The sequence below is a fragment of the Rhodoferax sp. genome, from assembly GCF_011391645.1.
GTDB lineage: Bacteria > Pseudomonadota > Gammaproteobacteria > Burkholderiales > Burkholderiaceae_C > Rhodoferax.
In genome coordinates, this window is the sequence record NZ_JAABQC010000004.1 from 1 (window position 1) to 53,838 (window position 53,838).

The 53,838-nt window shown below is 58.5% G+C and carries 55 protein-coding genes and 1 tRNA gene; 27 read left to right on the forward strand and 29 right to left on the reverse strand.

Going from position 1 to position 53,838, the window contains the following annotated elements; all coding sequences use genetic code 11:
- Nucleotides 1–71: 71 nt before the first annotated feature.
- From GPS82_RS01080 to uvrC, 7 genes are all read right to left on the reverse strand, one after another.
- Nucleotides 72–1,982 carry a SurA N-terminal domain-containing protein gene (locus GPS82_RS01080; protein WP_296490306.1) on the reverse strand — a complete coding sequence of 637 codons (1,911 nt, stop codon included), beginning with the start codon at nucleotides 1,980–1,982 and terminating at the stop codon, nucleotides 72–74.
- Nucleotides 1,983–2,041: 59 nt separating this feature from the next.
- Nucleotides 2,042–2,117 (reverse strand) — tRNA-Val (locus GPS82_RS01085).
- A gap of 14 nt (nucleotides 2,118–2,131) precedes the next feature.
- Nucleotides 2,132–2,404: an HU family DNA-binding protein gene (locus GPS82_RS01090; RefSeq protein WP_296490232.1), complete on the reverse strand. Its 273-nt coding sequence runs from the start codon at nucleotides 2,402–2,404 to the stop codon at nucleotides 2,132–2,134.
- A gap of 151 nt (nucleotides 2,405–2,555) precedes the next feature.
- Nucleotides 2,556–3,647, reverse strand: a complete 1,092-nt coding sequence (locus GPS82_RS01095) for a tartrate dehydrogenase (RefSeq protein WP_296490233.1) — start codon at nucleotides 3,645–3,647, stop codon at nucleotides 2,556–2,558.
- Nucleotides 3,648–3,701: 54 nt separating this feature from the next.
- Entirely contained in the window at nucleotides 3,702–4,550 is an 849-nt protein-coding gene (locus GPS82_RS01100) for a DMT family transporter (protein WP_296490308.1), read from the reverse strand.
- Nucleotides 4,551–4,582: 32 nt separating this feature from the next.
- Entirely contained in the window at nucleotides 4,583–5,149 is a 567-nt protein-coding gene (pgsA, locus tag GPS82_RS01105; RefSeq protein WP_296490235.1) for a CDP-diacylglycerol--glycerol-3-phosphate 3-phosphatidyltransferase, read from the reverse strand.
- A 42-nt stretch (nucleotides 5,150–5,191) separates the two neighbouring features.
- Complete coding sequence (gene uvrC, locus GPS82_RS01110) at nucleotides 5,192–7,174, reverse strand: excinuclease ABC subunit UvrC (protein WP_296490237.1); 1,983 nt, start codon at nucleotides 7,172–7,174, stop codon at nucleotides 5,192–5,194.
- Nucleotides 7,175–7,200: 26 nt separating this feature from the next.
- Here uvrC and earP point away from each other — a divergent pair, with 26 nt between their 5' ends.
- The 4 genes from earP to GPS82_RS01130 all read left to right on the forward strand — a co-directional run bounded on the left by earP (nucleotide 7,201) and on the right by GPS82_RS01130 (nucleotide 11,610).
- Entirely contained in the window at nucleotides 7,201–8,322 is a 1,122-nt protein-coding gene (gene earP, locus GPS82_RS01115) for an elongation factor P maturation arginine rhamnosyltransferase EarP (protein WP_296490239.1), read from the forward strand.
- Between the two features lie 99 nt (nucleotides 8,323–8,421).
- A complete protein-coding gene (efp, locus tag GPS82_RS01120; RefSeq protein WP_296275243.1) occupies nucleotides 8,422–8,976 on the forward strand; it encodes an elongation factor P in 555 nt (184 codons plus the stop codon).
- 124 nt (nucleotides 8,977–9,100) lie between these two features.
- Entirely contained in the window at nucleotides 9,101–10,699 is a 1,599-nt protein-coding gene (locus GPS82_RS01125) for a thymidine phosphorylase family protein (RefSeq protein WP_296490241.1), read from the forward strand.
- A 17-nt stretch (nucleotides 10,700–10,716) separates the two neighbouring features.
- The gene (locus tag GPS82_RS01130) at nucleotides 10,717–11,610 is read left to right on the forward strand and encodes a ribose-phosphate diphosphokinase (protein WP_296490243.1); all 894 of its coding nucleotides are present in this window, start codon (nucleotides 10,717–10,719) and stop codon (nucleotides 11,608–11,610) included.
- 5 nt (nucleotides 11,611–11,615) lie between these two features.
- On the opposite strand, the gene GPS82_RS01135 is transcribed toward GPS82_RS01130, so the two are convergent.
- Nucleotides 11,616–13,016, reverse strand: coding sequence for an AMP-binding protein (locus tag GPS82_RS01135; RefSeq protein ID WP_296490245.1), 1,401 nt, complete (start codon nucleotides 13,014–13,016; stop codon nucleotides 11,616–11,618).
- 109 nt (nucleotides 13,017–13,125) lie between these two features.
- Here GPS82_RS01135 and GPS82_RS01140 point away from each other — a divergent pair, with 109 nt between their 5' ends.
- Entirely contained in the window at nucleotides 13,126–14,001 is an 876-nt protein-coding gene (locus tag GPS82_RS01140; protein WP_296490246.1) for a TIGR00730 family Rossman fold protein, read from the forward strand.
- Here GPS82_RS01140 and GPS82_RS01145 read toward each other — a convergent pair.
- From GPS82_RS01145 to GPS82_RS01155, 3 genes are all read right to left on the reverse strand, one after another.
- Nucleotides 13,989–15,086, reverse strand: a complete 1,098-nt coding sequence (locus GPS82_RS01145; RefSeq protein ID WP_363716793.1) for an MFS transporter — start codon at nucleotides 15,084–15,086, stop codon at nucleotides 13,989–13,991. The genes GPS82_RS01140 and GPS82_RS01145 overlap by 13 nt on opposite strands.
- 74 nt (nucleotides 15,087–15,160) lie before the next feature.
- Nucleotides 15,161–16,531: a DNA recombination protein RmuC gene (gene rmuC / locus GPS82_RS01150; protein ID WP_296490250.1), complete on the reverse strand. Its 1,371-nt coding sequence runs from the start codon at nucleotides 16,529–16,531 to the stop codon at nucleotides 15,161–15,163.
- A 43-nt stretch (nucleotides 16,532–16,574) separates the two neighbouring features.
- The gene (locus GPS82_RS01155) at nucleotides 16,575–17,555 is read right to left on the reverse strand and encodes a D-glycerate dehydrogenase (protein WP_296490252.1); all 981 of its coding nucleotides are present in this window, start codon (nucleotides 17,553–17,555) and stop codon (nucleotides 16,575–16,577) included.
- 204 nt (nucleotides 17,556–17,759) lie between these two features.
- On the opposite strand from GPS82_RS01155, the gene GPS82_RS01160 reads away from it, so the two are divergent.
- From GPS82_RS01160 to GPS82_RS01210, 11 genes are read left to right on the forward strand one after another with little or no spacing between them, the layout of a single operon-like run.
- Nucleotides 17,760–18,236, forward strand: a complete 477-nt coding sequence (locus tag GPS82_RS01160) for a Na+/H+ antiporter subunit E (RefSeq protein ID WP_296490253.1) — start codon at nucleotides 17,760–17,762, stop codon at nucleotides 18,234–18,236.
- A complete protein-coding gene (locus GPS82_RS01165; protein ID WP_296490254.1) occupies nucleotides 18,236–18,541 on the forward strand; it encodes a monovalent cation/H+ antiporter complex subunit F in 306 nt (101 codons plus the stop codon). Before GPS82_RS01160 ends, GPS82_RS01165 begins: the two co-directional genes overlap by 1 nt.
- The gene (mnhG, locus tag GPS82_RS01170) at nucleotides 18,538–18,867 is read left to right on the forward strand and encodes a monovalent cation/H(+) antiporter subunit G (RefSeq protein ID WP_296490255.1); all 330 of its coding nucleotides are present in this window, start codon (nucleotides 18,538–18,540) and stop codon (nucleotides 18,865–18,867) included. The genes GPS82_RS01165 and mnhG overlap by 4 nt, the downstream gene beginning before the upstream one ends.
- Nucleotides 18,864–19,391, forward strand: coding sequence for a DUF4040 domain-containing protein (locus GPS82_RS01175; RefSeq protein ID WP_296490257.1), 528 nt, complete (start codon nucleotides 18,864–18,866; stop codon nucleotides 19,389–19,391). Before mnhG ends, GPS82_RS01175 begins: the two co-directional genes overlap by 4 nt.
- Nucleotides 19,388–19,816 (forward strand): Na(+)/H(+) antiporter subunit B, encoded by a 429-nt coding sequence (locus GPS82_RS01180; RefSeq protein ID WP_296490259.1) that lies wholly within the window; start codon nucleotides 19,388–19,390, stop codon nucleotides 19,814–19,816. Before GPS82_RS01175 ends, GPS82_RS01180 begins: the two co-directional genes overlap by 4 nt.
- Nucleotides 19,813–20,208 carry a cation:proton antiporter subunit C gene (locus tag GPS82_RS01185; protein WP_296490260.1) on the forward strand — a complete coding sequence of 132 codons (396 nt, stop codon included), beginning with the start codon at nucleotides 19,813–19,815 and terminating at the stop codon, nucleotides 20,206–20,208. Before GPS82_RS01180 ends, GPS82_RS01185 begins: the two co-directional genes overlap by 4 nt.
- Nucleotides 20,205–21,689 (forward strand): monovalent cation/H+ antiporter subunit D family protein, encoded by a 1,485-nt coding sequence (locus GPS82_RS01190; RefSeq protein WP_296490262.1) that lies wholly within the window; start codon nucleotides 20,205–20,207, stop codon nucleotides 21,687–21,689. The genes GPS82_RS01185 and GPS82_RS01190 overlap by 4 nt, the downstream gene beginning before the upstream one ends.
- Nucleotides 21,689–23,155, forward strand: coding sequence for a proton-conducting transporter membrane subunit (locus GPS82_RS01195; RefSeq protein ID WP_296490263.1), 1,467 nt, complete (start codon nucleotides 21,689–21,691; stop codon nucleotides 23,153–23,155). The genes GPS82_RS01190 and GPS82_RS01195 overlap by 1 nt, the downstream gene beginning before the upstream one ends.
- Nucleotides 23,156–23,166: 11 nt before the next feature.
- Complete coding sequence (locus GPS82_RS01200) at nucleotides 23,167–23,421, forward strand: hypothetical protein (RefSeq protein WP_296490265.1); 255 nt, start codon at nucleotides 23,167–23,169, stop codon at nucleotides 23,419–23,421.
- Nucleotides 23,414–25,099, forward strand: a complete 1,686-nt coding sequence (locus GPS82_RS01205; protein WP_296490266.1) for a Na(+)/H(+) antiporter subunit D — start codon at nucleotides 23,414–23,416, stop codon at nucleotides 25,097–25,099. Before GPS82_RS01200 ends, GPS82_RS01205 begins: the two co-directional genes overlap by 8 nt.
- A 48-nt stretch (nucleotides 25,100–25,147) precedes the next feature.
- On the forward strand, nucleotides 25,148–25,453 hold the full coding sequence (locus tag GPS82_RS01210) for a hypothetical protein (RefSeq protein ID WP_296490267.1): 306 nt from the start codon (nucleotides 25,148–25,150) through the stop codon (nucleotides 25,451–25,453).
- Between the two features lie 169 nt (nucleotides 25,454–25,622).
- Here the strand turns inward: GPS82_RS01210 and GPS82_RS01215 are convergent, their stop codons facing one another.
- Nucleotides 25,623–26,771, reverse strand: a complete 1,149-nt coding sequence (locus GPS82_RS01215; protein WP_296490269.1) for a cupin domain-containing protein — start codon at nucleotides 26,769–26,771, stop codon at nucleotides 25,623–25,625.
- A gap of 40 nt (nucleotides 26,772–26,811) precedes the next feature.
- Between GPS82_RS01215 and GPS82_RS01220 the strand changes: the two genes are divergently transcribed.
- Nucleotides 26,812–27,345 carry an FKBP-type peptidyl-prolyl cis-trans isomerase gene (locus tag GPS82_RS01220; RefSeq protein WP_296490270.1) on the forward strand — a complete coding sequence of 178 codons (534 nt, stop codon included), beginning with the start codon at nucleotides 26,812–26,814 and terminating at the stop codon, nucleotides 27,343–27,345.
- 31 nt (nucleotides 27,346–27,376) lie between these two features.
- On the opposite strand, the gene dut is transcribed toward GPS82_RS01220, so the two are convergent.
- A complete protein-coding gene (gene dut / locus GPS82_RS01225) occupies nucleotides 27,377–27,823 on the reverse strand; it encodes a dUTP diphosphatase (protein WP_296490271.1) in 447 nt (148 codons plus the stop codon).
- Complete coding sequence (gene coaBC / locus GPS82_RS01230) at nucleotides 27,813–29,048, reverse strand: bifunctional phosphopantothenoylcysteine decarboxylase/phosphopantothenate--cysteine ligase CoaBC (RefSeq protein ID WP_296490272.1); 1,236 nt, start codon at nucleotides 29,046–29,048, stop codon at nucleotides 27,813–27,815. Before coaBC ends, dut begins: the two co-directional genes overlap by 11 nt.
- 91 nt (nucleotides 29,049–29,139) lie before the next feature.
- Between coaBC and GPS82_RS01235 the strand changes: the two genes are divergently transcribed.
- The 5 genes from GPS82_RS01235 (at nucleotide 29,140) to GPS82_RS01255 (ending at nucleotide 34,358) form a co-directional block, all read left to right on the forward strand.
- The gene (locus GPS82_RS01235; RefSeq protein WP_296490274.1) at nucleotides 29,140–30,807 is read left to right on the forward strand and encodes a CTP synthase; all 1,668 of its coding nucleotides are present in this window, start codon (nucleotides 29,140–29,142) and stop codon (nucleotides 30,805–30,807) included.
- A complete protein-coding gene (kdsA, locus tag GPS82_RS01240) occupies nucleotides 30,807–31,664 on the forward strand; it encodes a 3-deoxy-8-phosphooctulonate synthase (protein ID WP_296490309.1) in 858 nt (285 codons plus the stop codon). Before GPS82_RS01235 ends, kdsA begins: the two co-directional genes overlap by 1 nt.
- A gap of 50 nt (nucleotides 31,665–31,714) precedes the next feature.
- The gene (gene eno, locus GPS82_RS01245) at nucleotides 31,715–32,998 is read left to right on the forward strand and encodes a phosphopyruvate hydratase (RefSeq protein ID WP_296490275.1); all 1,284 of its coding nucleotides are present in this window, start codon (nucleotides 31,715–31,717) and stop codon (nucleotides 32,996–32,998) included.
- Nucleotides 32,999–33,006: 8 nt separating this feature from the next.
- Complete coding sequence (locus tag GPS82_RS01250) at nucleotides 33,007–33,285, forward strand: septum formation initiator family protein (protein ID WP_296490276.1); 279 nt, start codon at nucleotides 33,007–33,009, stop codon at nucleotides 33,283–33,285.
- Between the two features lie 254 nt (nucleotides 33,286–33,539).
- Nucleotides 33,540–34,358, forward strand: a complete 819-nt coding sequence (locus GPS82_RS01255; protein WP_296490278.1) for a sulfite exporter TauE/SafE family protein — start codon at nucleotides 33,540–33,542, stop codon at nucleotides 34,356–34,358.
- 51 nt (nucleotides 34,359–34,409) lie between these two features.
- Here GPS82_RS01255 and rplI read toward each other — a convergent pair whose 3' ends face one another.
- The 6 genes from rplI to ppsA all read right to left on the reverse strand — a co-directional run bounded on the left by rplI (nucleotide 34,410) and on the right by ppsA (nucleotide 40,735).
- Nucleotides 34,410–34,862: a 50S ribosomal protein L9 gene (gene rplI, locus GPS82_RS01260; protein WP_296490280.1), complete on the reverse strand. Its 453-nt coding sequence runs from the start codon at nucleotides 34,860–34,862 to the stop codon at nucleotides 34,410–34,412.
- A gap of 11 nt (nucleotides 34,863–34,873) precedes the next feature.
- Nucleotides 34,874–35,158 (reverse strand): 30S ribosomal protein S18, encoded by a 285-nt coding sequence (rpsR, locus tag GPS82_RS01265; RefSeq protein ID WP_011464487.1) that lies wholly within the window; start codon nucleotides 35,156–35,158, stop codon nucleotides 34,874–34,876.
- A 28-nt stretch (nucleotides 35,159–35,186) separates the two neighbouring features.
- Entirely contained in the window at nucleotides 35,187–35,501 is a 315-nt protein-coding gene (gene priB / locus GPS82_RS01270; protein WP_296490281.1) for a primosomal replication protein N, read from the reverse strand.
- A gap of 9 nt (nucleotides 35,502–35,510) precedes the next feature.
- On the reverse strand, nucleotides 35,511–35,876 hold the full coding sequence (gene rpsF / locus GPS82_RS01275) for a 30S ribosomal protein S6 (RefSeq protein WP_296159122.1): 366 nt from the start codon (nucleotides 35,874–35,876) through the stop codon (nucleotides 35,511–35,513).
- A gap of 110 nt (nucleotides 35,877–35,986) precedes the next feature.
- Nucleotides 35,987–38,296 (reverse strand): VC_2705 family sodium/solute symporter, encoded by a 2,310-nt coding sequence (locus tag GPS82_RS01280; protein ID WP_296490282.1) that lies wholly within the window; start codon nucleotides 38,294–38,296, stop codon nucleotides 35,987–35,989.
- A gap of 42 nt (nucleotides 38,297–38,338) precedes the next feature.
- Nucleotides 38,339–40,735: a phosphoenolpyruvate synthase gene (ppsA, locus tag GPS82_RS01285; RefSeq protein WP_296490283.1), complete on the reverse strand. Its 2,397-nt coding sequence runs from the start codon at nucleotides 40,733–40,735 to the stop codon at nucleotides 38,339–38,341.
- Between the two features lie 179 nt (nucleotides 40,736–40,914).
- On the opposite strand from ppsA, the gene GPS82_RS01290 reads away from it, so the two are divergent.
- Complete coding sequence (locus GPS82_RS01290; protein WP_296490285.1) at nucleotides 40,915–41,736, forward strand: pyruvate, water dikinase regulatory protein; 822 nt, start codon at nucleotides 40,915–40,917, stop codon at nucleotides 41,734–41,736.
- Between the two features lie 8 nt (nucleotides 41,737–41,744).
- Here GPS82_RS01290 and GPS82_RS01295 read toward each other — a convergent pair whose 3' ends face one another.
- On the reverse strand, nucleotides 41,745–42,155 hold the full coding sequence (locus GPS82_RS01295; protein ID WP_296490287.1) for a heme-binding protein: 411 nt from the start codon (nucleotides 42,153–42,155) through the stop codon (nucleotides 41,745–41,747).
- Between the two features lie 188 nt (nucleotides 42,156–42,343).
- On the opposite strand from GPS82_RS01295, the gene GPS82_RS01300 reads away from it, so the two are divergent.
- Entirely contained in the window at nucleotides 42,344–43,039 is a 696-nt protein-coding gene (locus GPS82_RS01300) for a Bax inhibitor-1/YccA family protein (protein ID WP_296490288.1), read from the forward strand.
- Between the two features lie 69 nt (nucleotides 43,040–43,108).
- On the opposite strand, the gene rlmD is transcribed toward GPS82_RS01300, so the two are convergent.
- Genes rlmD through surE form a run of 4 tightly spaced genes read right to left on the reverse strand, consistent with a single transcriptional unit; the run spans nucleotide 43,109 to nucleotide 47,038 of the window.
- Complete coding sequence (gene rlmD / locus GPS82_RS01305; protein WP_296490289.1) at nucleotides 43,109–44,551, reverse strand: 23S rRNA (uracil(1939)-C(5))-methyltransferase RlmD; 1,443 nt, start codon at nucleotides 44,549–44,551, stop codon at nucleotides 43,109–43,111.
- Nucleotides 44,552–44,601: 50 nt separating this feature from the next.
- Nucleotides 44,602–45,453, reverse strand: coding sequence for a peptidoglycan DD-metalloendopeptidase family protein (locus GPS82_RS01310; RefSeq protein ID WP_296490290.1), 852 nt, complete (start codon nucleotides 45,451–45,453; stop codon nucleotides 44,602–44,604).
- A gap of 11 nt (nucleotides 45,454–45,464) precedes the next feature.
- Nucleotides 45,465–46,271: a protein-L-isoaspartate(D-aspartate) O-methyltransferase gene (locus GPS82_RS01315; protein WP_296490291.1), complete on the reverse strand. Its 807-nt coding sequence runs from the start codon at nucleotides 46,269–46,271 to the stop codon at nucleotides 45,465–45,467.
- Entirely contained in the window at nucleotides 46,271–47,038 is a 768-nt protein-coding gene (gene surE, locus GPS82_RS01320) for a 5'/3'-nucleotidase SurE (protein ID WP_296490293.1), read from the reverse strand. The genes GPS82_RS01315 and surE overlap by 1 nt, the downstream gene beginning before the upstream one ends.
- A gap of 115 nt (nucleotides 47,039–47,153) precedes the next feature.
- Between surE and GPS82_RS01325 the strand changes: the two genes are divergently transcribed.
- Entirely contained in the window at nucleotides 47,154–47,720 is a 567-nt protein-coding gene (locus tag GPS82_RS01325) for a LemA family protein (protein ID WP_296490294.1), read from the forward strand.
- A gap of 4 nt (nucleotides 47,721–47,724) precedes the next feature.
- Nucleotides 47,725–48,633: a hypothetical protein gene (locus tag GPS82_RS01330; RefSeq protein ID WP_296490296.1), complete on the forward strand. Its 909-nt coding sequence runs from the start codon at nucleotides 47,725–47,727 to the stop codon at nucleotides 48,631–48,633.
- Here the strand turns inward: GPS82_RS01330 and GPS82_RS01335 are convergent.
- The 4 genes from GPS82_RS01335 to petA all read right to left on the reverse strand — a co-directional run bounded on the left by GPS82_RS01335 (nucleotide 48,538) and on the right by petA (nucleotide 52,636).
- Nucleotides 48,538–49,518: an alpha/beta fold hydrolase gene (locus tag GPS82_RS01335; protein ID WP_296490298.1), complete on the reverse strand. Its 981-nt coding sequence runs from the start codon at nucleotides 49,516–49,518 to the stop codon at nucleotides 48,538–48,540. The genes GPS82_RS01330 and GPS82_RS01335 overlap by 96 nt on opposite strands.
- 30 nt (nucleotides 49,519–49,548) lie before the next feature.
- Nucleotides 49,549–50,985, reverse strand: coding sequence for a cytochrome c oxidase accessory protein CcoG (gene ccoG / locus GPS82_RS01340; RefSeq protein ID WP_296490301.1), 1,437 nt, complete (start codon nucleotides 50,983–50,985; stop codon nucleotides 49,549–49,551).
- Nucleotides 50,986–51,013: 28 nt separating this feature from the next.
- On the reverse strand, nucleotides 51,014–51,631 hold the full coding sequence (locus GPS82_RS01345; protein ID WP_296490303.1) for a hypothetical protein: 618 nt from the start codon (nucleotides 51,629–51,631) through the stop codon (nucleotides 51,014–51,016).
- A gap of 378 nt (nucleotides 51,632–52,009) precedes the next feature.
- Nucleotides 52,010–52,636 carry a ubiquinol-cytochrome c reductase iron-sulfur subunit gene (petA, locus tag GPS82_RS01350; RefSeq protein ID WP_296490304.1) on the reverse strand — a complete coding sequence of 209 codons (627 nt, stop codon included), beginning with the start codon at nucleotides 52,634–52,636 and terminating at the stop codon, nucleotides 52,010–52,012.
- Between the two features lie 261 nt (nucleotides 52,637–52,897).
- Here petA and GPS82_RS01355 point away from each other — a divergent pair.
- Nucleotides 52,898–53,838: sigma 54-interacting transcriptional regulator (locus GPS82_RS01355; protein ID WP_296490305.1), on the forward strand; the 941-nt coding region annotated here is incomplete at its 3' end.

A 53,838-nucleotide genomic window follows, 5' to 3' on the forward strand; every position in this document is an offset into this window, starting at 1 on the left:
AATTATAACCGATGAAACTTTGACTTGGCTTTGAACCCGCTTGGGTTTGCGGCCAGATCGGGGTTGACCCTTTATGGCTTCTTCTCTGGGCTGGGCACCAGTATTTCGACTTTCAGTTTCTCTTTCAGCAATGCGTAATAGGCCTGCGACTCTGCCCCATTCCACCACTGCGCATACTGCTCCCGGCTTTGGCGCAAAGCTGCTTGCGCGGCCTCATCGCGCGCCACCACACGATTGACGCGCACCAATGCATAACCCTGGGGACCCAGATCGACACCCATCCAGGCCGGCAACTTGGACGAATCAGCACGCAAGGCCGCAGTCAATACTGATGCTGGCAGGTTGAGCGGTTGGTCGCGTGAAACCACCTGTGTCTCAGGCAGACTTGCGGGCGCGCCGCCGGTCTGCCAAAGCGCCAGTTTTTCGGCACCGTCTTTTTTGGCCAGCTCGCTGGCACGCGTCGCGACCACTTGCGCGCGAACCTGCGCTTGAACTTCGGCCAGTGGCAACGTGCGTGCTGGTTGATGCATCACCACACGACCCGCCACCAACTGATTGGAGGCGGTCTCGACCGCCTCGGTATTACGCTTGCTGGCAATCGCGTCTGAAGAAAAAAGAGACGCCAAAAATTTTTCGTTGGCAAGAATACCCGAGGCGCCCGGCAGCGGCTGGCGTGAAAGCTTGTCCTCTGTCTTGATTTCCAGCTTGAGCTTGTCGGCAACAGGCTTCAGGCTGTCGGACTGCTCGTACACCGTGTTGGTAAATACCTCTGCCACTTCTGCAAATTTACGCTGCGCCTGCTGGCTCTTCAGGTCGGCCTCAAGGCTGACACGCAGTTCGTCAAAAGTAAGCTGCTTGGGCAATTTGATGTCGGTGAGCTGGATGATGTGAAAACCAAAGTCGGATTCAACCAACTCGCTGATTGCGCCTTTCTGCATCGCAAAAGCAGCGTCTTCAAACGGTTTGACCATGGCCCCACGGGCAAAGAAATCAAGGTCACCGCCTTTGGCAGCCGAGCCCTGATCCTGTGAGTTTTTGCTGGCGATCTCGGCGAAATTCGCGGGGTTGGCACGCACCGTCTTTAGCAGTTCTTCGGCACGAAGCCTGGCTTTCTGGCGGTCTGCTTCGGCAGCATCTTTGGGCGCATTGATCAAAATATGGCTGGCGCGGCGCTCTTCAACACCACTCAACCGCAGTGCATTCTGTTCGTAATACGACTTCAAGTCAGCTTCTGGAATCTGGATACTCTTCTTGACGGCTTCAAGGTCAAGGACCACGTACTCAATCTGAGCTTGTTCAGGGGCCTGGAAAAGTGCCTGATTGCTTTTGTAAAAAGCTTCCAGTTCGGCCTCGGTCGGAGTGACCTTGGCCGCGTAGTCCCTTGACAACAAGTTGACGACCTGGACTTCGCGCTTTTCAAAGAATGCATTCAATGCCACATCGGCAACGGCGGGCGATGCAAAACTTGAAGCGCGAACACCCATCTCAACTTGCTGTCGGGACAGTTCCAGACGGACATTGTTCTCGAACCCCTCGGGCGTGAAGCCTTGGTTGGCTGCCAGTTGGCGATAGCGCTCCATGTCGATCTTGCCGTCTGCCATGCGCAAGGAGGCAATCGTGGGATCTTCCTGCAAATACCGGGTCAGCCGGCCATCACTGGTGGAAAGCTTGGCTTGCTCGGCGGCAAGCGCCACCACACTGTCACGCACCAACCGCTCCAGCGTGGCATAACGCGCCTCAGGGGAATCCAGTAACTTGGCATCAACGTTGGGCATGGATGCGCGCAGGCGATCAGCTTCTGCCCTGTGGGCTGCGTCCCACTGGCTTTGGGTGATGTCGTTGCCGCCGACGCGCGCTACAGGCTCATCAGGCTCGCTCATGCGGTTGTAGCCGTCGATCCCAAACAAAACAAACGATGGGATGATCAGCAGGAACAACACCGTCATCATGATCTTGGTGTGTTTCCGGAAAATATCGAACATGCGCAAACTCTCCTGTGTGGCAATAAAAAAGGCGAACACGGTGTTCGCCTTGATGTAGGTGGTGGGTGATGACGGGCTCGAACCGCCGACCTACGCCGTGTAAAGGCGCCGCTCTACCAACTGAGCTAATCACCCCACCGATAACAGATTCAATTCAAGGCATCTTTCAATGCCTTACCCGGACGGAACTTGGGAACCTTGGCAGCATCGATTTTAATCGACACGCCAGTGCGTGGATTGCGCCCGGTTCGGGCCGCACGTTTGCCAACCGCAAAGGTGCCAAAGCCAACCAGGGAAACAGAGTCACCCTTGCTCAAAGTAATTTTCACGGCTTCGATGGTGGATTCCAGGGCACGGGCTGCAACCGCTTTGGGAAGATCAGCATCCATGGCAATGAAATCGATTAATTCAGTCTTATTCACAAATTACCTCTCGCAGGGGTTGCATTTAAATCTGGTGTTTCTTTGATCATTTTGAGGAACGAATTACCCTGAAACGAGGGCATGTCTCTCCGACAGGAAAGTGATTCTAGACGGCTTTGGCCAGCCAGCCAGATCATGCCGGGCAAATTTTTCAAGGCTGAATTTGCCGAGCGATCGCAGCACCAAGATCCGATGTGCTGGCTCTACCGCCCAAATCCGGTGTCCGGGGGGCATCGCTTGCGGGCGTCAATACCTGCTCGATGGCGGTCAAAACGGCATCATGAGCGTCCTTGAAACCCAAAAAATCCAGCATCATGGCGCCACTCCAGATTTGACCGATCGGATTGGCGATGGCCCGCCCCGCAATGTCAGGCGCCGAACCGTGCACCGGTTCAAACAGCGATGGAAATTGGCGACTGGGATTGAGGTTGGCGCTTGGCGCAATGGCAATGGTGCCCGTGCAAGCCGGCCCCAAGTCGCTGAGGATGTCGCCAAACAGATTGCTGCCCACCACCACATCAAAAAAGTCGGGCCGCTGGACAAAGTGCGCCGTGAGAATGTCGATGTGAAATTTATCCACACTTACATCAGGGTAGTGTTTGGCCATGGCTTGCACCCGCTCGTCCCAATAAGGCATGGTGATGGCAATGCCATTTGACTTGGTGGCGCTGGTCAGGTGTTTTTTGGGCCGCGACTGCGCCAGATCAAAGGCAAATTTCAGCACCCGGTCAACACCGATGCGCGACATCACGGTTTCCTGCATCACGATCTCGCGCTCGGTGCCGGCATACATGCGCCCGCCAATGCTGGAGTACTCGCCCTCGGTGTTTTCCCGAACGATCACCATGTCGATCTCGCCAGGCAGGCGGGCCGTGCCATCACGCCGCACCACCGGTGCGATGATGCCGGGCATCAAGCGCGCCGGGCGCAGGTTGATGTACTGGTCAAACTCCCGGCGAAACAGCAGCAGCGACCCCCACAACGAGACGTGATCCGGAATTTTCTCGGGCCAGCCGACGGCACCGAAATAAATGGCATCGTGGCCGCCAATCAGGTCTTTCCAGTTGTCGGGCAACATCTTGCCATGCTTGTCAAAATAGTCCCAGCTTGAAAAATCGAAATGGTCAAACTGCAGGTCGATGGCAAATTTGTCAGCCACAGCCTCCAGCACCCGAATGCCTTCCGGCATCACTTCCTTGCCAATGCCATCACCTGCGATCACCGCGATTCTTTTCTTGTTCATGGCGCAATCCTCTTGTTGTTTGAATAAAAATAAGGTCTGATTTTGTCAAAAAGATCAGGTAAATTTGGGCTGACGCACCACCAATGCCACCCCAAATGCCGTTAACAGCGTGCCAAACACCGTGGTGAGGGTGATGGGCTCGGCAAACAGCACCCAGGCCATGAACGCCGTCGTGGGCGGCACCAGGTACATCAGGCTGGTCACCGAGGCGGCAGCGCCTTTTTGAATCAACAGATAAAGCAATGAGCTGCCGCCAAGTGTCAACGCAAGGACCGACCAGGCGATGGCCCCCACCAACTCAGCGTTCCACCTTATGGCTTCCAGCTCAAGCGCAGCCAGCGGTAGCGTGACCAGCAGCGCGGCGCCCAGCTGAACCGTGTTGGCGGTGCGCACGTCACAGGATGTGACGAAGCGCTTTTGGTACAGGGTGCCAATCGTGATGCTGAGCAAGGCGCCCACAATCAGCGACATATTGAGCCAGTTGGCCTCGCCGCCGGTGCCAAATTTGCGCGACACCACCATCAACAACCCGACAAAACCCAGCACCAGGCCCAGCCATTGACGTGTCAGGATTCTGCTGCCAATGGCGGCCAGCCAGAGTGCCGTCAGCACCGGCTGCAGGCCCACAATCAGGGCGGACAGGCCCGAACCCATGCCGAGCTTGACGGCAGCCCAGACGCCACCCAGGTAACCCGCGTGCATGAAGATTCCGGTGACCGCCAGGTGCAGCCACTGCGTGCGATCACTTGGCCACTTCACCCGCGCCAGCACAATCCAGAGCAGGAAGCACGCAATGGACAGGGCATAACGCATCACCAGGAATTTGAAGGGTGGCGCATGCGGCATGCCATAGCGCGCCACGATGAAACCGGTGCTCCAGATCAGCACAAACACCGCCGGCATGACCCTGATCAAGGGCCGCTCGATGGTCACCGTCACTTCACACGCGACCTGATCTCAGGCAAAGCTTTTTGCAGGTAATAAACCATCGACCAGACTGTCATCACTGCCGAAATCCAGATCAGCCAGACACCCCACAAATGGGTGTTGATGACTCCAAACAACATGCCATCAAACAACAGGAACGGAATCGCCACCATTTGCGCAGTGGTCTTGAGCTTGCCGATCATGTGAACGGCGACGCTTTTGGAGGCGCCAATCTGGGCCATCCACTCGCGCAGGGCAGAGATGGCAATTTCCCGGCCAATGATGATCAGCGCCACAAACACGTCGGCACGCCCGAGGTGCACCAGCACCAGCACACAGGCGCAGACCAAGAATTTGTCAGCCACCGGGTCCAGGAACGCGCCGAAGGCAGACACCTGGTTGAGCTTTCGCGCCAGATAGCCGTCAAGCCAGTCGGTGGCGGCAAAGACAACAAACATGACGGTGGCGATCAAATTTTTGGTGTCGGGGCCAATTGGCAGGTAAAACACGCCCACGATCAACGGGATCGCCACAATGCGCGCCCAGGTCATGAGGGTGGGGATGGTCCAGAACATGGCTCAATTGTGGCATGCGCCGCTTGGCAAAAAACGCGCGCGTCAATGCAGGGCGCGGTAAATTTCTGCCGCCAGCTCAGTTGAAATGCCTTCAACCTGCGCAATGTCGGCCTCCGACGCCAGCGCCACGCCGCGCACACCACCAAAGCGCTGCAGCAGGCGGGCGCGCCGTTTCGGGCCAATGCCCGGGATCTCTTCCAGCTTGCCGCCGTCCATGCGCACCTTGGCGCGTGCCGCACGCATGCCGGTGATGGCAAAGCGGTGCGCCTCGTCACGGATCTGCGCCACCAACATCAGTGCGGCGGAGTCCTTGCCCAGATAGACCTTGTCGCGGCCATCGGCAAACACCAGTTCTTCCAGGCCAATGCGCCTGCCCTCGCCCTTTTCCACGCCAACAATCAGCGACAAGTCCAGCCCCAGTTGCTCAAACACCTCGCGCGCCATCGACACCTGGCCCTTGCCGCCATCCACCAGCACCAGGTCGGGCAAACGCCCCGTGCCTGCAGGCAAGGCGCCAGAGCGCTTGGCCTCTGCCAGCGACTCGGCCAGCTTGCTGTACCGACGCAATAACACCTGGCGCATGGCCGCGTAGTCGTCTCCCGGCGTGATGTCGTTGATCTTGAAACGCCGGTACTCGGCGCTTTGCATCTTGTGGTGATGAAACACCACGCAGGACGCCTGAGTCGATTCGCCCGCAGTGTGGGAGATGTCAAAACACTCCACCCGCAGCTCGTCGATGTTGTCGAGCGCCAGGTCCAGCGCTTCCACCAGCGCACGGGTGCGGGCCTGCTGTGAGCCCTCTTCGGCCAACAGCCTGGCCAGTTGCAGGCCGGCATTGGTTTGTGCCATGTCCAGCCAGACCCGGCGCTGTTCGCGCGGGTTGTGCACCGCGCTGACCTTGACGCCGGTTTGCTCGGACAGTGCCTGCAGCAGCCCCTTGTCCACCGGCACACTCACCACCAGCGAGGGCGGCGCGGGCACGTTCAGATAATGCTGGGCAATGAAGGCATCGAGCACCTGCATTTCCAGACTCTGAACGACGCCGGATAATTCGCTTGCCTCTGCCTCCTCCAGCCCCACTGCATCCTCCACATGCACCGGGAAATAGGGCCGGTCCCCCAGATGCCGTCCACCGCGCACCATCGCCAGATTCACACAGGCGCGACCGCCCTGCACTTTCACCGCCAGAATGTCCACATCCCGGTCAGACACGTTGTCCACCGATTGCTGGTGCAGCACATTGGAGAGCGCCGCCACCTGGTTGCGCAGTTCTGCCGCTTGCTCAAATTCAAGCTTGTCGGCATGCAGCATCATGCGTGCCTCAAGCTCCCGCATCACTTCGCGTGCGTCACCATTCAGGAAGCGCTCCGCGTCCAACAGGTCCTGCGCATAGGCGTCAGGTGAGATATGCCCCACACACGGCCCCGAGCAACGTTTGATCTGGTACAGCAGGCAGGGCCGGGTGCGGTTGTTGAACACCGAGTCTTCACAGGTGCGCAACCGGAAGACCTTTTGCATCAGCAAAATGGCTTCCTTGACGGCCCAGGCGCTCGGGTAGGGGCCGAAATAATGGTGCTTCTTTTCCACCGCACCTCGGTAATACGCCACCCTTGGAAACTGCTCCCTGCCGCTGTGTCCAAGTGCCGTAATCTTGAGGTAGGGGTAGCTTTTGTCGTCCCGAAACAGGATGTTGTACTTCGGGTTGAGCGTTTTGATCAGGTTGTTTTCCAGCAGCAGCGCCTCGGCTTCGGAGCGCACCACGGTGGTTTCCAGCCGGGCAATCTTGCTCACCATGTGACCAATACGGGTGCCGCCATGATTTTTCTGAAAATAACTCGAGACCCGCTTTTTCAGGTTGATGGCCTTGCCCACATACAAAACGTTGCCCTGCGCGTCGAAATAGCGGTACACCCCGGGCAAGGCCGGCAGGCTGGCCACATCGCTGAGCAGTTGCTCGGGATGGGCAAACACGGGGGCGTGTTGCTGTGTGGCGTCTTGCGGCAGGTTTGAGGCGTTATCGGACATAGGTGCGTATTGTGGACAATCCGGCCATGCCATGCATAACACCCACCCCCAGGCTGCGTTGGGATATCTTTTGCCGGGTCATCGACAACTTTGGCGACCTCGGCGTGTGCTGGCGTCTGGCCTGCAATCTGGCCGGGCACGGTCAAACCGTTCGCCTGTGGGCAGACGACGTGAGCGCGCTGGCCTGGATGGCGCCGCAGGGCTCGCCAGGCGTCGAGGTGAGAGCCTGGACGACACCCCTCGACATGAGCGGCATCACGCCCGGCGAGGTGTTGGTCGAGGCCTTTGGCTGCGAGATTGATGCCGAGTTCATCGCGGAATACGCAAAATCGCTGAACCGTCACACTCAAAAATGCGCGTGGATCAATCTGGAATACCTGAGCGCAGAAGGTTATGCAGCGGGTTGCCACGGCCTGCCGTCGCCTGTCATGAGCGGTCCTGCTCGCGGCTTGATCAAACACTTTTTCTATCCGGGTTTCACCATGGATACCGGCGGCCTGTTGCGCGAGCCCGACCTCATCGCGCGCCAGACCCGGTTTGACCGCCAGGCCTGGCTGACCGGGCTGGGTGTACCCTGGGGAGGTGAGCGACTGGTGTCGCTGTTCTGTTACGAACCAGCGGGCCTGAGTGACCTGCTGGACAGCTTGGCGCATGGCGTCCAGCCAACCCGGTTGCTGGTCACCGATGGCCGTGCCAGCGCGGCAGTTCGAGCCGAGCTGATCAACAAGAACAGACACCAGCCCCACTGGAACAGAGGCGAAGCGCTCTCAATTTCTTATCTGCCCCCGCTCAGCCAAACTGATTTTGACCATTTGCTGTGGGCCTGCGATGTCAATTTTGTCCGCGGCGAAGACTCGCTGGTGCGCGCCTTGTGGGCCGGAAAGCCTCTTGTGTGGCACATCTACCCCCAACACGATTCAGCCCACGAGGTCAAACTGGATGCGTTTCTGGACTGGCTGCAAGCGCCCACCTCGCTGCGCGCGTTTCATCGCGGCTGGAACGGCCTGGAACGGCCAGCCCCGAGCTTGCAGGACGCACCGTTCGCACCTGAAAACTGGCAGGACTGCGCGACGCAGGCCAGAGCCAGCCTGCTACAACAAGCGGACTTGAGCACAAGGCTGCTCAACTTTATTGCAAAAATCCTCTAAAATAGCGCGTTTTGCGGCGCAGGCTTGAGTTCACTAAAGCCTTGACCGCCCTCGCCGCCTGACGCGCGGCCTACTTTCACCCCTTCGTTACGCTTCCCTATGAAAATCGCTCAAGAAATTCGCGCCGGCAATGTCATCATGCACGGCAAAGACCCCATGGTCGTCCTGAAAACCGAATACAGCCGCGGCGGCCGCAACTCTGCCACCGTGCGCATGAAGCTCAAAAGCCTGATCGCCAACTTCAACACCGAAGTCGTGTTCAAGGCCGACGACAAGCTTGACCAGGTCATCCTGGACAAAAAAGACTGCACCTATTCGTACTTTGCCGATCCCATGTACATCTGCATGGACGAGGAATACAACCAGTACGAAGTCGAAGCAGAAAACATGGGCGACTCGCTCAACTACCTCGACGACGGCATGCCGCTCGAAGTGGTGTTTTATGACGGCAAGGCGATTTCGGTCGAACTGCCCACCAGCGTGGTTCGTGAAATCACCTGGACCGAGCCAGCCGTCAAGGGCGACACCTCGGGCAAGGTACTCAAGCCCGCCAAGCTGGCGACCGGTTTCGAAATTGGCGTGCCGATTTTTGTGGCGCAAGGCGACAAGGTCGAGATCGACACCCGCACCGGCGAATACCGCAAGCGCGTGTAAACACTTGCGCGCAAAGCGCAATCCCTTGAATAGGCTTCTCCGGAAGCCTTTTTTTCGCCTTTTTGCTGCATACATCACGTTTTCATCAAGACATTCCATCCCAAAATCGGAGTAGGCTTCGGTCATGAAACCTGCCGCTGATGCACAAACAACGCCGGGTGCCGAGCCCACCGGCGATTTGACCAGTTCCAGGATCGCGCTGCGCCGGGTAGCCATTGACACCTACCGTGAAAATGTCGCCTACTTGCACCGTGACTGTGCGGTCTATCGGGCCGAAGGTTTCCAGGCCTTGTCCAAGGTGGAAATTCGCGCCAACGGCCAGCACATTCTGGCGACCCTGAACGTGGTTGATGACACTGCCATTGTGGGCTGCGGCGAACTGGGCTTGTCCGAAGACGCGTTCATGCAACTCGCAGTCGAGGAAGGCCATGTGGTTTCAGTGGCGCAGGCCGAACCGCCCGCCTCCATTGGCGCGCTCTACCGAAAAATTGCGGGTGAACGTTTGGGCCTTCAAGATTTTCGGGAAATTGTGAGCGACATTGCCGAGCTTCGCTACTCAAAAATAGAACTGACCGCTTTCGTGGTGGCCACCAACCGGGATGAACTGGACCGCGAGGAAGTGTATTTTTTGACCGAGGCGATGGTCGCCAGCGGCAGAAAGCTCGACTGGCATGAGCCCCTGGTGGTGGACAAACACTGCATTGGCGGCATACCGGGCAACCGCACCTCGATGCTGGTGGTGCCGATCGTTGCCGCGCATGGGCTGCTCTGCCCTAAAACCTCGTCGCGCGCCATCACTTCGCCGGCTGGCACTGCCGACAGCATGGAGGTGCTGGCCAACGTGAAACTGCCGTTTGACAAGCTGGCCGACATTGTGCGCGACCACCGCGCCTGTCTGGCGTGGGGCGGCACCGCCAATTTGTCGCCCGCCGACGATATCCTGATTTCGGTGGAGCGGCCGCTGGCCATTGACTCGCCCGGACAAATGGTGGCCTCCATCCTGTCCAAGAAAATCGCCGCCGGCTCGACCCATCTGGTGCTCGACATTCCGATTGGTCCTAGCGCCAAAGTGCGTTCGATGCCTGAGGCGCAAAGGCTGCGCAGGTTGTTTGAGTATGTCGCCAGCCGCCTGCACCTGTCGCTCGATGTGGTCATCACCGATGGACGTCAGCCGATTGGGCGCGGCATTGGCCCGATGCTGGAGGCCCGTGACGTGATGCGCGTGCTGCAGAACGACCCGCAAGCGCCCAACGACCTGCGGCAAAAAGCCCTGCGCCTGGCGGGACGGCTGATTGAGTGTCACCCCGATGTGCGCGGCGGTGACGGTTTTTCGATTGCGCGCGATATTCTTGATTCGGGTCGGGCGCTCGCCAAGATGAACGCCATCGTTGCCGCGCAGGGCGCCAAGGAATTTGACTTCAACAAGCCAAGTCTCGGAGCCCTGACGTTTGAGGTCCGCGCACCCGCAGACGGCATGGTCATCAATATTGACAATTTGCAGGTGGCGCGTATCGCCCGCCTGGCCGGTGCGCCTAAGGTCGCCTGCGCCGGAATTGACCTGTTTCAAAAACTTGGGGACACTGTCGCGGCAGGCGAGGTTTTGTACCGCGTCCATGCCAGTTTTCAGAGCGACCTTGGCTTTGCCCGCCAAGCCATTGCCAGGTGTAACGGCTTCACCCTGGGCCGGGCCAGTGAGATGTCACATGTCTTTGTGGAGTTTTGATGCACACAGCCCCTCTCATGAAATCCGTACTGTTGCACTTTGACGATGATCTGGACCCCGCAACCCAATTGGCGCGGGCCGCCAACCTGACGCCCCGGCAAGTCGAGCGACACCGTTTTCCGGATGGCGAGATCAAACTGCGCCTGCCAGGCACACTGCCCGCCCACGTGGTCATTCTTCGCTCGCTGAATGACCCGAATGCAAAGCTGATCGAACTGCTGCTGGCGGCGCAAACCGCCCGCACCCTGGGCACCACCTATCTGACGCTGGTGGCACCGTACTTGGCCTACATGCGCCAGGACATCGCCTTTCGCCCTGGTGAGGCCGTCAGCCAGCGCATCGTCGGCCAATTTCTGGCGGGCCTGTTTGATGCCGTGATCACCGTCGACCCTCACTTGCACCGGGTGACCTCGCTGCATGAGGCCGTGCCCATAAAACAGGCCATCGTGCTCAGCGGGGCGCCCTTGTTGTCCGACTGGATTGCGGCGCGGCGTCAACATCCCATGTTCATCGGACCCGATGAAGAGTCGGCCCAATGGATTGCCATGGCAGCCAACCGCCACGGTTTTGATCATGCGGTATGCCGCAAGGTGCGACATGGTGACCGGGCCGTCGAAGTCACGCTGCCCGACGTGACGGTAAGGGGGCGCTGCACCGTGCTGATCGACGATGTGGCCAGCACCGGCCACAGCGTCGCCCGCGCGGCGGAACTGCTGCTGGCAGCGGGTGCCGCGTCGGTCGATGTGGCCGTCACCCATGCCTTGTTTTCTGGCGACGCGCTTCAGGTGATGCAGGACGCTGGCATAGGCGAGGTCTGGAGCACCGACTGCATTGCGCACGCCAGCAATGTTGTCAGCATGACCGGCACCATCGCCGAGGCGCTGGCCCGGCTCGAGCAGAACCTGACCTAGTTGTGTCAGTGCTGTGCGCTGGCGCGGCACGCGACGATGCGTTTTGCCTTGCCGCTGCGCCCCCTGGGAATAGCTTGCCCGAGTTCGCCGAGCACATGAATCGGCTTGAGCCCTTGCTCAAGCGCAAACTCTTTCAGTGCAGCGCGACAGCGCGCCACAACCACAAGCGCATCGGAGGCCTGTGTCGGGAGCCGCAGCACCAGGGTGCGGTCGTCGCGCTGGCGCAAATGAAAGTCGAACACGCCCGCCCGATCCTCCAGCACCGTGGTCAACGCCAACGGCAGCAACGTCACCGGCTGGCCGTCATTGCCTGCCATGACCAGCGCATCGTCCTGGCGACCTTCCACCTCAATGACCGGCAAGCCCGAGCCACAGGCACAGGGGTCGCGATGCAGCTTGACCCTGTCGCCCAGGTCATAGCGGATCAGCGGCTGCACGAAATTTGCCAGGTTGGTCAGCAAGGTGGAGTGGGAAAACTCATCTGCGGGCATGGGCTGGCCGCACGCGTCCACCGGCTCCAGAATCACCCAATCTGCATTGACGTGCAGGCAACGCTGGTCGCACTCCCAGGCGATCGACATGAACTCCGAGGCACCATAGCTGTTGCGCACCGCACACCCCAGCGAGAGCTCCAGGCGCCGGCGCACCGCAGCGCTCAGCGTTTCACCACCGGTCCAGACCTCCCTGGGGGAGAAGTGCAAGGCACCGCCAGCTGCCTCATCCGCCAGCAGGGCAGCCACGGTTGGGTAGGTGGCAATCACCGTTGGCGCGAAAGCATTGAGTTCTTCCACCAGTGAGCGTGTGGACTGAAGCAATGAAAAGCTGCGCAGCGACGGTGCCAGCCAGGGCTGCAACTCGCGCAGTCGTTGCATGCTCACAAAACTGGCAAAGTGACCGCTGGTGACGCCCACGAAGGCGATGCGCTCTGCCAACGCCAGCGGATCAAGCCACCGCTGGATGGGCCGCGGGGCGCTGCGCCGCAGCATCTCCAGCGCGTCGTAGACGGCCATCGTCTGGGCGTTTTGAACAAAAATTCCCGGTTGATGGCTGGTACCCGAACTCTCCCAGACCAAGTATTCCCCCAGAAAGGGTTCCCCGATGCGCTCCGGATCAGCTGCAAACGCTTGAAGTTCGTGCAATTTCAGGTGCGGGTCGGTCACCCAGTCATCAAAACGGTCCATCAGTTGGCGTCTGGTCACCACCGGCAGCGCGGCCAGCGGAGCGCCGCGCGGCCGCATTCCCTGCAAATGGTCGCGGTAAAAGCCGGAGTCGCGCATCGTTGCGGCCAGCAGAAGATCCAACCGGGAGTGTTGCCGATCTGTGAGCGCCTGCGCGGTGGCCCGTCCGCATGCCATGACATCCATCGACACGGCACTGAAACGCACGGGATCAAAAATGGTCGTCATGCAATTCCCCTTTGAACGAACATCATAGGCTGGCCCCCACTGCATCCATTGAGAATTATCATTGGCGGCCTCAACTTTAGATGCTCGTTTACCCGACACAATGACCTGCATGAACAACCTCAAAAAGATACCCCAGCAACTCACCGAACGTCGCCTGGCAGATGCCTGGGCCGAACTGCAGAATCACGCCGACCAAGGCAACCCGCTGCAGGCAGACGCCTACCGCCTGGCCTTTGCCGACCCCGAGTTTCTGCTGCGCCGGGAAACCCGTGGCATCCGCTTTCAGCTGGAAATGCTCAAGCCTGACCTGGACCAGGCGGAACAGGGCATTGAGAACACGGTGGTGGTGTTTGGCAGCGCCCGTTTTCGCGCACCGGAGGACGCCAAAAACAACCTGTACGAGGCACAACTCAGCGGCGACGCCAGTGCTCTGGCTACAGCGCAGCGGCTGGTGCGCAATGCCCGCTATTACGACCAGGCGCGCTTGTTTGCCCGGCTTGTGGCGGACTACAGCATGCACCGCCGGCCCGAGGAGCGCCTGTTCATTGTGACTGGTGGCGGCCCCGGCATCATGGAAGCCGCAAACCGTGGCGCGCATGAGATGGGCGCGCCGAGCGTCGGGCTCAACATCGCCCTGCCTCACGAACAAAAGCACAATCCCTATGTCACGCCCAGCCTGAGCTTCAAGTTTCACTACTTTGCGCTGCGCAAAATGCACTTCATGATGCGGGCCAAGGCGCTGGTGGCTTTTCCCGGCGGCTTTGGTACGCTCGATGAGCTGTTTGAAGTCATCACACTGGTGCAGACCCGCAAGGCAAAACCGGTTCCGATCGTGCTGTACGGCACCGAATACTGGAAACGTCTGATCAATATCGACGCCCTGGTCGAAGAAGGCGCCATCTCTGCGGACGACCTCAAGCTATTTCAGTATGCGGATCAACCGGAAGCCGCCTGGGAGGTGATCAGGGATTTTTACGGTTTGTGAGCGGGCGGGCGCAAGCGCCATGCCGAACGGGCGCCCGCCGCCACGCTGGCACCCACCGTCCAAAACACCAGCGACACGCCCATCACGGCACCTGCGCTGCCAAACAGCATCGGCATCAACACGCTGGATGCGTTGATCGCCATCAGGCGAAAGCCCAACGCCTCGCCATGGCGCGCCTCGGGGGTGATCTGGTGCAAGGTGCTCATGATCATCGGCTGCACCGAGCCCAGTGACAGGCCCAGCAAAACAGAGCACAACCCCATCGTCAGGGCGTTGGGCATGAACGGGTAAATCGCAAACAGCAAACCGGTAGCCAGCATGGCTGTGGTCACCACCACCCATTCATGCAGGCGGGCCGCCAGAAGCGGCAAGGCGACCCTGACAGCCGTGGCGGCGAGGGCAAAGCTGCCCAGAATGGCGCCAATGGCCGAGGCGCTCAGGCCCCGCTCGTGTCCCAGCACCGGCACCACAAAGGTGTGCACATCCCAGCAGGACGACAGCAGCCAGTTCACCAGCATCAGCCGGCGCATCATCGGCTCGCGCAGCAAATCCCAGGCGCGACTCTGCCCGTCACCAGGCTTGACCGGCACCGGTGGCAGCTCCAGGGTGTGACGCACCCACAGCCAGGTCATCAACGGCAGACAAGCCAGCACAAAAAATGCCGCCCGAAAACCAGCCAGGTCAATCAGCAAACCGGCCGTCAGCGGCCCGACAAAGTTGGAAAGCGCCGGACCAATCGAGAGCCAGCTGAACATGCGCTTGAGTTCGGTGGTGTTTTGCGCCGAGCGTCCGACGTGGCGCTGCAGGCTGATGGACGCCACCCCGGTGGCGCCACCGGTCATCAGGGCGCTCAGGCACAGCACCTCGAAGATTGGAAACGCCACCGCCAAACCGGCCCCCGCACTGGCAACCAGCACGCAAAAACCCACCGGCCGCTTGAAACCGTTGCGATCCGCGTAACGACCAGCCGGCAATGCCAGAAACACCTGGGTCAAGGCAAACAAGGACAGCAACAAGCCCACCGCCAAGGCGCTGTTCCCCTCGCGCAGCGCCAGCAACGGGGCCGCCATGCGCAACCCCGCCATGCAGGCGTGCAAACTGATGTGGCCGGCAATCAGGCGGGCCAGTGCCACTGAGCCCAGCGGTGCAGCGGCTTGTGTCACGGGTTGGCCGGCCCGTCCGCGCTATCGAAGTCAATGTCGTGCACGATCAGCGCGGCGCTTTGCGTCTCGGACAAGGCCTCGACATTTTTCAGCGCACGGCCCATGGCGCGGCTGCGGGTTTGCGCGCCGTCAATGGTTTTGAGCACGGTCTCGGTTTGGGTCTTGACCCTGGCCAGCACGTCGCCAAACTTGCCGAATTCGGTTTTTACCGCGCCCAGCACCTGCCAGACTTCGCTGGAGCGTTTCTCCAGCGCCAGGGTCCTGAAGCCCATTTGCAGCGAACTCAGCATGGCCAGCAGAGTGGTTGGGCCGGCCAGTGTGACCCGGCAGTCGCGTTGCAAGGTTTCCATCAGACCGGGACGACGCAGCACTTCGGCGTACAGGCCCTCGGTGGGCAAAAACAGGACGGCGAAGTCGGTGGTAAACGGCGGCTCCAGGTATTTTTCAGAAATCGACTTGGCCTCCAGCCGAATGCGCTGCTCCAGAGCGCGGGCGGCCAATTCTGCCCCCACCGCATCGGCGCGGCCCTGGGCGTCAAGCAGGCGCTCGTAGTCTTCGTTCGGAAACTTGGCGTCAATCGGCAACCACAGGGGTGCGCCTGAATCCGACCGGCCCGGCAGCTTGATGGCAAAGTCGACCACGTTTTTGCTGCCAGGACGCGTTGCCACCTGGGCCGCGTACTGGTCAGGCACAAACACCTGCTCCAGCAGCGATGCCAATTGCGCCTCGCCAAAAATACCACGTGTCTTGACGTTGGTGAGCAGGTGCTTGAGATCTCCCACTCCTTGCGCCAGTGTCTGCATTTCGCCCAGGCCCTTGTGCACCTGCTCCAGGCGGTCGGCCACCTGTTTGAAGCTTTCACCCAGACGCGCCTGCAGCGTGCTTTGCAGCTTTTCGTCGACCGTTGCCCGCATTTCATCAAGCTTGGCCGCGTTGCTGGTCTGCAATTGCGCCAGTTGCTTCTCGAGCGTCTCCCGGATCTCGTTCATGCGCCGGGCGTTTGATTCGCTCAAACCAGACAACTGGTTGGTGAGCGTGTCATGCAAGGTCTTTTGCAGCAAGGCCAGTTGTTGACCAAAGGCGTCGATCTGCGTGTTTTGCGTGCGTGTGGCCTCGGCGCCCTGTTGCACCAGGGTCTGCTGAAACGTGGCAAGGGTCAGCGCGAGTTCCTGACGGCTGTCGCGGGAGGCCTCAAGAATGTCCCGGCGCAGCCCGCGCTCCAACTTGTCCGTGCTCTCCTTGACTTGCTGCACCAGCGGCTCGGTGGCGGAGGTGTCGTCCCGGGGTAGCCGCACCAAAACGAAAATCAGGACGACTGTGTTCAGGATGCCCAGCGCCAGCAGGATCCAGCCAAGGAGATCATTCACGATTTATTCATTCCGGTTTGCAAACAATTCATTGCGCCACGCATCAAGCCAACACAAGCTGCGGGTTCAGGGGCGTGAGGGCTTTGCCATGCACCAGATAACCAATCAGGTTGTCAGCAGCGAGTTGCGCCATGGCCAGGCGCGTGGGCAGGGTGGCGCTGGCAATGTGTGGTGTCAGCACCACATTGGGCAGGGTCAATAAGTCGGGATAAACCCGCGGTTCACCCTCGAACACATCAAGCCCGGCGGCAGCAATGGTGCCCTGCTTCAAGGCGACCGCCAGGGCCGCATCGTCCACAATGCCGCCGCGGGCAATGTTGATCAGCGTGGCCGTGGGTTTCATTTGCGCCAGTTCGTCGGCCCCGATGGCGTGGTGAGCCTCGGGGGAATACGGCAGGACCAGAATCAGATGGTCGGATTGCTGCAGCAACTCCTGCTTGCTGACCAAGGTGGCGCCGCAAGCCAACTCGGTGGCGGCATCCAGGCGTGAGCGGTTGTGATAAATCACCTTCATGCCGAAACCGAGCGCACCCCTCCTGGCGATGGCCTGGCCAATGCGCCCCATCCCCAAAATGCCCAGTGTGCTGCCGTGCACGTCGGAGCCGGCGAACATGTCGTAGCGCCAGCTGTTCCATAAACCGGCGCGCAAGAACCGCTCGCTTTCGGCCATGCGCCGGGCCGTGGCCATGATGAGGGCAAAACCAAAATCTGCCGTGGTCTCGGTCAGCACATCAGGGGTGTTGGTGGCCAGCACACCGGCAGCGGTCATGGCTTCGAGGTCGAAGTTGTTGTAACCCACCGCCATGTTGGCGCAAATCCTGAGCTCCGGACAATCTGCCAAAAGCCCGGCATTAATGCGTTCGCTTCCAGTGGTGAACGCACCTTGTTTGCCTTGCAACTGCTCTGTGAGTTGTGCCGGGCTCCAAAGCACATCGTCCTGATTGGAGGTCACTTCAAAATGCTGCTCCAGCAGGGCAAGTGTCTGTGGAAAAACAGCGCGTGCAACCAGAATTTTGGGGTTCATATCGAGACTCCTGACGCAGTTTAAATGCTTGAAACACACTTTTTTTAAAGTACCATTGTCATTCATCTGGGATCCTTTTCGGCCCGGCCGCGCCAACCCAATCCCCTCTATTTTTGTCGATTTGGCGTGCCGTTTTAACCGCTTCAATTCAACTCAAGACCTGTCTACAATCGCCCAAACTTAAATTCTCAGAACGCCACTTCCGTGATTCGCTCATTCAGCCTGTTCGTTTTTTTATACATCTTCTGGCTCCTGTTGTCAGGTCTTTACACGCCATTTTTAACACTGTCGGGCGTGGGTTGTGCATTGGCCGTGACCTGGTTTGCGCGACGCATGCACGTGGTTGACGCTGAGGGCCACCCGATCCAATTGGGGCTGCATGCCCTGGTCTACTGGGTTTGGCTTTTCAAGGAGATCATCAAATCCGGCTGGTACGTCAGCAAAATCATTTTGCATCCCAGGATGCCCATCAGTCCGACATTGGTGCGCTTCAAACCCACCCAACGAACACAGGTCGGGCTGGTGTTGCATGGCAACTCCATCTCACTCACCCCCGCCACCATCACCATTGAAGCCAATGCCCAGGAGTTCTTTGTGCACGGCTTGACCCGCGAGTCTGCGCATGCGGTGGTGGACAGCGAAATGGACCGGCGTGTCACGGCCTGCGAGGGCAAAGGCTGATGTTCGCGGCCGCTGCCCTCGCGCTGCTGGTCTCCCTGGCCCTGGCTCTGACGCGCGCTGCTTTGGGACCAACGGTTTTTGACCGGGCGCAGGCGGCCAACACCATTGGCACGTTGGCCATGTTGCTGCTGGCTGTCATGGGGTTTCTGAATGGTCGCCCCGAGTTTCTGGATCTGGCGATCGTGTACGGCCTGCTGAACGTGATCGGTACGATTGCCGTGCTCAAGTATTTCCAACGCGGTGATTTGGGGGATCCGGGTGATGACCCAAATGAATCAACGGCAGAAGAGAAGCCCTCCGCATGAGCATACTCATTACTTCAGCGAGTTGGTTGTTCCTGGTGCTCGGTGGTGTTTTTTGCATCGTGGGTGCCATCGGCTTGGTGCGTATGCCTGATTTTTATACCCGGATGCATGCCGCCAGCGTGATCGAAACACTCGGCGCCGGGCTGATATTGCTGGGGCTGATGCTGCAGGCAGGGCTCACCCTGGTGACCGTCAAACTGCTCATGGTGGGCTTGTTGATTCTGTTTGTCAGCCCGACAGCCACGCATGCGTTGGCGCGTGCCGCCATGGTCCGGGGGCTCAAGCCCTTGCTGGCACCCGAGGAGAAAATACCATCGAAGCCTTGATCATTAACGTGCTGATGGTCATGATGGCGGTGAGCGTGCTGGTCATCATCCGCAGCCGCAACCTGTTTGCTGTGATCCTGCTCAGCGGCATTTACAGCTTCCTGATGGCCACTGTGCTGGTGGCCATGGACGCGGTTGACGTGGCCATGACCGAAGCGGCGGTGGGTGCGGGTATCTCGACTGTTCTTTTGCTGGCCGCGCTCTACCTGGGTAAAAGCGAAGAGGCTCACCCGCCCAGCAAGCCATTTCTGCCACTTTTGGTTTCAATGTCTGTGGGTGGCATGCTGGTGTACGGCACCCTTGGCCTGCCTGACTTTTCGGATCCCAAGGCACCCATCCATGTGCATGTTGCGCCACGATACCTGAATGAGATGAAGCAAGAGGTCGATGTGCCCAACGCCGTCACCGCCGTATTGGCCAGCTACCGTGGTTTTGACACGTTGGGTGAAACCGTGGTGGTCTTCACCGCCGGCGCCGGAGTGGTTGCCCTGTTGCGACGCCGCCGAAAGGGGCGCAAGCCGTGAAAAACGACCTGATTCTGCGGGTCATCGCCAAGCTGCTGATCCCGTTTATTTTGCTGTTTGCCCTGTATGTGCAGTTTCACGGCGACTTTGGTCCGGGTGGCGGCTTCCAGGCGGGCGTGATCCTGGCGGCCGCCGTTATTTTTTATGCCCTCATTTATGGTTTGGCCGATGCCCGCAAGGTGGTGCCTGAACCTCTGGTGGAATCCATGATGGCGATTGGTGTGCTGATTTACGCTGGAGTCGGTGTGGCGGGTTTGCTGCTGGGAGGCAATTTTCTTGACTACTTTGTGCTCGACCCCAACCCGGTGCTTGGCCAGCATCGTGGCATTTTCTGGGTCGAGGTGGGAGTCGCCACCACGGTATCAGGCGTGATGCTCAAGATCTTTTACATGTTTGCTGACCGCGGCAAGGCGGACGAAGAATGAGCGGCGTCAGCACTCCAGCGGCATTGGGCAGCCACTTCACCTATTTCATCACCATCTTTCTGATGGTCGCGGGCTTGTTCATCGTCATCTCGCGCACCAATCTGATCAAAAAGCTGGTCGGCCTCGGCATTTTTCAAACGTCGGTTTATCTGCTTTACATCGGGCCGGGCAAATTGATTGGCGGCACCGCCCCCATCCTGAGCGACGCGTTCACGGTCTATTCAAACCCTCTGCCGCATGTTCTGATTCTGACGGCCATTGTGGTGGGGGTGGCAATCCTGGCTTTGGGACTGGCCCTGGTGGTGCGCATTCGCGAGGCCTACGGCACCATCGAGGAAGATGACATCCTGGCCCAGGAAGCCCAGTCAGAAGGCGACGGTAACGCACCATGAGTTTGGCCCAGCACCTGCCTGCATTGCAAGTTGTTGTCCCGCTGATCGCAGCGCCACTCACGGTGCTGCTGCGCCAGCGCAGTGTGGCTTTTGCCGTGGCGCTGGTGGCAAGCTGGATTGCTTTTGCGATCTCGATCCTGTTGTGGTTGCAGGTAGCCAGCGGCGGCACCATCAGCTACGCCATTGGCAGCTGGCCTGCGCCCTGGGGTATCGAATACCGGGTTGATCGCTTGAGTTCTTTCTTGCTGGTGCTGGTGTCCGGCATTGCCGCCCTGGTGCTGCCTTTCAGTCGCTCCAGCATCGAAGCCGAAGTGCCGCCGCAGCAGCACTATCTTTTTTACACCATGTTTGTGTTGTGTCTGGCCGGACTGCTTGGCATTGCAATCACCGGGGATGCGTTTAATATTTTCGTTTTCATTGAAGTCTCCTCGCTCTCGGCTTATGTGCTGATTGCGCTCGGACGCGATCGCCGGGCGCTGTTTGCCGCTTACCAGTACCTGATCATGGGCTCCATCGGTGCCACCTTTCTGGTGGTCGGGATCGGTTTGCTCTACCTCATGACAGGCACCCTGAACCTGGCTGACATGGGGCAGCGTCTTGCCTCGGTGCAGGGCACACGGCCGGTCTTGGCAGCGCTGGCCTTCATTACCGTGGGTATATCGCTCAAGCTTGCGCTGTTCCCGCTCCACCAGTGGTTGCCAAACGCCTACGCTTACGCCCCTTCGGCAGTGTCGGCATTTTTGGCTGCCACGGCCACCAAGGTGGCGGTGTACGTGTTGCTGCGCTTCTATTTCTCGGTGTTTGGCGAATCAGCGGTATTTGCCAAACTGCCAATGCAGGAAATGATGTTGCTGCTGGCGCTGGCCGGCATGTTTGCGGCCTCCACCATTGCCATTTTTCAAACTGACCTGAGGCGTTTGTTTGCCTATTCGAGCGTGGCACAGATTGGCTACATCATTCTTGGCCTGTCATTCAACTCGGTCAACGGACTGACCGCCAGCATCGTGCACCTGTTCAACCATGGCGTGACCAAGGGCGCCATCTTCATGCTGCTCGGGTGCGTTGCGCTCGGCGTGGGTGGCACCAGCCTGGCACGGGTGCAGGGTCTGGGCAAACGCATGCCGCTGGCCAGCTTCGGCATCGTGATTGGCGGGCTATCGTTAATGGGCGTGCCGGGCACGGCCGGTTTTATCAGCAAGTGGTATTTGCTGTTGGCGGCACTGGAAAAAGGCCAATGGTGGCTGGTGTTCATGATTGTGCTGTCATCCCTGCTGGCCGCTGTTTACGTCTGGCGCTTTGTCGAAGCGGCGTACCTGCGTGAGCCGCGCCAGGACGCAGCCAATGTCACTGCAACACCCTGGTTGATGTCTGTTCCCACTGCTGTCATGGTGCTTGCCATTGTGTATTTCGGACTTGACACTTCATTCACCCTTGGCACTGCCACTGAGGCTGCTGCGGCACTGCTCAGGGGGACACGCTGATGCTGACACCCGAACAAGCCATTCTGGCGTCCATGGCGCTGCCTTCGGTCGGCGCGTTGTTGATCTCATTGGCAGGGCGCAGCCCCAATCTGCGTGAAGCCGTCACCCTGCTGACATCCACCCTGCTGCTGGCGGTGGTGTTGACGTTGCTGCCGCTGGTCATGGCTGGCGCGCGCCCCAGTCTGGTCCTGTTCAGCTTGCTGCCGGGCCTGGACATTGCCTTTCAGGTCGAGCCGCTCGGCATGCTGTTTGCACTCATTGCATCAGGCCTGTGGATTGTCAATTCACTTTACTCGATCGGTTACATGCGTGGCAACAAGGAAGCCAACCAGACACGATTTTTTGTCTGCTTTGCGCTTTCCCTGGCTGCCACGATGGGCATTGCCTTCTCCGGCAACCTGCTCACCCTGTTCGTCTTCTATGAGGTGCTGACACTCAGCACCTACCCCCTGGTCACCCACGCCGGAACTGAAAAAGCGCGCGACGGCGGACGGGTTTACCTTGGTCTGCTGTTGGGCACATCCACCGTTTTCCTGCTGCCGGCCCTGGTGTTCATTTGGTATATCGCGGGGACCACCGACTTCACGGTGGGCGGCATACTGGCCGACAAGCTCAAACCCGGCGAATTGGCGCTGCTGCTGGGTTTGTGCGTATTTGGCATTGGCAAGGCGGCGCTCATGCCGTTTCACCGCTGGCTGCCGGCCGCCATGGTGGCACCCACGCCAGTGTCGGCACTGCTGCATGCAGTGGCCGTGGTCAAGGCTGGTGTTTTCAGCGTGGTCAAGGTGGTGGTCTACGTCTTTGGCGTTGACACCCTGGCCACCGCTGGCGCCACAAATTGGCTGGTGGTCGTGGCCGGTTTCAGCATCATTGCAGCCTCTGGGGTGGCACTGACCGCTGACAACCTGAAACGTCGGCTCGCCTACTCCACGGTCAGCCAACTGTCTTACGTCACGATGGCTGCCGCCCTGCTGGCGCCCTTGTCCCTGGTGGGAGCTGTGTTGCATATTGCAGCCCACGCCGTTGGCAAGATCACGCTGTTCTTTGCCGCTGGCGCCATTTACACTGCGGCCCACAAAACCGAGGTCAGCCAGCTTGACGGCATTGGCCGGCGCATGCCCTGGACCATGGGTGCCTTTGCCATTGCCGCGCTGTCGATGATCGGCCTGCCGCCGGCCGTCGGCTTTATTTCCAAGTGGTACATGTTGTCGGGAGCCATGGCCAGCCAGCACTGGCTGGCGGTCTCTGTCATCGTGTTGAGCACACTGCTCAATGCCGGTTATTTTCTGCCCATTGTTTACCGGGCATTCTTTGTTGCAGCGCCCGCCGATCCGCACGGCCATCCACACGGTGAAGCACCCTTACCCATGGTGATCGCCCTGACCGCAACCGCGGCTGCCACGGTGCTGTTGTTTTTCTTTCCTGACGTGCCCCTGGCGCTGGCCCGTCAAATGATCAACCCGTGAGGATGAACCCAATGGAAGAAAAAACCCACTGGCTCGATCAGCCCCGCAACATCAAGCTGCTGTGGCGCGGTTTTCTGCTTGTGCTCGTGCTCACGGTGCTGGCTGAGTTGGTGGTGCCTTTGCACCCCCATTTTGAAATCGACGCCATTTTTGGTTTCAACGCCTGGTTTGGCCTGCTGATGTGCGCTTTTTGGGTGGTTGTTGCCTTGGGTTTGGCGCAGGTGCTGAAACGACCCGAGTCCTATTACGGCAAAGACAATGACTGAGGTTTTGTTTCATCCCGGGCTGGTGCTCATTGTTGGCGCCCTGCTGCTGCCTTTTTTGCGCGGTACGGCTCGTTCGGTTGCGATTGTGGCTTTGCCGCTGCTCGTGCTGGCGCTGGTGTGGCAGGTGCCCGACGGACCTGCCTGGCAACTGCGTTTTCTGGATTACACCCTCACACCGCTACAGGGCGACAAACTGTCGCGCCTGTTTGCGACCATCTTCGCGCTGATGGCCACTGGCGGTGGCCTGTTTGCCATAACGCAAAAAAGCCGAGTCGAGGTGCCCGCAGCCTTTGTCTATGCCGGTTCGGCCATTGGCGTGGCCCTGGCTGGAGATCTGGTCACGGTCTTTGTGTTCTGGGAACTGATGGCGGTCGGCTCAACCCTGGTACTGTGGAGCCAGGGCACCGAAGCAGCTTACCGCGCGGCCAGGCGCTACCTGATGATTCATCTGCTGGGCGGCGTGGTGCTGTTTGCCGGTGTCACCGGCCAAATCGTCAACACCGGTGATGTAACCTTCGCGCGTTTGGGGCTTGATTCGCCCGCCCACTGGCTGATTCTGATCGGATTCCTGATCAACGTTGCGGCACCGCCGCTGTCGGCTTGGCTGCCGGATGCTTACCCCGAGGCATCCTGGAGCGGGACTGTGTTCCTGTCGGCGTTCACCACCAAAACGGCGGTCTATGTGCTGATTCGTGGTTTTCCAGGCACCGAATTGCTCATCTGGCTTGGCCTGTTCATGGCCTTTTACGGCATCATTTACGGCTTGCTGGAAAACGACATACGCCGCATCCTGGCCTACACCATCGTCAACCAGGGTGGCCTGATGATGGTCGGCGTTGGCCTTGGCACCGAGATGTCGCTCAATGGCGCGACCGCGCAGGCCTTTGCCGGCGTCATTTACGTGGCGCTGTTGCTGATGTCGGCTGGCTCGGTCATGCAAATGACCGGCAAACGCAAGTGCACCGAGTTGGGCGGTCTGGTGCGCACCATGCCCTTGACGGCAGTCTGTGGCACGGTCGGTGCGCTGGCCGTTTCAGCTTTTCCGTTTACCTCCGGTTTCATCTCGAAGTCGATGGTCTCGCAGGCCGCACTTGATGGCCATCTGCTGTGGGTCTGGCTGTTGCTCACCGCTGCTTCAGCGGGCGCATTTTTGCACGCCGGCCTTAAGTTTCCCTGGTTTGTGTTCTTCCACAAGGACTCGGGGCTGCGCCCCGCCGAACCACCGCTGAGCATGCGCTGGGCCATGGTCATCTTTTCGTTTCTTTGCATCGCGCTGGGCGTCTGGCCTGAGCCGCTGTATGCACTGCTGCCCTACCACGTCAGTTACGTGCCCTATACCGGGGCGCATGTGGTGACACAACTGCAGTTGCTACTGTTCTCTGGTCTGGCCTTCTTTGTGCTGCTGCCTTACCTGAAACGCACGCTGACCATCACACTCGATACGGATTGGATGTGGCGCTTTGTGCTGCCGGCGCTGCTGCACAAGGTGGGGATGCCGTTAATGAAAGCCTGGAACCTGCTGGTCCATGCGGCCTACGTGCTGATCACCGAGTCCATGGCTCTGGTGCTCTACCAGCATCGCCAGGACGGGCGGTTTGCGCGAACCTGGTCCACCCGAAGCATGGCCATGTGGGTGCTGGTCCTGCTGCTTGGTTTTCTCATCCTGTACTACGTCTGAGTCTGACGCGAATTTTTTCGGCACAGCCCAAGGTGAAGAGGCATCAGCTTGAGTAGTCAACCTCAGCGCGCCGATGCTGGGCGCACTATAAAAAAAAGCCACCCGAAGGTGGCTTTTCAAGAAAAATTGCGAGGCAATTATTTCTTGACTTATTTAGAAGCGGCAGAAGCTGCGGGAGCAGCAGCGTCGGAGGCAGCGGGAGCAGCAGGTGCAGCTTCAACAGCAGGTGCTGGTGCAGCCACAGGAGCCGGTGCAGGCGCAGGAGCTTCTTCTTTTTTGCCACAGGCAGAGAGAGCAGCAGCAGCAGCGATCACAGCGATCAGAACGAGAGATTTATTCATATGTAATACCTGATAAAAAAGACAATTTCCGGAAATTGATTCGTGGAGCCCCACAAAACCAGGCCGGTTAACTGAATGTTGAACCGGCTTGGGGGCAAATTATAGTTTTAAACTACTGGTTTTTACGCTTGACCGAAAACTCAAAATATGTTTGCAACAATCTATTGGATTCATCATTTGCCTCAATTTTGAGCATCCAGCCACCCTGCCGCGCACCATGCCGCTAACAAAACAAGCGCTTGCACACTGAGCTTTGCCACATCCCTGCCGGTCAAATAGCGGCTGTTGGCCAAAGCACGCATCAAGGTGGCGTCCCGACCTGAAGCGCTGAAACTTTCGCCATTGATGAAAATATGGTGGGGATCAAACATCATTTTGGTACGTCGGTCCAGACGAACCCCCCGCGCTTTCATCGCCTGCGTGTCGTCAGCCGACCCGACACGCGCTTCAAACCAGACATTAGGCTTGGGCTCGGTCATGTATTCACCCAGCCCGCGAGCCAGGGCCAGACTGTCTTGCAGGGCATCCTGCAGTGCGTTCTGGGCAAACTCCATCATCGTGGCCGGTATTTCAGCCGGTTGATTCACGGCAGGCTGATTTGGGTCCCGGTACAAACCCACGCCCACAACCTCTTCGGCATCTTCAGCCAGGCGTTGCAACAATTCCCGCGCCAGTTCGCCCCGGTTGGGAATGCGAAAGCCAATGGAATAGGTCATACATTCGCCCACAGCAATGCCATCATGGGCATAACGCGGGGGCAAATACAGCAGGTCGCCCGGCTCCAGCAGGTATTCCACCTCCGGCTCAAAATTGGCCAGAATCTTCAGAGGCACATCGGGCTGCAGGCTGAGGTCCTTCTGACGTCCGATGCGCCAGCGTCTTTGGCCCTGCGCCTGCAGCAAAAACACGTCGTAGCTGTCATAGTGCGGCCCCACGCCGCCACCATCGGTGGCAAAACTGATCATCAGGTCATCCAACCGGGCATCAGGTACAAACCGGAACTGGTTCATCAGGTCATGCACCCGGTCATGGTGCAAATCGACACCCTGCACAAGAATGGTCCAGCCCGCCTGTTTCAGCGGCGGCAAGGCGCGGCGCTGAAACGGTCCGTGCTTGAAACGCCACCCCGGTTTGCTGCCCGGCTCCTGGATGACCATGCGGGTCTGGGCGTCCTCATTGGCTGCCAGTTCAAACAGTTGCGCGCGGTCCAGCAGGGGCTTGAAGCCGGGAATCGCTTGTCTGACCAGCAGTGGCTTCTTTTGCCAATAGCGCTTCATGAACAATTGGGGGCTGATGCCGCCTAATAAAGGCAGCGCTTGGGTGACATCCATGGGGTTCTCCGTTGGGGTTTTTGTCTGCGACAATTCTCGTATGGAAATCACACAACAATGCGTCGTCGCTTTAAGCTGGACACTCAAAGACTCTTTGGGTGAAGAACTGGACGTGCTCGATGAGCCCGTGGAATTTTTGGTCGGGGGCGGTGACTTGTTTGAAGTCATTGAGGCCGCGCTGCAAGGCCACACGGTTGGCGCCACGGTCAACCTGCACATCGAACCCGAGCAGGGCTTTGGCGAGTTCAATGACCAGTTGATCTTTCTGGAACGTCGCGAACTCTTTCCACCCGAACTGGAGGAGGGTCTGACCTTCGAGGGAGCCGCCCTGCCCGCTGGCTGTACCCCGGACATGCCCAAGGATGTGCTCTACACCGTGACTGACATTTACCCCGAGCATGTGGTGCTGGACGGCAACCATCCGCTCGCTGGCATTGCGCTGCATCTGACGTTGCAGGTGCGCGGTGTGCGCGAAGCCACGGAAGCTGAAATTGGATGTGGCAGCGCAGGCACCGGTTTTTTCAAGATCACCCCCATGCACAATCTGGCACCGGGCAGCAGTTCTCTGCATTAACGGGAGCGGCACAAATCGTTGTCAGACGGCGTCAAGCCTTGCCGGTTGAGCCGTAGCCACCTTCACCGCGCACGCTGGCTGGAAACTCGGTCACCACATTGAACTGGACCTGAACCACCGGCACGATGACCAGTTGGGCAATGCGCTCCATGGGTTCAATGGTGAATGCGACGTCGCTGCGGTTCCATGCGCTCACCATCAGCTGACCCTGGTAATCACTGTCGATCAAACCCACCAGATTGCCCAACACGATGCCGTGCTTGTGACCCAGACCGGAGCGCGGCAGGATCATGGCGGCAAACCCGGGGTCCTGCAAATAAATCGCAATGCCGGTGGGCACCAGATGCCAGGCATTGGCAGTCAACGTCAGCGGAGCGTCAAGACAGGCGCGCAAATCCAGACCGGCACTGCCGGGTGTCGCATAGGCGGGCAATAGCTCTGCCATGCGCGGATCAACCACTTTCACATCAATTTTCATCATTGACTTCTCCCGCACCAATCCGATGGGCAACTTCCGCCATTAATTTGCGAGCAAGCGACAGCTTGGAGTCGCGTGACAACTCACGCGCCCCGTTTTCATCCACCAACAGCAGCGCATTGTCATCTTGCCCAAAAGTGTCCGGGCCGATGTTCCCCACCAGCAGCGGCACGCCCTTGCGCGCCCGCTTGGCTTGCGCGTTGGCCATCAGATCGTGACTTTCTGCGGCAAACCCGACACAGAAAAGCGCGCGGCTCCTGCCCCGCTCCGACTGGGCCAGGGTCGCCAGAATGTCCGGATTTTCAACAAACTGCAATTCTGGCGGTTGGCCGCTGCCGTCTTTCTTGATTTTTGATTCCGAGGTGCTGGCGGGCCGCCAGTCTGCCACCGCCGACGCTGCAATGAAGATGGATGCAGTCGGCTCATGCTGTTTCACAGCCGTCAGCATGTCCAGTGCAGATTTCACATCGATCCGGTTGACGCCGCGCGGCGTTGGCAAACTGACAGGTCCGGCCACCAACGTCACGGTGGCGCCGGCTTCGCGGGCGGCACGGGCAATGGCAAAACCCATCTTGCCACTCGACAGATTGGTGATGCCACGCACCGGGTCAATGGCTTCATAAGTTGGACCGGCAGTGATCAGAACCTGTTGACCGGCCAACACTTTGGGTTGGAAAAAGGAGATCAGTTCGTCCAGAAGTTCCATTGGCTCGAGCATGCGGCCGTCGCCGGTTTCACCACACGCCTGATCGCCGTGGCCCACACCCAGCACAACAGCGCCATCGGCCTGCACCTGCACCACATTGCGCTGGGTCGCCGGGTGTAGCCACATTTCCCGGTTCATGGCCGGCGCAATCAGCAAGGGCACCCGGTCTGCCGGGCGGGCCAGGCACATCAAAGTGAGCAGATCGTCAGCCTGTCCCTGCGCCAGCTTGGCAATAAAGTCGGCGCTGGCGGGCGCAACCAGGCAGACATCGGCTTCCCTGGTGAGGTTGATATGCGCCATGTTGTTGGCCGCACGCGGGTCCCATTGCGAGCCATACACCGCGCGCTGGCTCAAGGCCTGCATGGTGACGGGTGTCATGAACTGCTCTGCCGCTTGCGTCATGACCACCTGAACCGTGGCGCCAGCCTTGAGCAACAAACGGCACAGTTCGGCCGCCTTGTAGCAGGCAATGCCGCCCGAGAGACCCAAAACAATGTGTTTTTCAGCTAAATCTTTCATGCGTCGCAATGTAACAGACCACACAGAAGGCATGGAGGTGGACTCTATAATCTGTCTTTACCAGCTTCCCGAGCTCATAACTCACTCTGACATGACCAAATTTGTCTTCGTCACCGGCGGTGTAGTGTCTTCCCTGGGCAAGGGAATTGCCTCCGCCTCACTTGCTGCGATCCTGGAATCGCGCGGCCTCAAAGTCACCTTGATCAAGCTTGATCCCTATCTGAATGTGGACCCGGGCACCATGTCGCCGTTTCAGCATGGTGAGGTGTTTGTAACGGACGATGGTGCTGAAACCGATCTGGATCTGGGTCACTACGAGCGTTTTATCGAAACGCGCATGAAGAAGACCAATAACTTCACCACGGGTCAAATTTACAAAAGTGTGCTCGAAAAAGAGCGTCGGGGTGATTACCTCGGCAAAACGGTGCAGGTGATTCCGCATGTCACCAATGAAATTCAGGACTTCATCAAGCGCGGCGCCGGTTTTGGCACCCCTGAGGGAGTCGATGTGGCCATTGTCGAAATTGGCGGTACCGTGGGCGACATTGAGTCGCTGCCCTTTCTCGAGGCGGTGCGCCAGCTCAGCCTGCAACTGGGCCCCAACAACAGTGCGTTTGTCCATTTGAGCTATGTGCCCTGGATTGCCGCGGCGGGTGAGCTCAAGACCAAACCGACCCAACATACCGCCAAGCAACTGCGAGAGATCGGCATTCAGGCCGACGCGCTGCTGTGCCGTGCCGATCGCCCGATCCCCGAGGAAGAGCGCCAAAAGATTTCATTGTTTTCCAACGTGCCGATTTGGGGAGTGATCTCGATGTGGGACGTGGACACCATTTACAAGGTGCCGCGCATGTTGCATGAGCAGGGGCTGGACGGCCTGATCTGCGACAAGTTGCGCCTGAACACGCCGCCCGCCAGCCTCAAGCGCTGGGATGATCTGGTGTATGAAACCGCCCACCCACAGGGCGACGTCAATATCGTCATGGTTGGCAAATACGTGGAGTTGAGCGACAGCTACAAGTCGCTGAACGAAGCGCTGCGCCATGCCGGCATGAAGAACCATGTGCGCATCAAAATTGACTACATCGACTCGGAAACCATCACCCCCGACAACGTGGCCCGCCTGGCCAAGTTCGATGCGATTCTGGTGCCGGGTGGCTTCGGTGTGCGCGGCGTGGAAGGCAAGATATGCGCGGCCCGCTTTGCGCGCGAGAACAAGGTGCCCTATCTGGGTATTTGTCTGGGCATGCAGGTTGCCACCATCGAGTTCGCGCGCCATGTGGCCGGCCTCACCGAAGCCAACAGCACGGAGTTCAATCCAACGACGCCACAACCGGTCATTGCCCTGATCACTGAATGGAAAGACGAAGACGGCAGTATCAAGAAACGCAACGAAGATTCCGACCTTGGCGGCACCATGCGCCTTGGCGCGCAAAGCTCAGATGTGACCAAGGGCACGCTGGCGCACAAGATCTACGGTGATGTGGTCACCGAGCGCCATCGTCATCGCTACGAGGCCAACGTGAATTACCTCGACACGCTGCGCCAGGCCGGTCTGGTGATCTCCGCCTTGACACAGCGCGAACACCTGACCGAAATTGTGGAACTGCCGCAAGACGTGCATCCCTGGTTTGTGGGCGTCCAGTTTCACCCCGAATTCAAGTCGACGCCGTGGAACGGCCACCCCCTCTTCAACGCCTTCGTCCGGGCGGCGCTCGACCATCAATGCATCGCCACCACCCTGAAGGCGGTGGCCTGATGAAGCTGTGTGGTTTTGACGTCGGCTTGCAGCAGCCGTTTTTTCTGATTGCCGGTCCCTGCGTGATTGAGTCCGAGCAATTGCAGATGGACACGGCTGGCACGCTCAAGGAAATCACACAAGAGTTGGGCATCCCGTTTATTTTCAAGAGCAGCTTCGACAAGGCCAATCGCTCCAGTGGCGGCACATTCCGCGGCCCCGGCATCGACAAAGGTCTGGAGATTCTGGCCAAGGTCAAGCGCGAATTGGGTTTGGCCGTGCTAACCGACATTCACTCGGAAGACCAGATCGCGCAAGTGGTGGCCGTGGTGGACGTTCTGCAAACCCCGGCCTTTTTGTGCCGCCAAACCGACTTCATACGCGCGGTGGCGCAGTCTGGCAAGCCCGTCAACATCAAAAAAGGGCAATTTCTGGCTCCCGGTGACATGAAAAATGTGATCGACAAAGCGCGCGCTGCTGCCCGCGAAAAAGGCCTGCCTGAAGACAACTTCATGGCCTGCGAACGCGGTGTCAGCTTTGGCTACAACAACCTGGTGAGCGACATGCGCTCGCTGGCCATCATGCGCGAAACCGGTGCGCCGGTGGTGTTCGATGCCACCCACTCGGTGCAATTACCCGGCGGCCAAGGCACCAGCAGCGGCGGCCAGCGTGAGATGGTGCCGGTGCTGGCGCGCGCGGCGGTGGCAGTGGGCGTGGCCGGACTCTTCATGGAAACGCACCCTGATCCAGCCAAAGCCCTCAGTGACGGCCCCAACGCCGTGCCGCTCAAACACATGCGAGCCCTGCTTGAAACCCTGCTGGCGCTGGACCGGGTGACCAAGCGGCATGGATTTCTAGAGAACCATTTTGCCGCCTGACCCATTTGCTAAAGTTTTATTTACTTTCAATTTTTTAAAGAAAGAACCCCATGAGTGCAATCGTTGACATTGTTGGTCGTGAAATTCTGGACTCCCGTGGCAACCCCACGGTTGAGTGCGATGTGTTGCTGGAGTCGGGCACCATGGGCCGCGCCGCGGTGCCGTCGGGTGCCTCCACCGGCAGCCGAGAGGCGATTGAGTTGCGTGATGGCGACAAGTCCCGCTACCTCGGCAAGGGTGTTCTGAAAGCGGTCGAGTACATCAACACAGAAATTTCCGAGGCCGTGCTGGGCCTGGATGCTTCCGAGCAAGGGTTTCTGGACAAGACTCTGATCGACCTGGATGGCACCGAAAACAAGAGCCGCCTGGGTGCCAATGCCATGCTGGCCGTCTCCATGGCCGTGGCCCGCGCCGCCGCCGAAGAATCCGGCTTGCCGCTGTATCGCTACTTTGGCGGCATGGGCGGCATGCAATTGCCAGTGCCGATGATGAACGTCATCAACGGTGGCGCGCATGCCAACAACAGCCTTGATTTGCAGGAATTCATGATTATCCCGCTGGGCGCTCCCAGTTTCCGCGAAGCCCTGCGTTACGGCGCTGAAGTGTTCCATGCCTTGAAGAAAATCATCGACGAAAAAGGCATGAGTACCGCCGTTGGTGACGAGGGTGGTTTTACGCCCAGCGTGGAAAACCATGAAGCCGCCATCCAGTTGATTTTGCAGGCAATCGACAAAGCCGGCTACACCGCAGGTGAGCAGATTGCCATCGGCCTGGATTGCGCCGCCAGCGAGTTTTACAAAGATGGCCATTACCACCTTCAGGGCGAAGGTCTGGTGTTGACTGCCGAAGCCTGGACCGACATGCTGGCCACCTGGGTGGACAAATACCCGATCATCAGCATCGAAGACGGCATGGCCGAGGGTGATTGGGACGGCTGGAAAGTCCTGACCGACCGTCTGGGCAAGCAGGTGCAAATTGTGGGTGACGACCTGTTTGTCACCAACACCAAGATTTTCAAGGAAGGCATCGACAAAGGCATCGCCAATTCGATCCTGATCAAGATCAACCAGATTGGCACCCTGACCGAGACCTTTGCCTGCATCGAGATGGCGAAAAAGGCGGGTTACACCGCAGTCATCAGTCACCGCTCGGGTGAAACAGAAGACTCCACCATTGCCGACATTGCTGTGGGCACCAACGCCGGACAAATCAAAACCGGGTCGCTCAGCCGCTCCGATCGCATGGCCAAATACAACCAGTTGCTGCGCATTGAAGAAGATCTGGGTGAAATCGCCAGCTACCCTGGGCGCGCTGCCTTCTACAACCTTCGCTGAGGTCTGCCATGGGCTCACGCTCGGTGATGCTCCTCCTGATTGCCCTGCTCGTGGTTTTGCACGCGCAGTTGTGGCTGGGGCGTGGCAGCATATCGAACGTGGCTCAGCTACAGGCACAACTCAAGATGCAAGCCGAGCTTAACCAGCAAGCAGTGCTGGCCAACCAGCAACTTGCCGCCGAAGTTCGGGATTTGAAAGAAGGTCTGGAAATGATTGAAGAGAAGGCGCGCCTGGAGCTGGGCATGATCAAGGCAAATGAAATTTTTGTCCAAATCGCACGGCCCTGAACGCATCTTTTTTTCACACGGTTCTTGCCACCAGCGGCGTTGGCGACACTACAATCAATTTGCCTGCCGTGTATGCCGGGTTTTATATTTCCTTGAACCAATGCTCTTAGAGCTCGGGCTTGGAACATTGTCTTGTCAGCGTGATCGTCTCGCGTTAGATGAACCCAAGACATCGACTGACCTCGCCCACCTGAACCCCGGTTCAGGATGAGGATCCGGTGACATGCGCAGGCACCCTACCCACTTCCTGCCAGATGCAGTTTGAACCCCTGTTAATTATTGAACTGGCAACACTCGGCTTGTGCACGGGTTTTCTGGCCGGACTGCTGGGCATTGGCGGCGGCATGGTCATGGTGCCTTTCATGACCATCATCCTGACCAACCGCGGTGTGGCCCCTGAACTGATCATCAAAATGGCCATCGCCACCTCCATGGCGACCATTGTTTTCACTTCCATCTCCAGTGTGCGGGCACACCACAAACGAGGCGCCGTGCGCTGGGACCTGGTCAAAAAGTTAACCCCAGGGATCGTCCTGGGTGGCATGATTGCCAGCATGGGTGTCTTTGCCCTGCTCAAAGGGTCCTCACTGGCCGTTTTCTTTGCGCTGTTTGTCGGCTTTTCAGCCACGCAAATGTTTTTGGATAAAAAACCGCCGCCAAGTCGGGAAATTCCTGGCAGCCTCGGTTTGCTCGGTGCCGGCTCGGTGATTGGTTTTTTGTCGGGTCTGGTGGGGGCTGGTGGCGGTTTTATCAGCGTGCCGTTCATGACCTGGGTGAACGTATCGATCCACAACGCTGTGGCGACCTCTGCCGCGCTCGGTTTTCCGATCGCCCTTGCCAGCGCGACAGGTTATATTTTGAGCGGCTTGACGCTTGAGCACCTGCCACCCTACTCTCTGGGCTACATCTGGTTGCCAGGCTTGCTCGTCATTGCGAGCTGTAGCGTTTTAACGGCGCCACTCGGGGCAAAGGCTGCGCACAAACTTCCCGTGAAACGCCTGAAACGTGTGTTCGCCAGCATTTTGTATCTCTTGGCCGCTTACATGCTGTACAAGGGCTGGCTGACTTCGTAGCAAAAAAAACCGCCCGTGTTGCCACTGGCGGTTTTTTTGGACTGACCGGTATCAGGCTGTTTCGCCGTACACCGAAACGGTAATTTCAACCACCACATCAGTGTGCAGTGCAACACTGACCGTGCTGTCACTGACCGTCTTGATCGGGCCATTGGGCATGCGAACCTGAGACTTGGCCACAGCAAAGCCTGCTTTGGTCAGTTCTTCGGCGATGTCAGCATTGGTCACGGAGCCAAACAAGCGGCCATCCACGCCGGCTTTTTGCGTCAACTTGCAGGCGTGACCGGCAAGCTTCTCACCGATCGCCTGGCATTCGGCCAGTTTGGCGGCTGCCGCTTTTTCGAGTTCAGCACGGCGTGCTTCGAACTCTTGCTTGGCAGATGCCGTGGCGCGGCGAGCGCGACCTGACGGAATCAGAAAATTGCGGGCATAACCGTCCTTGACACGAACGATCTCACCCAGGGTACCAAGGTTCACCACCTTGTCGAGCAGAATGATTTGCATGGTTGTGGTCCTTAGATCTTGTGCTGGTCGCTGTAAGGCAGCATCGCCAAAAAGCGTGCGCGCTTGATAGCCGTGTTGAGCTGACGCTGGAAAATGGCGCGTGTACCCGTCAAACGCGCGGGGATGATCTTGCCATTTTCAGCAATGAAGTCACGCAAGGTGTCGATGTCCTTGTAGTCGATTTCTTCGACGCCAGTCACCGTGAAGCGGCAAAAGCGCTTGCGCTTGAACAGCAGATTTTGTGCGGGGCGCTTTGGGCGCTTGTCTTTGTTATTGAAACGTTTTGGTCCGGCCATGATGGACTCCTTAAATTTTTAAAAAACTTTAACTTTGAGCAAATTCCTGAACATGAAACACCAGTTGTTTGCTACCGCGTGGAGAAGCCAAAAAGCCCTTGAAGAGCCAACTGCTTCCGAGTTCCTGTTGGGCCAATCGCTCAGCCACAGAACCAAATGACACGGATTTCAAAAGTGCTTTGACTTGTCTCGTCTGACCGGCTTCAACTGCTTCGGAGGCATGCTCCAACAAACAGTTCAAGGCCGGCACACCAGAGGGCGTATAACGCATGGTGCTTGATTCGACAATTTGCGCCGTTAATACGAATTGATTAACGGCTACGTTGGCACTCGGTGTTGTCACTCAGGAAATTTAAGCCTGGTATTCGGCTTGCTGCGTTTTGCGAGCGTCTTCGCGCTCAACGGTCTTCATCATGGAAGATGGGCCGGTTTCAGCCTTTTTCTTCAGAACCGTCAAATGGCGCAACACGGCATCGTTGAACTTGAAAGCATGCTCAAGTTCAGCCATGACCGCCTGGTCGGCTTCGATGTTGACGCACAGGTAATGGGCCTTGGCCAATTTGTTGATCAGATAGACCAACTGGCGACGACCCCAGTCTTCGACACGGTGCACTTTGCCACCGCCGGCAACGATCATGCCCTTGTAACGTTCCAGCATGGCTGGAACTTGTTCGCTCTGATCCGGATGAATCATGAGGATAATTTCATAATGACGCATTGAAACTCCTTCTGGATAAACCTCTAAAGAGGCAAGAAACCGCCCTCAGCGTCTAATTGAGGTGCGGTAAGGTAACTCGCGATTATAGCCAGTTAATCTTTTGGCATCGCTCAGCGCGCACTTGCAGCAGAGCCCCGGGTCAGCCAGCTCAGGACAATCGTCACCAACAATCCCGCGCCCACGCCAAAAACTCCTGCCGAAACGGGCTCGATCCTGAACCAGAGACCGGAGCCTTCCAGATTCAGCATGGTTCTGACCGCGGTCATGTTGATCAGCATGTAATAAACCGTTACTGACAAGCCGGTCAACATACCCGCCACGGCCGCAAAACGGGTCACACCAGCCCAAAAAATACTCAAGATCATGACGGGCACAAAGGCCGAACCAGCCAGGGAAAACGAGGCAGAGACCATAAAAAGAATGTCAGCAGGACGCTGCGCTGCCGCATAGGCGGCCACCAAGGCCACCAGCAGGAGCGCAAACTTTGACAGCATCACACGGCGCACCGATCCGGCACGATCTGCGTTTTTCCACAAAAACAAGTCATGCGCCAAGGCGTTGCCAATGGTGAGCAACAAGCCGTCGGCTGTTGACAATGCCGCAGCCAAACCGCCAGCCGCGACCAGACCAGACACCACATACGGCAGGCCGCCCAATTCTGGCGTGGCCAGCATGACGATGTCAGGACCCAGTTGCAGTTCCGCAAACTGCAGGATACGGTCGCCATTGATGTCACTGACAGAGATCAGGGTCGGATCAAGCTTGGTCCATTGCGCGATCCAGACCGGCAAATCATCAAAGCGCATGCCAACCAATTGGCTCATGACCTCAAACTTCACCAACACGGCCAGTGCGGGCGCAGAAAGATACAGGAGGGCAATAAAAAACAGAGACCATGTGGCCGAGTTCCTGGCTTCGGCCACGGTTCTGGTGGTGTAAAAACGCGTCAGCAAATGGGGCAGCCCCGCCGTGCCAATCATGAGGCAGAACATCAGTGCCAAAAAGTTTCGCCGGGACGCGTCGAACAATGATTGCTCTTCAGCCGTTCCCTGTGGGTTGCCTGCAAAGGGCTGGGTGTGCGTGGGCATGCCCGCCAAAGGCTGGGCGCGTGCCAGATCTTCCTGCATGGCCTGCGTCCAGCGCTCGCGTGCCGTGGCCTCGTCACGCGGCAAGGCGGCCAGCTGACGCCTCGCCGTCACGATAACTGACTCATCCGCTTGCGCTGCCGTCAGGCGCTGAATCATTTCTTTTTGGTCCCTTTTTTCCTGTTCAAGTGAGGCGGGCAATTGCATCAACTTGCGCTCGTACTCGGTGGCGCGCCGCTGGTATTCCAGGACCACCTGCTGTTCAGCGGGTGAATTCAGCAGTTGCGATTCCAGCGCTGAAATTTTCGGCAGCTGTTGACCATAAACCACGGCAGCCACCGGGTTGCCCAACTGCTTGTAGGCAAGCCAGGACACCGGAATCAAAAACGCCAGGATCACCACCACATACTGCGTGACCTGCGTCCACGTGACCGCGCGCATGCCGCCCAGAAACGAGCACACCAGCACGCCACCCAGACCCAGCAGGATGCCAATCTCGAACTGGACACCTGTCAGGCGGGACGTGATCAGACCAACGCCATAAATTTGTGCCACCACGTAAGTGAAAGAACACAAAACCGCGGACCAGGCAGCAATGATGCGCGGCCAGCGGCCGCCAAAACGATGGCCAAAATAATCTGGCAAGGTATATAGGTTGAGTTTCCTCAGATACGGTGCGACAAACAGCGCGACCAGACAAAAGCCCCCTGTCCAGCCCAGCACGTAGACCAAACCGCCAGGCTCAGTGCCTGATCCTGAAAAGCCCTGCAAATAAAGCCCGCCCGCCATGCTGATGAACGAAGCGGCGCTCATCCAGTCAGCGGCAATGGCCATGCCGTTGTACATCGCAGGAATACGCCGGCCCGCCACATAATATTCCGACGCATTGGAAGTACGCCCGTAAATGCCGATCAACGCGTAGAGAAAAACGGTGGCAAAAAGAAAAGTGGCGCCCACCCAGATTTTCCGCAACCCGTTTTGCTCGGCCAGCGCCAGCGCCACGATGAACATGATGAGCAACACCACAAAAGTGGCAAACCGGCGATGAATACGGCGGTTGTACGCCAAGATGTCGGCTGTAACCGGTGGCGCCGGTCCCTCCTGCCTATTGGCAACCCAGGCAAATACTGCCACGATGCCGATGAAAATGATGACACTGCCCTGCGCGGCAAACCAGTAGGACACTGGCCAACCTGCGACGATTTGCATCAGGTCATTGGCAAAGAAAACGACACCAAAAGACGCGGCAAACCACACCAGCAAAAGCCAGCCGTGCAAACGGGTCAGGTTTGCAGTCGGCAGACTCTTGCCTGTGGTCACGTCGGCGTCAACCATCAATGGATGCCAGCGTCCTCAGCCAATGACACCACGCACCACTTACTTGCCTTGGGCAAGATTTTGCCAAGTGGCCACCACGGTATCAGGATTCAACGATATCGACGATATGCCCTGTGCCATCAACCAGGTCGCAAAGTCCGGGTGATCGCTGGGCCCCTGGCCGCAAATCCCGATGTACTTGCCTTCTGCCAGACAGGCCTGGATTGCCTGACTGATCAAGCTCGTGACGGCAGGGTCGCGTTCGTCGAAGTCCTTGGCCAGCACTTCCAGTCCGGAGTCGCGGTCCAGCCCCAGGGTCAGCTGGGTCAAATCGTTGGAGCCAATCGAAAAGCCGTCGAAGAACTGCAGGAACTCCTTGGCCAGAATCGCGTTGCTGGGAATCTCGCACATCATGATCAGCTTGAGCCCATCCACGCCGCGCTTGAGCCCTTTTTGCGCCAGCAACTCGGTCACCTTTTGTGCTTGCCCCAAGGTGCGCACAAATGGCACCATCACCTGCACATTGGTCAGGCCCATATCGTTGCGAACGCGCTTGAGAGCTTCGCACTCCATGGCAAACGCCTCGCCAAAATCGGCGCTGATGTAACGCGCGGCACCGCGAAAACCCAGCATCGGGTTTTCTTCTTCGGGTTCGTAACGGCTGCCACCAATGAGTTTGCGGTATTCGTTGCTCTTGAAGTCCGACAAACGAACAATCACCGGCTTGGGCCAGAATGCAGCGGCGATGGTGGCCACCCCTTCCGCCACACGGTCCACATAAAAAGCGCGCGGTGAAGCATGACCCCGCGCCACCGACTCCACCGCTTTTTTCAGGTCCGAATCAATGTTGGGGTAATCCAGGATCGCCTTGGGGTGCACACCAATATTGTTGTTGATGATGAACTCCAGGCGCGCCAGACCAACACCTGAGTTGGGCAACTGGCAGAAATCAAACGCCAGTTGGGGGTTGCCCACATTCATCATGATCTTGACGTCGATCTCGGGCATCTGACCGCGCAGCACTTCGGTCACTTCGGTTTCCAGCAGGCCGTCATAAACGAATCCGGTATCCCCTTCGGCACAACTGACTGTGACCAGCATGCCGTCCTTGAGCACCTGGTCAGCATGGCCGCAGCCCACCACCGCAGGAATGCCCAGTTCACGCGCAATGATGGCGGCATGGCAGGTACGCCCGCCGCGGTTGGTCACAATGGCCGAGGCACGCTTCATCACCGGTTCCCAGTTGGGGTCGGTCATGTCGGTCACCAGGATATCGCCGGGCTGCACACGGTCCATCTCGCTGAGGTTGTGCACCACCCTGACCGGACCGGTGCCAATTTTTTGGCCAATGGCACGCCCCTCGACCAGCACGTTGCCCTTGCCTTTGAGTTTGTAGCGGTGTTCAGCTTTGCCAGCCGCCTGGCTTTTGACGGTTTCCGGGCGCGCCTGAAGGATGTACAACTCGCCGTCAATGCCGTCTTTGCCCCATTCAATGTCCATCGGGCGGCCGTAATGCTCTTCAATCACCACCGCATAGGCTGCCAGCTTTTGCACATCGGCATCCGTCAGGGAATAACGGTTGCGCAACTCGGTGGGCACATCGGTCGTTTTGACCAACTGTTTGGTAGCAGCCTTTTCCTCGGCGCTTGAAAACTGCATCTGAATCAGCTTGGAGCCCAAATTACGCCGGATCAGCGCCAGTTTGCCGGCCTTGAGCATCGGCTTGTGCACATAAAACTCGTCCGGATTCACCGCGCCCTGCACCACCGTTTCACCCAAACCGTAGCTGGAGGTGATGAACACCACCTGGTCAAAGCCGGACTCGGTATCGAGGGTAAACATGACACCGGCAGCACCCAGGTCGGAGCGCACCATGCGTTGAATACCAGCGCTCAGCGCCACATGCTCATGGGCAAAGCCTTTGTGCACCCGGTAACTGATGGCGCGGTCGTTGTAGAGCGAGGCAAAAACTTCCTTGATTTTGTGCAGGATTTCTTCAATGCCCGTCACATTCAGAAAGGTTTCCTGCTGGCCCGCAAATGAGGCATCGGGCAGGTCTTCGGCGGTGGCTGACGAGCGCACCGCAAACGAGGCCTTGGTGTTGTCGCCAGACAAAACGATGAAGGCCTTGCGGATTTCCTGCTCAAGATCGGCTGGAAAAGGTTGCGATTCGATCATGGCGCGAATTTCGGCACCGGCAACGGCCAGCGCATTCACATCTTCTGTGTCGAGCGTGCTCAGGCGCGCGAAAATTCTGGCGGTCAAGCCGTCAAAAGCCAAAAACTCCCGGAAGGCATGGGCCGTGGTGGCAAAACCCGTGGGAACTTTGACACCAGTTGGCAAATTGGAGATCATTTCCCCCAAACTGGCATTTTTGCCGCCGACTGAGTCCACGTCGGTCATCCTCAGGTCTTCGAATGGAACGACCAAGGCGGTCGCTGCAAATCTTGCTGTCATAAAAAACTCCAGAAGTTAAAAAACCGGGCTTGATCAGGCGCAATTAACCTGCGCCTCATGCTGAGGCAAACGCATCTGTTTGTTGCTTGAATGGATGGATTGTTTGGCGCTCTGAATTTGGTCAGATAATTATTGTAGGCTTTGACTCGCTCGACAATCCATTCCCACCCATTTCCATCATGCCCAATCGCACCGTATTTTTTGTCTCGGATGGCACCGGCATTACTGCCGAAACCTTTGGTCACGCCATCCTGAACCAGTTTGAAGTTGACTTTCGCCAGGTCCGAATGCCTTTTACCGACACGGTGGACAAGGCGCACCAGGTGGTTCGGCAAATCAACCAGGCCAGTGTCCTGGAGGGCAAGAAGCCGCTGGTGTTCACCACCCTGGCCAACGAAGAGGTGATGGCCGTCATCAGGCAGGGCTGCCTGGGCATGTTGATGGACATGTTCGACACCTTTGTGCACCCGCTTGAACTGGAGTTGGGCATCAAGTCCAATCACCGGATTGGACGCTTCAGCGATGCCAGTAAAAGTGAACAGTACCAATCACGCATTGCCGCCATCAACTTTTCGCTCGACCACGACGACGGCCAATCGCATCGCGATCTGGCAAGTTCTGACGTGATCCTGGTGGGCGTCAGCCGCAGCGGCAAAACCCCCACATCGCTTTACCTGGCGATGCAATACGGGCTCAAGGCCTCAAATTACCCACTGATTCCGGAAGATTTTGAACGGCAGGACTTGCCCCCTGCCCTCAAGGCCCATAACAAGAAACTGTTTGGGCTGACGATTCAACCGGAACGCTTAAGTGAAATCCGCAATGAGCGCCGACCAAACTCCAAATACGCTTCGCTGGCCAACTGTCGCCATGAGGTCAGGGAAGCGGAGGCCATGATGCGCCGCTCCGGCATCAAGTGGCTGTCCACCACCACCAAGTCGATCGAAGAAATCGCAACCACTATTTTGCAGGAGTTGCGCATTGAGCACACCGCTTATTGACTTGGGCTTCAAGCCAAATCCAGCGCCGCGATACCAGCGCGCGCAATTTGCGCATCTTCGGTTGATTTCACACCGCTGACCCCGATGGCACCCAGGCATTGCCCGTCTTTCATGATCGGCACACCGCCTTCAAGCATGCCGGACAGGGCGGGCACGCTCAAGAATGAGCCTCTGCCGCCATTGATCATGTCCTCGTACACCTTGCTTTCGCGCCGCCCCAGCGCCGCCGTGTGGGCCTTGGCTGGCGCTATGTGCGCAGAGATGGCGGCGGCGCCATCGAGTCGCTGCAACCACAACAAATGACCACCGTCGTCCACCACGGCAATCGTCACCGGCCAGTTATTTTTAAGCGCTTCAGCTTCGGCCGCAGCGGCCATAATTTTCAAGTCTGAGAATTCAAGTGCAGGTTTGTTTTTCATAAGGTAGGCGCCATCAGATTGGGATGGCCAAAGCATAACCCGGCTCGGCCCCCGATTTGCCGGCATGAAAGGTTAAAGTATCCTCATGAAAAGTAGGAACTCGCAGGGTGCAGACCTCCTGACCAGGAACTATGCACCTTAAAATGGACACGTTTTCATTTGACAGTAACCCAGCAAGGAGTTTGAACATGACTGACAACGTCCAATCCATCGAACGTGGCCATGGCTTTGGCGCCCTGGCGCAAGAGCGCAACAAAGTTCTGCGCAACACCTATTGGCTGCTGGCTCTGAGCCTGATTCCAACCGTGTTGGGTGCCTGGCTGGGTGTGGCCACGGGCATCACCCAATCGCTGGGTGGCGGTATGGGTCTGGTGCTATTTCTGGGCGGCGCCTTTGGATTCATCTACGCCATTGAAAAGACCAAAAATTCTGCCGCCGGTGTTCCGGTATTGCTGGCTTTCACCTTCTTCATGGGCCTGATGTTGTCGCGCATGATTGCCATGGTGCTGGGCTTCAAAAATGGCCCTGACCTGATCATGACGGCCTTTGGCGGTACTGCCGGGGTCTTTTTTGTGATGGCCAGCCTGTCAAGCGTGATCAAGCGTGACCTCTCGGGCATGGGCAAGTGGTTGTTTGTTGGCGCACTGGCAATAATCGTCGGCGGCATCATCAACGTGTTTGTCGGCTCGACCGCCGGCATGATGGCGATCTCGGTGGCAGCCATCGGTGTCTTCAGCGCCTTCATGCTGTATGACCTGAAGCGCATTGTGGACGGCGGTGAAACCAACTACATCAGCGCCACGCTGGCGCTTTACCTTGACATCGTCAACGTGTTCCAGAGCCTGTTGGCATTGCTGGGCATCTTTGGTGGCGAACGCGACTGATCTCAGCGCATCAAAAAAAAGGCTCTTCGTGAGCCTTTTTTTATGGCGCAGGCCTGACCCCTGCGAGCGCTACGCGAGGTAGTCAAAGACCGCAATACTCTCGACATGGGCGGTGTGCGGAAACATGTTGACCACGCCCGCACCGCTGCACTTGTAACCCGCCTGGTGCACCAACACATCGGCATCCCGCGCCAGCGTTGACGGGTTGCAGCTCACATAGACAATGCGTTTGGGTGGCAGCCAGGCATTGGCACCCGGCGTGGCAGGCTCCTCTGACACCCCCAATCTTTGCTGATGCAGACTGGCCAGCGCCCGCGCCAGGGCAAAGGCACCTTCGCGGGGTGGATCCACCAGCCATTTGTCGGCAACACCATCGGCAACAAGTTGCTCTGGGCTCATTTCGAAAAGATTCCGGACGGCAAAGTCAGTGACTGCCAACTGTTTGCCAGAATTGGCTGGCTCTTTGTTGTTCAGGTAGTTTTCGCGTGACCGTGCCACCAACGTTTCACTGCCCTCAATGCCCAAGACCTCACGCGCCCGTGTCGCCAAAGGCAGGGTGAAATTGCCCAGACCGCAAAACCAGTCGATCACCCGCTCATCGGCTTGCACATCCAGCAAACTCAGGGCGCGCGACACCAGCACACGGTTGATCTGCGGATTGACCTGTGTGAAATCTGTTGGTTTGAACGGCATGGTGATGCCAAATTCGGGCAAGGCGTAGCTCAGCACATCACCGCCTTCGTCGAGCAAACACACGGTTTCAGGCCCCTTGGACTGCAACCACCACTGCACACCCGCATGCTGCAGGGCAAAGTCGCGCAGTTTGGCCAAATCGGCATCGCTTAAAGGCTCAAGATGACGCAACACCAACGCCGTCACGCTGTCCCCGCAGGCCAATTCGATTTGCGGACAGGTCTCTACCGCTTCCAGCGAGGCGATCAGCGCGCGCAAAGGCATCAGCAAGGCATCCACATGCGGTGGCAACACCGGGCACACCTGCATGTCGGCCACATAGCGGCTCTTGCGTTCGTGAAAACCCACCAACACCGTGCCTTTTTTTCGCACGTAGCGCACCGACAACCGGGCACGGTAGCGGTAGCCCCAGGCCGGGCCTTCGATCGGGCGAAAAATGGTCTCGGGCTTGAGCTTGCCCAGATGCCACAAATTGTCTTCCAGCGCCCTTTGTTTGACCGCCACCTGCGTGCTCACATGCAGATGCTGCATCTTGCAGCCACCGCAGGCGCCGGTGTGCAGGCCAAAGTGCGGGCAATGGGGTTGCACCCGCTGCGAGGATTCCCGGTGGATGGTGGTAAGCGTGCCCCGCTCCCAACTGTGCTTGGTGCGGTTGATGTTGGCGCTGACGTATTCAAAGGGCAATGCGCCTTCGATGAACACCACTTTGCCGTCCGCCTTGTGGGCCACACCCTGCGCCTCCAGATCCAGAGACTCCACATACAGCCAGTCGGCAGGCATGGCAGCTTTGTCGGCCGCGGGATCAGTCGCTTCAGTCATTCAGTTCAACTCTTGGTGGTGCCCGCCTGGACGGGCATGAGACGGCTCACTCAACGGGCAGGCAGGTACTTGGCAGGGTCGACCGGCTTGCCCTGGCGACGCACCTCAAAGTGCAGCTTGACACGATCGGCATCACTGCTGCCCATTTGGGCAATTCTTTGCCCCTTGAGCACGGCCTGGTCTTCTTTCACCAACAGCGTCTGGTTATGGGCATAAGCCGTCAGGTACACATTGTCATGCTTCAGGATGATCAGATTGCCGTAGCCGCGCAAACCGGCACCCACATACACCACACGGCCATCAGCGGCGGCCAAAACTGGATCACCAGCCGCCCCACCAATGTCAAGCCCCTTGTTTTTGACCTCATCAAACCCGGCCAGCACTGTGCCATTGGCGGGCCAGACCCAGTTGATTTCCGAGTCTGTTGCAGTTGTTGGCTTGCTATTGGCTGTGGCAGGCACACTGGACTCGGCAGGCGCGGTTGAGCTTGCCGGAGCCACTGGTTGCGTCAGGCTGCCCGCATTGACCACCGGTTTGGTCACCGCCTGAACCACCACCTCCTGGTTCACCGGAGGCAGCACGCGCAAAACCTGACCCACTTCAATGCGGTTGGGGTTTTCGACTTTGCTCCAGGCTGCAATGTCTCGCGGACTCTGGCCATTTTCCAGGGCGATGCGGGTCAGGGTGTCGCCTGGTCTGACGGTGTAATAACCCGGCTTGCCGGCATTTTCAAAGCCTTGGGGTTGCTTGACCAGTGCCGAGTTATCGACTGGCGTGCCGCCACCCGTCACGCGCACCTCAACTGGCGCCCGGTTAATGCTTTTGGAGCTGCAGGCCACCAAACCCAACAACACACAGGTTGATGCCAAAGACAAACCCAACCATCGTTTCAAACCCGTCATATCACCCCCAATCATGCAATACCCGATTTTAAGGGGACAAAGTAAACGCCTTCCATCACCGACTGGCGCACACCCTGTGGTGTTTTGTCGATCACCACCAGAACCTGTTTGCCCGCATGCATGGCGCCGGCAGACACTGGCGCCACCAGCCTGCCGCCCACGGCCAACTGGTCAATCCAGGCTTGCGGCACAGCCTCGCCACCAGCCGCCGCAATGATGCCGGCATAGGGCGCGCCTTTGGCATAACCCGGCATCCCGTCGCCAAACAGCAGGTGCACATTCGCCAGCCGCAAATGGCGCAGGTTGTTGCGCGCCTTGTCATGCAACCCGCGCAAGCGCTCCATCGAATAAACCTCCTGGCACAGCAGGCTTAGCACTGCAGCCTGATAACCACAGCCTGTTCCAATTTCAAGAACCCTTCCCAGCCGGCCGGGGCTGCCCTGACGCAGCAGTTCCAGCATCCTGGCCACCACCCCGGGCTTGGAAATGGTTTGCCCCAGGCCAATGGGCAGGCTGGTGTCTTCATACGCCTGGTTCACCAAGGCAGTGTCAACAAAACGGTGGCGCTCAATGCTGCCCAGCGCCTGCAACACCGCAGAGTCCGTCATGCCTTGCTGCGCCAGCTTGGCCACCATGCTTTGGCGCACCGCGCTCGAATCCAGGCCAACGCCGTGAATCAGGGTGTTTTTGTACGCTGACACGGCCACTGGCCTTTGCGGCGTGCTCGGCCGCACGGGTGCGACCGGGGTGTTGCGCGTCTCCAGCCTGGCCGGAAAACCGGGCCGCAGCTTACCGCTGCCGGGGTTGGGCTGCGTCATCAATCGACCAGACTGGCGAGCTTGGCCGCGGTTTGCGCCCAGTAACCCAAATGGTCATGGTCCGTCAGGTCCACCTTGAGCGGCGTCATGGCAATATGCCCCTGCGATGTCGCATGAAAATCAGTGCCCTCGGCCTCGTCCTTCGCCGGACCTGCCGCACCAATCCAGTACATGGTTTCGCCACGCGGGCTTTTTTGGGTAATCACCTTTTCAGCGGAGTGGCGTCGGCCCAGGCGACACAGCTTCAAATGGCCCAACTCGGCCAGCGGCAGGTTGGGAATATTCACATTGAGCAACCAGGGCGTGTTGCCAATCAGGTTTTGCTGTCCCATTTGCAGCACCAGGTCGCGCGCCTTGATCGCCGCCGCATCCAGGTTGTGCCAGTCCCGCTCCACCTGCGAAAAGGCAATGGCCGGGATACCAAACAAATATCCTTCCATGGCAGCACCCACGGTGCCCGAATAAATGGTGTCATCCCCCATATTGGCGCCGTTGTTGATACCCGCCAACACCAGGTCGGGCCGATAGTCGAGCAAGCCCGTCAAGGCAATGTGAACACAGTCGGCCGGCGTGCCGTTGACGTACCTGAAGCCATTGGCCGCGAGATGCACGTACAGCGGAGTGTGCAGCGTCAGCGCGTTGGACTTGGCGCTGTTGTTGTGCTCGGGCGCCACCACCTCGACCGTGGCCACGTCTTTGAGCGCCTCATAGAGCGCCACAATGCCGGGCGCCTGAAAACCGTCGTCGTTACAAATAAGAATTTTCATCGTATGGCCCTATTAGACTTGAAGTATAGGGTGCCAAAGCGCTTTGGACAGCCTTCATGGGCTGGACCGGGCTCGCCCTGTAGGACAATTCCGGCTTAACTACAAGGAGCGGGTCATGGGTGTTATTTTCTGGATTGTGCTGGCAGTGATTGTGGTGTACGCCATCACGCTGTACAACAGCCTGGTCAACGTCAAGAACGCGGTGTCAAAAGCTTGGGCCAATATTGACGTGCTGCTCAAGCAGCGCCATGAGGAACTGCCCAAGCTGGTGGACACCTGCAAACAGTACATGCAATACGAGCAAAGCACTCTGGAAAAAGTGATCCAGGCGCGCTCCAGGGTGTCAGAGGCCCGCCAATCGCATGACCTGGGGGCATTGGGTCTGGCCGAAGGCGCCCTGCGCAGTGGGCTTGGACAGCTGTTTGCACTGGCCGAGTCTTACCCCGAACTCAAAGCCAACGAGCAGTTTTTGCACCTGCAGGCACGCATCAGCGGGCTTGAAAACGCCATTGCAGACCGGCGCGAGTTTTACAACGAAAGCGTGAATATCAACAACGTGGCCATTGAGCAGTTTCCGGGGGTGGTTGTGGCGCGGCTGTTTAACTTCAAGGCGTTTGACCTGCTGAAATTTGCTGCCGCAGAACTTGAAGATGTGAGCATCGCTGACCGTTTCAAGGCTTGATGCCATGCTGGTGCGCGGCTTGCGCGGCTTGACTCACCTTGGGCTGAACCTGACCGGGCTGGCCACCGGCCTGTACATCGCCCTGTTTGCCATCGCGGCGCAATTGGGAATCGGGCAACAGGCAAGCTGGTGTCTGGCAGGTGCCGCCCTGCTGGCGGGTGCGGCTTGGCTGGGCAACCTGCGCCGCGCCCGGGCCATTGCCGAGTTGGCAACGTCGCGCATCGCCTCGGCAGCACAGGGCTATGTGGAGGTCATGGGCCGCGCCAGTGTGGACGCTGACAACCTGATTTTCACCCCACTGGGTGGCATCCAGTGCATTTGGTACCGGTACAAGCTCTTTTCCAAAGACAACGCCAAGCGGGAGTGGCGTCAAATTGAAAGCGGCGTGAGCAGCGCCACATTTGACATCAGCGACCCAACCGGTGTCTGCACCGTTGACCCCGAGCACGCTGAAGTGGTAAGCCCGCAAGTGCGCACCACTTACCCCGGCAACCACAAGCTGGTGGAAGAATTGCTGTTTGGCGGCAGCACGATCTATGTGCTTGGCGACTTTTCGACCATCGGCGGGGCGAGCACAGCCCTGAGCTTGCGAGACGATGTGGGCACGTTGCTGAACCATTGGAAGCAGGACCGCACCAGTTTGCACCAGCGCTTCGACCTGGACCGCAACGGCACCGTTGATCTGCATGAGTGGGAGTTGGCCCGCAAGTTGGCGACCAAAACGGTCGAGCGCCAGCACCGCGAGATCCGCCAACGGCCGGGCGTTCACCTGCTGGGCGCGCCCCGGGATGGGCGCCTGTTTTTAATTTCAGCCCTGTCACCCCAGGCGCTTCGCAATCAATTTTTGCGCTGGAGCTTTTTCCACCTGGCGATGGGAATCGTGGCCACCGCTGGATGGTTTTATCTGGCCTGAGGATTCCGTCCGGGAGGATGGGTCAGTCTGGCTTTTCAAAAACGTCAGCAAGGGCGACCACTCGGTGTGCAGCGCTTCACTCGGGTCGTGGCGCCCGGAAACGGTCAACAGTTGTACCCTGCCCGCTTGCCCGGCGGCAAGCAGGCGCCGTGCATCGTCAAATGGCACGATGTCGTCGTCTTCGCCATGGACCAGCAACACGGGGCAGCGCACCCGGGTCATGCTGCGCATGGGAGCAATGTCGTCGAAGCGGGCTCCGATGACCCGCTGCACGTGGCGCAGCACATACCAACCCGCGCCGAAGTAGGGAATGTGATGGCTCGCCAAAAAGCGCCGCATCACCTCATAGGGGTGGGCAAACGCGCTGATGCTCACCACCGCGCGGATGTCGCTGCGCCGCGTCGCACTCAGCAGGGCGGCACCCGCGCCCACCGAATGGCCCAACACTGCCATTCGGTGGGCGTCAACCTGGGGTTGTTGTGCCAGCCAATCCAGACCAGCTTCAATGTCCTGGGCAAAACGCGGCAACGAGGTGAAGGGTTCATCATCGCTGGCACCATGGCAACGCGCATCGAGCAGCAGCACAGCAAAGCCACCCCCCTGCAGCGGTGCCACCGACGGCAACATCATGCTGGCGTTGGCGCCCCAACCATGCATGACCAACACCGCAGGGGCACAAGGCACCCCCGGCACTGGCACAAACCACGCAAACAATGTTTTGCCATTCGGCCCTGGCACATGCACCGGGGTCGCCACCAGCCCAAGGAGATCAGGCGTGGTTTGGGCTGCGACGCGCGGTGCGCGCAAACCCCTCAAAATCAGGGCGTGGGCGGCGGCGCGCAGCAGCCACAGCCCAGCCAGGCCCAGCACCAGAGTCAACAACATGGCGCGGGCGGCCGGCAACGGTTGAGTCGCCTACTTGGGAACCATGAAGGTAGACTTTTCGTCCAGTCGGCCAGGGCTGTCAAGCGACTCCACGGCAAAGTGAATCTCATGAGTCCCGGGCGCTGCCGCATCTGGCGGGGCCTGCACCCGCACCGCCATCGTGCGGGCCTCGGTGGAGGCGATGTCGATGGTGTCTTCAGAAGTCACGAGCAGGCCGGGCAAGCCGCTCACTGACACTTTGTAGCGTTGCGGAACCTCGGTGGCGTTCATCACCTGAATACGGTAGACGTTTTCGATCATGCCAGCGTCAACCACCCGCGCCATCACGCCACGGTCACGCACCACATTGGCTTTGAACGGCGTGCGCGTCGCCAGGCTGACAAAAATGGCCACCACAATCGCCAGCAGGATGCCGGTGTAAATCAGCACCCTGGGCCGCAACACACGCCGCACCGTCTGGTCCTTGGTCCAGTTGTTTTTCATGGCATTTTCAGTCGAGTACTTGACCAGGCCGCGCGGATACCCCACCTTGTCCATCACCGTGTCGCACACATCGGCGCAGGCACCGCAGCCAATACACTCGTATTGCAGGCCATTACGGATGTCAATGCCGGTGGGACAGACTTGAACGCACAAACTGCAGTCCACACAAGCACCCAGGTTCAAGGTGTTGAGGTCGGCCTTTTTGGAGCGTGCACCGCGAGGTTCGCCGCGCTCGGTGTCATAGGTCACGATCAACGTGTCCTTGTCGAACATGGCGCTTTGAAAGCGGGCATAAGGGCACATGTGTTTGCAGACCTGCTCACGCATGAAACCGGCGTTGCCATAGGTGGCAAAACCATAGAAAAAGACCCAGAAAAACTCCCAGGCGGCCAACTGGCCACCCAAAAATGCCCCGGTCATGTCGCGCATGGGCACGAAATAACCGACAAAGGTAAAGCCGGTCCAGAAGGCAAAGGCAAGCCACAAAAAGTGCTTGCCGGCCTTGCGACCAAACTTCTCGGCAGTCATCGGACCCTCGTCACGGCGCACCCGGGCCGAACGGTCACCTTCCAGCAATTTCTCGATCCACAGAAAAATCTCGGTGTACACCGTTTGCGGACAGGCATAACCGCACCACAAGCGCCCTGCCACGGCCGTGAACAGAAACAGCGACAAGGCCGCGATGATCATCAAACCGGTGAGGTAAATGAAGTCCTGCGGGTAAAGCACCAGCCCGAAGATATAAAAGCGGCGCACACTCAAATCAAACAGAACTGCCTGGCGCTGGCCCCACTCGATCCAGGGCAAGCCATAAAAAATGATTTGCGTGACCCAAACCATGATCCAGCGCCATTTGGAAAACAGCCCCGACACGCTGCGCGGGTAAATTTTTTGGTGCGACGCGTAGAGCGACACCAATTCCTCGTCGGGCTCCGCAACGGCGATCGGTATCACCTTTTTTGGTTCTTTGTTTTCATTGCTCATCAGGGTTTCCTCAAAAGATATAGACAGATTATTTTTGTTCGGGAAGCGCCGCCATCTGCGCCAGGAATTCATCACGCGTGAGTTCCGCAAACAACGGATGCCAACGGCGCTGTTCCTGCACTGTACTCACAGCGCGGGCGCGCTGCTCGTGGCCGGCAAACAAAAGGGTTTCATCAGGCAATGTGAAGACGCGCTGGGTCACGCTGTCCCACAAGAGTTCAGGCTGCGCCGGGCGGGATTGGTGCCGACAGGCCGTCACAGCCAGCAGGCCGCCGCAGAACAAACGGTCGCGCCAGCCAAAGCTCAGGCAGTTGGGTGTGTGCCCGGGCGTTCTGAGCACATGGATCAATTCATCTCCGAAGGCAAGCACGGAATCATAAGCCAGTGGCAAGGTCTCGAGCGTGTCACCTTGAACCAGGGGGGCGTCAAGACTTTCCAGTTGAACACGTTCACCTGGCAGTTGCGCATCATGCTGGTGAGTGCGCAACACCCAGCGCAATTGCAAATCGCGCTCGGCCAACAGTGCCAGCAGCACAGGCAAGTCTGACGCATGCGGGTCAACCAGCACCGCTTCACGGGCGTCTTGGTCGGCCAGTAAATAAGTCAATTCGCCGCTTGTCTTGTCGTTCAAAATACGGAAGTACATGTCAAAAGTCCCGCCGTTAAAAGATTTTTATGGCGGCTGGTGTGTGAGTCGCCATGGCAGTTTTCGTTCAATTGCTGGTTAACAAACAAGAATCGTGCCGAAACGCAGAAAACGGTTTTATTTCAATATATTCAATGGGTTATAAAATATTTGATGGCATTTTTATACCTTGGATCAGCACATAACTGCCAATATTGGCAGTCAATGACATGACATATTCAGGCGCTTGGTTAACGCATAAGCCATGAAACTTTGTCGTCCCCGCAACATCTGTTCTTGGTATTTTCTCAGATCGGCGCGCCCAAAGCCGCGCTTGACCCCTCACGCCCAATGCCCAGGACCGGCACCACACTTGGCAGTTTTTTATAACGATGCAACTTAAACCACGTCGTCTTCACCAATCAGCAACCTGCCCTCAGCCAGAAACTTGTGGGGTGGCACTTCCAGGTTGGTCGGTGCGGGTTTGTTTTTGAACACGCGCCCGGCCAAGTCAAAGGTAGAGCCATGGCAGGGGCAGAAGAAACCACCTTGCCAGTCGGCACCCACGCTGGGGTTGGCAGCGCCGGCTGCCACCGCGTTGGGCGAGCAACCAAGGTGCGTGCAAATGCCCACTGCCACAAAGTATTCTGGATTGATGGATCGGTGCGGGTTCTGCGCATAGCCGGGCTGCTGCGATTTGACGATTGATGCCGGGTCCACCAGTTGGCCATCCTGCGCGGCCAGGCTTGCCAGCATCTCGGGCGTGCGGCGCATCACCCACACCGGCTTGCCGCGCCACTCAACGGTTTTCACTGAACCGGGGGCAATGTCTGAAATGTCAGCCTCCACCGCCGCACCGGCCGCTTTCGCCCGCTCGCTCGGCGCAAAACTTGACACCAGCGGCACAACAGTGGCGGTTACCGCCACGCCCGCCGCGGCAACGGTCAGCAACACCATCTGGCGGCGCTCGGCGTCGTGGTCACTGGCATTGGCGGCCAGGGCGTCAAAGGGCACCGTAAGATTCATCGTATTCTCCAAAAAATTAACAAGCAGTTCAATTCAACAAGCGTCATGGTTGTGCACGACGAGAACAAATGTTGAGCAACACCTTCACAGCCTTCAATTACCATGCCAATCCTAAAAATTTAACAATACTGTTTATATTCAATGCTTTACATCATGTTTTTAAAATAAACCTCAACTCAGACAAACCGCGCAACTGCCATATATGACAGTCTTGGCAGCGTTTTGGCATATATTCAGACTCATCTGATTTCAGGATTCACCATGAAACCCTTGCCCGAACTCATGTCATTCGTTGAAGGCTTGCCCGAGCCGCACATCTTGTTTGACAACCAGTACCGCATCCTGGCCGCCAATGCGGCTTACCGGCGCCAGTTCAGCCCGGACCGCAGCGTGGTCGGGCGCACCTGTTATGAGGTTTCGCACCGCTTCAGCGTGCCGTGCGATCAGGCCGGTGAGTCGTGCCCGCTGGCGCGCTCGCGCGAATCGGGCCAGCGCGAACGCGTGCTGCACCTGCACCACACTTCCAAGGGCGAGGAATACGTCAACATTGAACTGGCTCCGTTGCTCGATGCCACTGGCCAGCAGGCGTTTTATGTGGAAAAAATGGAGCCCCTGCGGGTGGCGAAGGGGCAGGCGGCAGCGCAGGGCCTGATCGGCCGCAGCCCGGCATTTGTGCACATGCTCAGCCTGGTGGCGCGGGTGGCACCGTCCATGGCGACGGTGTTGCTGCTGGGTGAGTCGGGCACCGGCAAGGAACTGGTGGCACGCGCATTGCACGAAGCCAGCAGCCGCGCAGCCAAAGCGCTGGTGCCGGTGGATTGCTCCAGCCTGCCCGAGACCCTGTTTGAATCCGAGTTGTTTGGCCATGAGCGTGGCGCCTTCACTGGTGCCAACACCGCCCGCGGCGGCCTGGTCGAGGCGGCCAGTGGCGGCACGCTGTTTCTGGATGAAGTGGGCGACATTCCGCTCACCATGCAGGTCAAACTGTTGCGTCTGCTGGAGACCGGCACCTACCGCCGGGTCGGCAGCACCGAGCAGCGCCACGCCGACATCAGGGTGGTATCTGCCACGCATCGGGATCTGGACCAGATGGTCGCACAGGGGCGCTTTCGGGAAGATCTTTACTACCGTCTGAGCACCTTCCCCATCCATCTGCCGGCGCTGCGCGAGCGCTCTGAAGATATCAGCTTGCTCAGCAACGC

What these genes read in the sequence shown, in the direction of transcription:
- GPS82_RS01080 (WP_296490306.1), bottom strand. Translation starts at nt 1,982, where the DNA reads ATGTTCGATATTTTCCGGAAACACACCAAGATCATGATGACGGTGTTG.
- GPS82_RS01095 (WP_296490233.1), bottom strand. Translation starts at nt 3,647, where the DNA reads ATGAACAAGAAAAGAATCGCGGTGATCGCAGGTGATGGCATTGGCAAG.
- GPS82_RS01100 (WP_296490308.1), bottom strand. Translation starts at nt 4,550, where the DNA reads ATGCCGGCGGTGTTTGTGCTGATCTGGAGCACCGGTTTCATCGTGGCG.
- pgsA (WP_296490235.1), bottom strand. Translation starts at nt 5,149, where the DNA reads ATGTTCTGGACCATCCCCACCCTCATGACCTGGGCGCGCATTGTGGCG.
- uvrC (WP_296490237.1), bottom strand. Translation starts at nt 7,174, where the DNA reads ATGTCCGATAACGCCTCAAACCTGCCGCAAGACGCCACACAGCAACAC.
- earP (WP_296490239.1), top strand. Translation starts at nt 7,201, where the DNA reads ATGCCATGCATAACACCCACCCCCAGGCTGCGTTGGGATATCTTTTGC.
- efp (WP_296275243.1), top strand. Translation starts at nt 8,422, where the DNA reads ATGAAAATCGCTCAAGAAATTCGCGCCGGCAATGTCATCATGCACGGC.
- GPS82_RS01125 (WP_296490241.1), top strand. Translation starts at nt 9,101, where the DNA reads ATGAAACCTGCCGCTGATGCACAAACAACGCCGGGTGCCGAGCCCACC.
- GPS82_RS01130 (WP_296490243.1), top strand. Translation starts at nt 10,717, where the DNA reads ATGAAATCCGTACTGTTGCACTTTGACGATGATCTGGACCCCGCAACC.
- GPS82_RS01135 (WP_296490245.1), bottom strand. Translation starts at nt 13,016, where the DNA reads ATGACGACCATTTTTGATCCCGTGCGTTTCAGTGCCGTGTCGATGGAT.
- GPS82_RS01140 (WP_296490246.1), top strand. Translation starts at nt 13,126, where the DNA reads ATGAACAACCTCAAAAAGATACCCCAGCAACTCACCGAACGTCGCCTG.
- GPS82_RS01145 (WP_363716793.1), bottom strand. Translation starts at nt 15,086, where the DNA reads ATGGCGGGGTTGCGCATGGCGGCCCCGTTGCTGGCGCTGCGCGAGGGG.
- GPS82_RS01155 (WP_296490252.1), bottom strand. Translation starts at nt 17,555, where the DNA reads ATGAACCCCAAAATTCTGGTTGCACGCGCTGTTTTTCCACAGACACTT.
- GPS82_RS01165 (WP_296490254.1), top strand. Translation starts at nt 18,236, where the DNA reads ATGTTCGCGGCCGCTGCCCTCGCGCTGCTGGTCTCCCTGGCCCTGGCT.
- mnhG (WP_296490255.1), top strand. Translation starts at nt 18,538, where the DNA reads ATGAGCATACTCATTACTTCAGCGAGTTGGTTGTTCCTGGTGCTCGGT.
- GPS82_RS01185 (WP_296490260.1), top strand. Translation starts at nt 19,813, where the DNA reads ATGAGCGGCGTCAGCACTCCAGCGGCATTGGGCAGCCACTTCACCTAT.
- GPS82_RS01190 (WP_296490262.1), top strand. Translation starts at nt 20,205, where the DNA reads ATGAGTTTGGCCCAGCACCTGCCTGCATTGCAAGTTGTTGTCCCGCTG.
- GPS82_RS01195 (WP_296490263.1), top strand. Translation starts at nt 21,689, where the DNA reads ATGCTGACACCCGAACAAGCCATTCTGGCGTCCATGGCGCTGCCTTCG.
- GPS82_RS01200 (WP_296490265.1), top strand. Translation starts at nt 23,167, where the DNA reads ATGGAAGAAAAAACCCACTGGCTCGATCAGCCCCGCAACATCAAGCTG.
- GPS82_RS01205 (WP_296490266.1), top strand. Translation starts at nt 23,414, where the DNA reads ATGACTGAGGTTTTGTTTCATCCCGGGCTGGTGCTCATTGTTGGCGCC.
- GPS82_RS01215 (WP_296490269.1), bottom strand. Translation starts at nt 26,771, where the DNA reads ATGGATGTCACCCAAGCGCTGCCTTTATTAGGCGGCATCAGCCCCCAA.
- GPS82_RS01220 (WP_296490270.1), top strand. Translation starts at nt 26,812, where the DNA reads ATGGAAATCACACAACAATGCGTCGTCGCTTTAAGCTGGACACTCAAA.
- dut (WP_296490271.1), bottom strand. Translation starts at nt 27,823, where the DNA reads ATGAAAATTGATGTGAAAGTGGTTGATCCGCGCATGGCAGAGCTATTG.
- coaBC (WP_296490272.1), bottom strand. Translation starts at nt 29,048, where the DNA reads ATGAAAGATTTAGCTGAAAAACACATTGTTTTGGGTCTCTCGGGCGGC.
- GPS82_RS01235 (WP_296490274.1), top strand. Translation starts at nt 29,140, where the DNA reads ATGACCAAATTTGTCTTCGTCACCGGCGGTGTAGTGTCTTCCCTGGGC.
- kdsA (WP_296490309.1), top strand. Translation starts at nt 30,807, where the DNA reads ATGAAGCTGTGTGGTTTTGACGTCGGCTTGCAGCAGCCGTTTTTTCTG.
- eno (WP_296490275.1), top strand. Translation starts at nt 31,715, where the DNA reads ATGAGTGCAATCGTTGACATTGTTGGTCGTGAAATTCTGGACTCCCGT.
- GPS82_RS01250 (WP_296490276.1), top strand. Translation starts at nt 33,007, where the DNA reads ATGGGCTCACGCTCGGTGATGCTCCTCCTGATTGCCCTGCTCGTGGTT.
- GPS82_RS01255 (WP_296490278.1), top strand. Translation starts at nt 33,540, where the DNA reads ATGCAGTTTGAACCCCTGTTAATTATTGAACTGGCAACACTCGGCTTG.
- rplI (WP_296490280.1), bottom strand. Translation starts at nt 34,862, where the DNA reads ATGCAAATCATTCTGCTCGACAAGGTGGTGAACCTTGGTACCCTGGGT.
- rpsR (WP_011464487.1), bottom strand. Translation starts at nt 35,158, where the DNA reads ATGGCCGGACCAAAACGTTTCAATAACAAAGACAAGCGCCCAAAGCGC.
- rpsF (WP_296159122.1), bottom strand. Translation starts at nt 35,876, where the DNA reads ATGCGTCATTATGAAATTATCCTCATGATTCATCCGGATCAGAGCGAA.
- GPS82_RS01280 (WP_296490282.1), bottom strand. Translation starts at nt 38,296, where the DNA reads ATGGTTGACGCCGACGTGACCACAGGCAAGAGTCTGCCGACTGCAAAC.
- ppsA (WP_296490283.1), bottom strand. Translation starts at nt 40,735, where the DNA reads ATGACAGCAAGATTTGCAGCGACCGCCTTGGTCGTTCCATTCGAAGAC.
- GPS82_RS01290 (WP_296490285.1), top strand. Translation starts at nt 40,915, where the DNA reads ATGCCCAATCGCACCGTATTTTTTGTCTCGGATGGCACCGGCATTACT.
- GPS82_RS01295 (WP_296490287.1), bottom strand. Translation starts at nt 42,155, where the DNA reads ATGAAAAACAAACCTGCACTTGAATTCTCAGACTTGAAAATTATGGCC.
- GPS82_RS01300 (WP_296490288.1), top strand. Translation starts at nt 42,344, where the DNA reads ATGACTGACAACGTCCAATCCATCGAACGTGGCCATGGCTTTGGCGCC.
- rlmD (WP_296490289.1), bottom strand. Translation starts at nt 44,551, where the DNA reads ATGACTGAAGCGACTGATCCCGCGGCCGACAAAGCTGCCATGCCTGCC.
- GPS82_RS01310 (WP_296490290.1), bottom strand. Translation starts at nt 45,453, where the DNA reads ATGACGGGTTTGAAACGATGGTTGGGTTTGTCTTTGGCATCAACCTGT.
- GPS82_RS01315 (WP_296490291.1), bottom strand. Translation starts at nt 46,271, where the DNA reads ATGACGCAGCCCAACCCCGGCAGCGGTAAGCTGCGGCCCGGTTTTCCG.
- surE (WP_296490293.1), bottom strand. Translation starts at nt 47,038, where the DNA reads ATGAAAATTCTTATTTGTAACGACGACGGTTTTCAGGCGCCCGGCATT.
- GPS82_RS01325 (WP_296490294.1), top strand. Translation starts at nt 47,154, where the DNA reads ATGGGTGTTATTTTCTGGATTGTGCTGGCAGTGATTGTGGTGTACGCC.
- GPS82_RS01330 (WP_296490296.1), top strand. Translation starts at nt 47,725, where the DNA reads ATGCTGGTGCGCGGCTTGCGCGGCTTGACTCACCTTGGGCTGAACCTG.
- GPS82_RS01335 (WP_296490298.1), bottom strand. Translation starts at nt 49,518, where the DNA reads ATGTTGTTGACTCTGGTGCTGGGCCTGGCTGGGCTGTGGCTGCTGCGC.
- ccoG (WP_296490301.1), bottom strand. Translation starts at nt 50,985, where the DNA reads ATGAGCAATGAAAACAAAGAACCAAAAAAGGTGATACCGATCGCCGTT.
- GPS82_RS01345 (WP_296490303.1), bottom strand. Translation starts at nt 51,631, where the DNA reads ATGTACTTCCGTATTTTGAACGACAAGACAAGCGGCGAATTGACTTAT.
- petA (WP_296490304.1), bottom strand. Translation starts at nt 52,636, where the DNA reads ATGAATCTTACGGTGCCCTTTGACGCCCTGGCCGCCAATGCCAGTGAC.